Source organism: Bounagaea algeriensis (assembly GCF_054491375.1).
The window spans coordinates 4,450,286-4,507,956 of record NZ_CM137102.1 but is presented as its reverse complement, the minus strand read 5'-3'; the positions used below and the strand labels follow the sequence as shown (position 1 = coordinate 4,507,956).

The window sequence follows — 57,671 nt, the reverse complement described above, 5'->3', positions numbered from 1 at the left end:
CACGCTGGTCAGGACGCCGCCCACCATGAGCTCGTAGATCTGGTTGGGCATGCTGTTCGCCACGTTGTAGGCGTCAGCGCTGGCGGAGAACCCGAGAACCCAGACGATGACGAGAGTTCGGACGAAACCGGTCACCTTGCTGAACAAGCCGGCGATCGCGACCGAACCCGCCGTCCTGCCTAACGATTTGGAGCCGGAAACCCGCTCCTGCTGTTCGCCGGCCTCGTCGGGCACCGCGGGGATCACGACGGTGTCCTGCTCGTCCGGATCGACGGAGTGGTCCGGTTCGCGGTCGCCCTGGCGGGCGTGGACGCTGAGGCGGTCGGTCGGAGCATCCGCGGCCGGGATGACCTCAGTCTCGTCGTTTCGCGGGTTTCGCAACGCTACTCGAAGTCCCTACTCTGGCGACCAGTCGCACGTCTTCGCTCGTCGGCGCGACTTCTCGTACTTCTTCGGCACCGAGTCCCTACCCCGAAGCGCGGCCAGCAGGACTCATCTGCACGGACGATACGTGCGGCGCTGCGGCGTCCTCAGCCGGCGTTCGGGCTACGCGCCCGCACCCGCTGGTCGACCTCCGCGGTCGACGTGCGGTCGTTCGCAGCGACCGCGCGGGCCCGCCCGGCGCTCAACCTCCTTCCCGGTCACCGCGCCCGGCGCGCATGCGCCGCACGATGCGCACCGCGGACAGCACGACGAGCAGGCCTCCCGCGGTGATCGTGATCGCCGGGATCAACGGCCCGTAGGCGCTGGAGTCGACCTGCAGCCGCTTCGGCTGCCCCAGGGTCGTGCCGCCTTCGGTCACGGCAGCCACGTCGATGTTGAACTCGCCGACGCGGTCCACCGAGACCTCGGGCCAGAACTGCCGCCTGCTGTGCGCCGGGATGCGCAGCGTTCCCAGGTCCGAGACCTCCACACCGGGTGTCGGAGCGACGCGCAACCGCAGGGTGACCGTAACCGGCAGGTCGTTGACCACCGTCAACGGGATGGCGCTGTTGGAGGAGGCCAGCGCGATCTTGCCCTGGAACTCCTCGAGGTGGACGTGCGAGAGGGTGTTGCGCACCGCCTCGCGCCCGAGCCCGGTCCAGCGGTGCGCACCGGTCGGGTCGCCGTGCCACGCGCTCGACACGCCGCGGAGCAGGCCGTTGCGCAGCGGAGTGGTGACCTGGGCCGGGGCGATGTCGCCGGCCTCTTCCTCCGCGGAGGAGCGGTACAGGTCACCGACCGCGTAATTGGCGCGTGCCAGCGCGTGCAGCGCCGACTGCGGGATCTCGGTGTCCTCGGCGTCGCCCTGCGATGTCAGGTCCACTTCGGGCAGCTCGCCGCTGGGCTGCGGCAGCGCGGTGGGGTCGATGTAGCCGGCATCGCTGAGCGTGCGCATCCCGTCGAGCAGGCCGCGCAGCTGCTCGCCGTTGATGTTCCACCGGCGCGGAGGGGCGAGCACGGAGGTCGAGCCGGGCAGCGACCCGAGGGTGGAGCGGAACAGCAGCGAGCCGAGCGCGTCCTGCGCGGTGGCCGACTCGCCCGTCGGCGGGGATTTCGCGGAGGGCCGCCGGGCCGTGTCGTGGAGCGGGTTGAGCGCGCTGCTCAGCAGCGGATCGAGCGGCTGGGCGGTCAGCTCGGTGCCGCGGAGCCTGACCGGTGCCAGCGTGCCCGCGGGTCTGTCCAGCGAGTTGGTGTCGAGCAGTGTCGTGTTCACGCCTTTGAGGTCACCGGCGGTGCGCTGGTCGAGCGCACCGGAGATGGGCCAGGCGGCGGGGCGCGGGGCCACCGCGGCGTTGCCGCCCTCGTTGAGGATGCGGCCGACGAGCCGGCTGCCGTCCATCGCGCCCCGGGTCATGTCGGGCAGTCCCGCGCGGCTGAGCGAGACCAGGTCGGCATCGGCGTAGGGCAGTGCGATCACGCAGCGGCCGTCGACGGCTTGGCGCAGCTTGTTCAACCACAGCTCGGCCGCGTCGCCGCCGATGCCGGGTTCGGTGCCGCCGTTGGACGTGCGCACCAGGTAGCCCTCGGGTCGGCTCATCGCTTGGGCGGTGGCCAGCAGGTCCGGGTCGATGGCGAAGCACAGGGCGCTGCCCAGCGGGGAGCCGTCGGCGACGCGGTCGTTGATGGTCTGCACCAGGTCGTAGAGCCGTCCACCGGGCGAGAGCTCGTTCGCCAGCCCGTCGTCGGTGAGGATCGCGCGGTTGCCCGGCGAGGTGGAGCGCTCCATCCGCGGGTAGTCGACCAGCGGTACGAGCAGCGAGGTGGGAGTGGGCGCGGGCGGTGGCTGCGGCGTGCCGCCGGGCGGGGCCTGCACCGGCAGCAGGAAGTTCGTCTCGGCGACGCGGGAGCGCGAGCTCGATTCGGGATCGCCGTTGATGTTGACCAGCAGCGGGTACGTGCCCGGTTCGGTGATGCCCAGCGAGTCGGGGCCGGAGAAGGGGATGCGGATCTCCACCGGCACCTGCTCACCGGGGCGGATCCGCTCGGCGACCGGGGTGAAACCGGGTTCGGTGGTGATGTTCGCCTCGCCGTGGAGGGCCTGCTGCACCTCGGGCTCGGTGCTCGGGGCCTCCCCCCGCTGAACGCGGGCCTCCACGTTGTCGATGACGTGGTCGCCGGTGTTGGTGAGCTGTCCGCTGACGACCAGTTCGTCCGGGGCGCGCTCCGTCACCACGTTCGGCGTGACGTTGGTCACGTCGAACCGCGCGAGCTGTTGGTCCTGGGCTTGCGCGGGGGGCGCCGGCACGGCCGGCAGCAGTGCGAACACGAGCACGGCGGTCAGCGCGGCCAGTAGAAACCTCACCCCGGCTCCGTTCCACTACCTCGTGCCGGTTCGATGCGGAAACCGCCCACCGGTCCGTACGGCCCGGACCCCCAGGGGCCGCGCTTGCCGCGGGAGGCGTCGCGGTCCAGAGCCCGCCGCACGAGCCGCCGCTCGTCGGCGTAGGCCAGGACCTCCTCGAGCTCGCCCAGGGGCACCCACGCCACCTCGGTGACCTCCACATCCTCGTCGGACAGCTCGCCGCCCACCGCTTCCAGCAGGAAGTGGTGCACGGTCTTGTGCACGCGCCGGTTGCCCGCCACGAACCAGTAGTCGATCGTGCCGATCGGAGCCACCACGCTGCCGGCGATCCCCGTCTCCTCCGCGACTTCCCGCGCCGCCGTCTGCTCCGGGGTTTCGCCGGGCTCGATGTGGCCCTTGGGCAGCGACCACAGCAGCCGCCCCTTCCGATCCAGCCGTCCGATGATCGCAGCCATCCCCTCGCCGCCGGCGATCACCAGCCCACCCGCCGAGGTCTCCTCGAACGTCCGCAGCCGGCGCCGGCGGCGTCGGTTCCGACGCCCCGGTTGGCTACCGCCGGAGCGGCCGGGCGACGGGGGCATGCCGCCGATACTAGGTCGTTCACTCAACCGGCCGGTGTTCCGGCGGGGTCCGACACGCCAAGGACGCCGGCGAGCCGCCCAGTACCCTGGCAGCCGTGTCCAGTTCGGAGTACGACGCCACCTCGACCGCAGCCGCACCGCTGCTGACCGGCCGCTGCCGGGAGCGGGCCGTGGACGACATGCTGCGCGCGGCGCCGCTGGCGATCGAGCTCGGCGAGCTGTTCGCGGCCGCGGGGCACCGGCTGTACCTGGTGGGCGGCAGCGTGCGCGACGCGCTGCTCGGACGCCTCGGCACCGACCTGGACTTCACCACCGACGTCCGCCCCGAGCGGATGCGCGAGCTGCTGACCGGCTGGGCCGAAACCATCTGGGACACCGGCATCGAGTTCGGCACGCTCGGCGCGCACAAACGCGGCACCACCGTGGAGATCACCACCTTCCGGGCCGACCAGTACGACCGCGTCGGCCGGAACCCGCAGGTCGCGTTCGGCGACAGCATCGAGGGTGACCTGCTGCGGCGGGATTTCACCGTCAACGCCATGGCCGTCGACGTGACCGACCGCACCTTCGTCGATCCGCACGGCGGCGCGGCCGACCTCGCCGCCAACCGGTTGGACACGCCGGCGACCCCCGAGGAGTCCTTCGCCGACGACCCGCTGCGGATGCTGCGCGCCGTCCGGTTCGTCGCGCAGCTCGACCTGCGGCCTGCCGAGCGGGTGCGCACCGCGCTGGACGACATGTCCGGTGAGATCGCGCGGATCACCGCCGAACGCATCCAGGTGGAGCTGTCCAAGCTCCTCTGCGGCGAGTACCCGCGGCGTGGTGTGGAACTGCTCGTCGACACCGGCCTGGCCGAGCACGTGCTGCCCGAAGTGCCCGGCATGCGGCTGGCCATCGACGAGCACCACCAGCACAAGGACGTCTACGGGCACTCGCTGAAGGTGCTCGAGCAGGCGATCGACCTGGAGCGCGCCGCCGATCCGGACGGGCCGCCGGACCTCGTGCTGCGGCTGGCCGCGCTGCTGCACGACATCGGCAAGCCCGCCACCCGGAAGTTCGAACCGGGCGGCGGGGTGAGCTTTCACCACCACGAGGTCGTCGGCGCGAAGATGGCGCGCAAGCGGCTGCGTGCGCTGCGCTACTCCAAGGACGTCGTCAACGACGTCGCCGAACTGGTGTACCTGCACCTGCGGTTCCACGGCTACGGCGAGGGGCAGTGGACCGACTCCGCGGTGCGGCGCTACGTCAACGACGCGGGCCACCTGCTGCAGCGGCTGCACAAGCTCGTGCGGGCCGACAGCACCACGCGCAACCGGCGCAAGGCGGCCGCGTTGCAGCGTGCTTACGACGACCTGGAAGCGCGGATCGCGCGCATCGCCGAGGAGGAGGACCTGGCGAAGGTTCGTCCCGACCTCGACGGCAACGAGATCATGCAGCTGCTCGACGTCCCGCCCGGTCCGGTCGTCGGCCGCGCGTGGCGCCATCTCAAGGAGGTCCGCCTCGACCGCGGGCCGATGGGGCGCGACGAGGCCGTGGCCGAGTTGAAGCGCTGGGCCGGGGAGGACGAAGGCCTGGACGTCCCCCGGTAGTCCCCACCCCGATTGGGTACAGCCTCAACTGGACCCGCCCCGGCTGGCCCCCTTCCGGCTGGACCCGCGCCGGCTGGACTCCTTCCGGCTGGACCAGCACTGCCCTCGTCCTGCCGCCGCGGGTGCGTGCTCGGCGGCACGTCCCGTGCTTCAGTCTGGACTCGTTCCAGGGAGCACAATTTTCATGATAATTGTGAACGCTCCCCACACGGCCGGGCGACTAGTTGTCCACAAGGTGCGGTGTGTCGGACTGGACGTGACTCGCGTCCGGGTGTGTCGGGAGATGGACGCCCGGCTTGGGTTGGAGACGTCCGGCTTGGGTTGGAGACGTCCGGTTCGGGAGAGCGTGGAGGGGGCCTGCCGGGTGAGCGGTGCACCGCTGCCGCTTCCGCGTGGTGTGCTCGAGTAATGCGATCAGGTAATTGCTGCTGTTAATAATAACAAGTAGTGATTCCCAGTGTTGTTGTCACGCGAACCCAGTGGGCACGACTTTCTTGGTGTCGCCGGATTCGTGCGTGGGCAATAAGTGCGATCATGTGTGCGTGGCATCGGACGCGGATGTGGAACCGGGGACGCTGTTGGTCGCGGCCCCGAAACTGTTGGACAGTAACTTCCAGCGCGCCGTCGTGTACGTGATCCACCACCGGCGGGAGGGCACGCTCGGTGTCGTGCTCAACCGCCCGAGCGAGGTGTCGGTGGACGAAGTCCTGCCGAACTGGGCTCCGCACGCCACTGGACCGCCGTCGCTGTTCGTCGGCGGCCCGGTCGAACAGCGCACCGCGATCTGCCTCGGCGCGTTCCGCGCAGGGCAGGACGTGGCCGCGATGGACGGTGTGGTCGGCGTGCGCGGACCGGTGGGCCTGGTCGACTTGGACGGTGATCCCGAGCAACTGGCATCGCGCGCCCGGGGGCTGCGGTTCTTCGCGGGCTACGCCGGGTGGGAAGCCGGCCAGCTCAGCGGGGAGATCGACCGGGGCGACTGGTACGTGGTGCCGGCGCTGCCGGACGACGTGCTCGCGGCCAGCGCCGACCGCCTGTGGAGCCAGGTGCTGCGCCGCCAGGGATTGCCGCTGGCCCTGTTGGCCACCCACCCGGGTGATGTGAAGCTGAACTGACCCGGGGTCGGGCTCAGCGGCGCAGCGATGCAGCTCAGCGAGCCTTCCGGGTCAGTCGCCGCAGATGCTGCCGCAGCCGGGCGTCGCGGACGCGGCCGCGCCCCGGCACGCGCCGGCGAGCGCGCAGCCCCCGCACAGCCCCGTGGGCGCGGGATCGGGCAGCGCCGCCGCGGCCCGGTGGCCGGCCACGCCGCCCAGGGTCATCAGCACGAACGCACCGCCGAGCCCGAGCACCGCCACGAGCACCACGCTCATCACCGAGGCCAGCGCGGGCATCGCGGCACCGGCGAGCAGCGCGGCACCGCCGCCGGCGAGCAGCGCCGGCCCCGCCGCGCGGTTGGCGAGGACGAACGCCTCCTCGCTGCGCATGGCCTGCGGAGTGCGCACGCCGACGTACCGGTTGCGGGGCAGGTTGCCGCGCGTTCCGCGCACCCCGAGCAACACCAGCCCCGCCCCGCCGAGGACGAGGACCGCGCAGAGGATCACCTGAGCCACCAGCACACGCTCAGCCTAAGCCGTGCCGCGGCGGGCGCCGAGCCGGCGGTGCCCGGCCGTGCCGCAGAGCACATCTGCATCGTGCTCCTGCGCACGGCCGCTGCCCGGGCTCGCCGGCTGGCATGCGGTCCCCGCGGGCAGCGGCGGAGCAGCCACCACGTGCGGGCATGCGGGATCAGACGCGGCGGATCCGCGCGAACCACCCGTCGAGGCTTGCCCGCTGCCCAGGAGCGACGCGGAACCGCTCCGCCGTGCTTTCGGTGGCGGTGCCGGCCAGCCCGGTCGCGCGCAGCTCCTCGATCTCCCACCCGCGGCCGAACGCCGCGCGCAGCTCCTCGACGGTGACCTGCGGCGGGCCGTCGGCCTCCGCGCCCGGGTGCTCGGGCGGCGGAGGTGCGGCGACGAGCACGTGCACCCGCCCGCCGGGGCGGCACAACCGGTGCAGGTTCCGCACGTACTCCACCCGGTCCTGCCCGGCGAACACGTGGAACAGCGCACTGTCCACGATCGTGTCGAACGCGTTCGGCCGGTCGAAGCGGAGCGCGTCGGCGACTTCGAAACGCGCCGCGACCGAGCGCGCGGCGGCGTTGTCGCGGGCTCGCTGGACGGCCTGCTCGGAGAAGTCGATGCCGAGCACGTCGTAGCCGCGTTCGGCCAGGTGCAGGGCGTTGTCGCCGAGCCCGCAGCCGATGTCGAGCACGTTGCCGCTGATCGTGCCGGCTCGTTCTTGCCGGACGATCTCGGGTTGGGCCTCGCCGAGAACCCAGGGCGCGTCGTGCTGCGCGTAGAGGTCGTCGAACCACGTCTTGTCGATGCTCATGCCACGAGCCTGCGCCATCGAGCGCGCTCGAAGTCAACTCCGCCCTGCACGCGGACAGGACGTGCACACGGGCGGGCCTGCGCGCGGGCGGGACTGCTACTCGAACCCACCCTTCTTCGCGGGTGGATGAGCCGGACAGGCACACTGAACGGCGGAGGTCATCGGACCGCGAGCCGGACGCGTTCACCTGGTTGACGCAGTCAGCCGCCGGGCGGAAGGTGGCCCGCCACCAACGCCGGGGTCGGTGCAGCGCGCGGCGGGGAGCAGAAGCTGAATGCAGGGAAGGAACGCACGCGATGAGTGGCCAGGACGGGGCGACGGACGGGACCGCCGCGACAGCGAACGAAGAGGTCCCGCCGCACCGCTACACGGCGCGGATGGCCGCCGAGATCGAGCAGCGCTGGCAGCGCCGGTGGTCCGAGCTCGGCAGCTTCCACGCGCCGAACCCGGTCGGCTCCCTGTCCGCTGAGGACGTCTCCGCGGACAAGCTGTTCGTGCAGGACATGTTCCCCTACCCGTCCGGTTCCGGGCTGCACGTCGGTCACCCGCTGGGCTACATCGGCACGGACGTCTACGCCCGCTTCAACCGGATGCTGGGTTACAACGTGCTGCACACGATGGGCTTCGACTCCTTCGGGCTGCCGGCCGAGCAGTACGCGGCGCAGACGGGCACCCACCCGCGCACGACGACCGAGGCCAACATCGAGTGGTTCCTGGGCCAGATCCGCCGGCTGGGGCTCGGCCACGACGAGCGGCGCCGGATCGCGACGACGGACATCGAGTTCTACCGCTGGACGCAGTGGATCTTCCTGCAGATCTTCAACGCCTGGTACGACTTCGACGCCGACGGCGGCCGCGGCCGTGCGCGTCCCATCGGCGAGCTGCAGCGGCAGTTCGCCGAGGGTGAGCGGTCCGCGCCGGACGGCCGCGCGTGGTCGGAGCTGTCGGACCTGGAGCAGCGCGAGCTGCTCGACTCGCACCGCCTGGCCTACCTGTCCGAGGAGCCGGTGAACTGGGCGCCGGGCCTGGGCACCGTGGTGGCGAACGAGGAGGTCACCGCCGAGGGGCTGACCGAGCGCGGCAACTTCCCGGTGTTCCGCCGCAACCTCAAGCAGTGGATGATGCGGATCACCGCCTACGCCGACCGCCTGCTCGACGACCTGGACCGGCTGGTCTGGCCGGAGCAGGTCAAGACGATGCAGCGCAACTGGATCGGCCGCTCGCGCGGTGCCAACGTGCTGTTCGGCGTGGACGGCCTCGACGAGGCGGTCGACGTGTTCACCACGCGGCCGGACACGCTGTTCGGTGCCACGTTCATGGCGCTGGCGCCGGAGAACCCGCTGGTGGACCGGTTGCTCGCCGATGCGTGGCCGTCCGGTGCGGACCAGCGGTGGACGGGTGGTGCCGCGACTCCGGCAGAGGCCGTCGCGCAGTACCGGCGCCGCGCGTCCACGAAGTCCGAACTGGACCGGCAGGAAAGCCGGGAGAAGACGGGCGTTTTCACCGGTGCCTGGGCGGTCAACCCGGTGAACGGGCGGCGCATCCCCGTTTTCGTCGCCGACTACGTGCTCATGGGCTACGGCACGGGCGCGGTCATGGCGGTGCCCGGCGAGGACGAACGCGACTGGGAGTTCGCCGAGGTGTTCGGCCTGCCGATCGTGCGCACGGTGCAGCCGCCCGCGGACTTCGAAGGTCAGGCATACACCGGTGACGGCCCGGCGATCAATTCGTCCTCCGCGGACACCGGGTTGGACGTCAACGGCATGGACGTGGCCGAAGCCAAGGACGCGGTCATCGACTGGCTGGGCGAGCACGGCCACGGCAGCGCCAGCGTGCAGTACAAGCTGCGGGACTGGCTGTTCGCCCGCCAGCGCTACTGGGGCGAGCCGTTCCCGATCGTCTACGACGAGCACGGCCTGCCGCGCGCGCTGCCGGAGGAGCACCTGCCGGTGCAGCTGCCGGAGGTCGCCGAGTACTCGCCGCGCACCTTCGACCCGGAGGACGCCGACAGCGTGCCGGAACCGCCGCTGTCGAAGTCCACCGACTGGGTCGAGGTGGAACTGGACCTGGGCGACGGCCCGAAGACCTACCGCCGCGACACCAACGTCATGCCGCAGTGGGCGGGTTCGTGCTGGTACCAGCTGCGCTACATCGACCCGGACAACGGCGAGCGCTTCGTCGACCCGGAGAACGAGCGCTACTGGATGGGCAAGCGTCCCGCGGAGCACGGTCCCGACGACCCGGGCGGTGTGGACCTCTACGTCGGCGGCGTCGAGCACGCGGTGCTGCACCTGCTGTACTCGCGCTTCTGGCACAAGGTGCTCTACGACCTGGGCTGGGTCTCCTCCGAGGAGCCGTACCGCCGGCTGTACAACCAGGGCTACATCCAGGCCTACGCCTACACCGACGCGCGCGGCGTGTACGTCCCCGCCGAGGAGGTCACCGAGTCCGGTGGTCGCTACTTCTGGGGAGAGGCGGAGGTCTTCCAGGAGTACGGCAAGATGGGCAAGAGCCTGAAGAACTCGGTCTCGCCGGACGAGATGGCCGACGCCTACGGCGCGGACACGCTGCGGCTGTACGAGATGACGATGGGGCCGCTGGACGCCTCCCGCCCGTGGGCTACCAAGGACGTCGTCGGAGCGCACCGGTTCCTGCAGCGGCTGTGGCGCAACGTCGTCGACGAGCACGGCGGCGAGCTGCGCGTGGTCGACGAGCGGCCGGACGACGAGGTGCTGCGCGCGCTGCACAAGACGATCGCCACGGTGCGCGAGGAGTACGCCGAGCTGCGCTTCAACACCGCGGTGGCCAAGCTGATCGAGCTGAACAACCGGGTGACCAAGGCCTACGCGGGGGCGGGTGCGCCGCGCGAGGTCGTCGAGGCCATGGTGCTCATGGTCGCCCCGGTGACGCCGCACGTCGCCGAGGAGATGTGGGCGCGGCTCGGCCACTCCGACAGCCTGGTGCACGCACCGTTCCCGCAGGCGGACGAGGACCTGCTGGTGGAGGACACGGTCGAGTACCCGATCCAGGTCAACGGCAAGGTGCGGTCGCGGGTGACCGTGCCGGCCTCGGCCGATGACGAGGCGGTGCGCGCGGCCGCGCTGGCCGACGAGCGGATCTCGGGGGAGCTCGACGGCGGCGAGCCGCGCAAGGTCATCGTCGTGCCCGGTCGGCTGGTGAACGTCGTGGCGTGATGCCGCCGGCGCCGGCTTCCCCGGCGCCGGCGGCCGCAGCTGTGAACGACGGGGCCGCGGTGGGATCGTTCCCGCCGCGGCCCGCTGCGTTCCCGCCGCGGCCCGCTGCGTTCCCGCCGCGGCCCGCTGCGTTCCGGGCGGTGCGGCCCGCTGCGTCGCGGGCGGAGCGTCGCCGGGTGCGCACCGGGCTGGGTGGCACCGGTCGGCGTTCTGCGGTCGGTGGCGTGCGCGCACCGCGGTCTCCGCGGGGGCTCGCTGCACCGTTGCCGACCAGGTGTCGTGCGGTGCCTGTCGGGTGCGCCCCGGGGAACGCCTGTCGGGTATGCCCCGAGGAGCGGGGCGAGCGGCGCTGCGGTGTCGCGGAGGCCACAGTGGCGAAGTTACTCACTGGTAACTACGCTCGGGGGCAGCAGGCGCTGACGTGTGGAGGAGCCCATGACGATGCCGAACACCCCCCGCGAAATCGACACCGCGGCGCTCGCCGGCCTGTTCGACGGACGCTGGGCGGACGTGCGCGCACGCGTCCGCGAGGGCCTCACCCACGTCGACCTGGCGCCGGATCCGGCGGCCGACACGGAAACGCAGCGCGCCCGCACCCTCGAACAGCTGACGATGCTCGCCAAGACGGGCGTGCAGGAACTCGGCTTTCCCCGCGAACACGGCGGCGGTTCCGACGTGGGCGGTTCGGTGGTCTCGCTGGAGATGTTGCCCGGCAACCTCTCGCTCATGGTCAAGGGCGGGGTGCAGTGGGGCCTGTTCGGCGGCGCGGTCGTGGCGCTCGGTACCGAACGCCACCACGAGCGCTACCTGCGCGACATCATGAACCTGGACCTGCTCGGCTGCTTCGCCATGACCGAGCGCGGCCACGGCTCGGACGTGCAGAACGTGCGCACCACGGCCGCCTATGACGCCGAGACCGGCGAGTTCGTGGTGCACACCCCGGACGAGTCGGCGATGAAGGAGTTCATCGGCAACGCCGCGCGCGACGGGCGGCTGGCCGTCGTGTTCGCGCAGCTGCACACACCCGATGGCGGTGAGCACGGGGTGCACGCGCTGCTGGTGCCGATCCGCGACCGCGACGGCACCGCGCTGCCCGGCGTGCACATCGACGATTGCGGGCACAAGGCAGGTCTCAACGGGGTGGACAACGGCACGCTGGCGTTCGACCAGGTGCGCGTGCCGCGGGAGAACCTGCTCAACCGGTACGGCGACGTCGCCGCCGACGGCACCTACTCCAGCCCGATCGACAAGCCGACCAAGCGGTTCTTCACCATGCTCGGCACGCTCATCCGCGGCCGCGTGTCGGTCGCCGGAACGGCGGGCAGCGCGACGAAACTGGCGTTGGAGATCGCGCTGCGCTACGGCGAGAACAGGCGGCAGTTCACCCGCCCGGACACCGGGGATGAAGTGTCCATCATGGACTACCTGGGGCACCAGCGGAAACTCCTGCCCGCGCTGGCGAAGACCTGCGCGCTGCACTTCGCGCACGCCGACCTGGTCGAGACGATGCACGACCTCTCCGACGCCGGCGACGAAGCCGGGCAGCGCAAGCTCGAGAGCGATGTCGCCGGGCTCAAGGCCGTGACCACGTGGCACGCCACGCGCACGATCCAGACCTGCCGCGAGGCCTGCGGCGGTTCCGGCTACCTGGCCGAGAACCAGCTCGCGCAGCTGAAGGCCGACACGGACGTGTTCACCACGTTCGAGGGCGACAACACGGTGCTGCTGCAGCTGCTGGCCAAGGGCATGCTCACGCACTACAGGGAGCAGTTCGACGAGCTCGGAACCCTCGGCATGGCGCGGTTCATCGCCGACCAGTTCGTCGAAGCGGTGGTCGAGCGCGCCGCGGCCCGCAACCTCGTGCAGCGGCTCATCAGTTCGGGCAAGGACGACGTGTTCGACCGCGGTTGGCAGCTCAAGCAGTTCGAGGAACGCGAGAAGCACGTGCTGGACGGACTGGCCAGGCGGCTGCGCCGGGCCGGCAAGGACAACGCCTTCGAGGTGTTCAACGACGCCCAGGACCACGTGTTGCTGGCCGCGCGGGCGCACGTCGACCGGATGGTGCTCGATTCGTTCGTCAACGCCGTCGACCGCTGCACCGACGGCGCCACGCGCCAGTTGCTGGAACGGGTCTGCGACCTCTACGCGCTGTCCACGATCGAGGCCGAGCGCGGGTGGTTCCTCGAGCACGAGCGGATCAGCCCGCGCAGGTCCAAGGAGGTCACCCAGGCCGTCAACGCGCTGTGCCAGTCGTTGCGCCCGCACGCCGTGGACATCGTGCAAGCCTTCGGCATCCCCCGCCAGTGGGTGCGGGCTCCCATCGTCGACCGCGGCTGACCCCCTCCTGACCAGCTTTGAGAACGTTTCTCGAGAAACGTTCCAACCGAGCCGGCGAGTTATCCACAGGGTGTGGAGTTGTCCACAGGTCGTGCTCGCCCTGCGGGAAATTCCCTGACCGATGCGGCACGTTGAATGCATGGTCAAGAAGCCTCTGCTACCCCAGACCAACACGTCCGGCTTGTTCACGCGCACGGAAGCGCTGGCCGCAGGCTGGACGGATCGGGATCTGCGCCGGAATCCGGAGATCTACCGGGTGATCCACGGTGTGTACGCACACCTCGGTGCGCGGCTGACGCATCGTTTGAAGTGCGAAGCGGTGTCGATGTGCTTTCCGCCCGACGCCGTGATCACTGGTCGATCCGCTGCGACCCTGCTCGGCGTCGAGCTCGCCGGACCGCACACGCCCGTCGAAGTGGTCGTCAACGGAAACCGCTACGTCAATCGCAGGTACGGGACCCGGTGTTGGGCCGTGCGTACCTATCCCCGGGAGCACCGGCCGTGGCAGGGAATCCGGTTGGCGACTGCGCCGCGGGCGTGCCTGGATCTGCTGTCCCGGCATCCGTTGAAGATCGGTGTTCCGGGTGTCGACGCGATGCTGCATGCCGGGACCATCGACGTGGCCGCGGTGCACCGAACCGTGTCCGGACGCAGTGACCACCGCATCAGACACGCGCGGCGGGCGCTGGAGTTGGTCGACGGTCGTGCGGAGTCCATTCCGGAGTCCGTGCTGCGGCTCGTGCTGAGATTCGGTGGTCTGCAGCCGGAGCCGCAGGTGGAAGTCCGAGACGCAGACGGGTTCGTCGCACGGGTGGATTTGGCTTTCGAGGAGGCCAAGCTCGCAGTGGAATACGACGGCGCTTGGCACGGCGCGCCGTCGCAGATGTGGGCGGACGAGCGGCGGCGGGAGCGGCTCCGCCAGAACGGCTGGCGCGTGATCGTGGTGACGCAGACTCGACTGCATACCGAGCCGGAGTCCGTGGTGGAGGAGGTGAAGACCGCTCTGGGCGAGCGCCGGCGGTGAGGACGTTTCTCGAGAAAAGTCGCGGACTTTTCTCGAGAAACGTCCACCCTTCGCACCGGGAGGTGAGTCGGGGGCTGCAGACCACGGCAGTGCGGCGGCAGCGGTGTGCGCGGGGCGCGTGGTGCGCTAGGTGATGGCAGGGCGCGTGGTGCGCTAGATGGTGGCGGGGCGTGTGGTGCGACGGGTGATGGCGGGGAGTTCCCGCGACCGGCCGCACGGGGGGCGTTGCGGCCGGTCCCGGTGAGCCGGCGGTTTGTCGTCGGTCGGCGCGAACCCTGGCAAATCCGCGGCACCGCCATTGGAACGTGTCCGTTCGGCTCCGGTGACCCCTTCCGAGCCAAGTTCCTACGAACGATGGATCAAGAGTGCCCGGTGTTGCCCGGTTCCCACGGTGCTGCGGCCCGCGCGCCGGAAACAGCTGGTAATGCGCAGGCAGCACGCCCTTGACAAAGACACAACAAAGGGCAGAATCTCTCAATAACCAACAAGCAACCGGAGGATATCGGGCATGTACGGGGCGGAGCGGCAGCAACTGCTCGCGCAGCGGGCCCGGCAGCAGGGCCGGGTCGACGTGGCGGCCACGGCCGCCGAGCTCGAAGTGGCTCCGGAGACGATCCGCCGCGACCTCGCGGCGCTGGAACGGCGCGGAGTCGTCCGCCGCGTCTACGGCGGCGCGATCCCGGTGGAACGCCTCGACTTCGAACCGGGCGTGTCCCTGCGGGACCAGACCAACTCGGCCGACAAGGAGCGGATCGCCAAAGCCGCCGCCGACCTGCTGCCCGAGCGGGGAACGGTGCTGCTCGACGCGGGCACCACCACCGGCCGGTTGGCCACGCACATGCCGCTGGACCGGGAGTTCACGGTGGTCACCAACGCCCTGCCCGCCGCGCAGCAGCTCGCCAGCCGCAGCAACATCACGTTGCACCTGCTCGGTGGGCGCGTGCGGTCGACGACGCTGGCCGCCGTCGAGTCCTGGGCGCTGGACGTGCTCGACGGCCTCACCGTCGAGGTCGGTTTCTTCGGCACCAACGGCTTCTCGGCGGAACGCGGCTGCACCACCCCCGACCCGGCCGAATCCGCGGTCAAGGCCGCCATGGTGCGCGCCTGCCGCCGCCGCGTGCTGCTCGCCGATCCCGCCAAGTACGGCGACGACCAGTTCAGCCGCTTCGCCGGACTGTCCGAGATGGACACGGTCGTCACCGGCGCGGGTCTGGACGAGTCCGCGCGGGACGAACTCGACCGCGCCGATACGGAAGTGGTGTTCGCGTGATCGTCACCATCACCCCGAACCCCAGCCTCGACCGCACGATCCAGGTGGACCGGCTCGTCCCGGGCGGCGTCCACCGCGCGCAACAGGTGCAGCTCGACCCGGGGGGCAAGGGCGTCAACGTCGCGCGAGCGCTCGCCGCGGCCGAGGTGCGGACCGCGGCGGTGCTCCCCTTCGGCGGGGCCGAAGGGCGGCGGCTGGCGGAACTGCTCAGTCCCGAATCCGTGCCCGTCGTGGAAGTGCCGCTGCGCACGCGCACCCGCAGCAACGTGACCGTGGTGGACCAGGACGGGATCACCAGCAAGTTCAACGAACCCGGCCCGCAGCTGGACGAGCACGAGGTGCGCGAACTGGAACGCACCGCCGGTGAACTGGCCGGCACCGCCGACTGGGTCGTCAGCAGCGGCAGCCTGCCCGACGGGTGCTCGGCGGACCTGCACGCGCGGTTGGCCGGCGCCGCACGCGCGGCGGGCGCGCGCACCGCCGTCGACGCTTCCGGAACCGCTCTGCGGCGCGCCGTCGCGGCGGGCCCCGACCTGATCAAGCCGAACCTCGACGAACTGGCCGAACTGGCCGGGCGCGAACTCACCGATCTCGGCGACGTGGTCGACGTGGCCCGCGGCCTGCGCGACCGCGGCGTCGGTGCCGTGCTCACCAGCCTCGGCGGACTCGGCGCGGTGCTGGTGGACGAGCACGGCAGCCTGCACGCCACCAGCCCGGTCGGGCAGGTGCGCAGCACGGTCGGTGCGGGAGACGCCGTGCTCGCCGGATTCCTCCGCGCCGATGCGGCGCGGCGCGAACGGGTGGAGGTCCTGCGCACCGCGGTGGCCTACGGCGCGGCGGCGGTGGGGCTGGCCGGCAGCCGGATGCCGGATCCCGCGGACGTGCTCGGACACCGGGTGCGTGTGGACACAGTGGACGAAACGGTAAGTCTGAGTGGAGCGGCGGCATGAGCACCGAACTGATCACAGTGGACCTGGTGGACCTCGAACTCGACCGGCACGGCACCGACAAGGACAAGGTCGTCCGCGCGCTGGCCGAACGGCTCACCGCGGTCGGACGGGTCACCGACCTGGAGCGGTTCCTCGCCGACGTGCGCGAACGGGAGAGCCAGATGCCGACCGGCATGGAAGGCGGCATCGGCATCCCGCACTGCCGGTCGACCGCGGTCACCGCGCCGACCCTGGCGTTCGGCCGCAGCGCGAACGGCGTGGACTTCGGGGCCGAGGACGGCCCGGCGCACCTGGTGTTCCTCATCGCCGCACCGGAAGGCGGCGACTCCGACCACATGACGGTGCTGGCGGCGCTGGCCCGCCGACTCGTGCGCCCGCAGTTCAAGCGGACGTTGCTGGAAACCACCGATCCCGCCGAGGCGGCGACGTTCATCAGCACGGAGGTCGCGTCATGAGACTCGTCGCGGTGACCGCGTGCCCCACGGGGATCGCGCACACCTACATGGCCGCGGAGGCGCTGGAGCAGGCCGCCGCGGACGCGGGCCACGACATCCAGGTCGAAACCCAGGGATCCGCCGGATCCGAAGCTCTGTCCACGGCGGACATCGGCGCGGCGGATGCGGTGATCTTCGCCGCGGACGTGGGGGTGCGCGACCGCGACCGGTTCGCGGGCAAGCCACTCGTCGAAGGCGGGGTCAAGCAGGCCATCAACGATGCGGCCGGACTCGTCGACCAGGCGGAGGCGGCAGCTGCGACATCAGCCGCGGATGCGGCGTCGACCACCGGAACCGAGCCCGCGGCAACGGCTTCCGGCGGCTCCGCCGGTGGTGCGGGCTCCACCGGCGGAACGGGCTCCGGCGGCATCACCGGCTGGGGGAGTCGGCTGCGGCAGTGGCTGATGACCGGCGTCAGCTACATGATCCCGTTCGTCGCCGCAGGCGGACTGCTCATGGCCCTGAGCTACGCCCTCGGCGGCTACGCGATCACCGAAGCCCCCGACGTGACCGAGCAGTTCGACCCGGCGAGCCTGACCAGCTGGGCGGCGCTGGCCAACCAGACCGGTGAGACCGCGTTCGAGTTCCTCGTGCCCGTGCTTGCCGGGTTCATCGCCTACGCCATGGCCGATCGGGCGGGCATCGCACCCGGTTTCGTCGCCGGCGCCGTGGCCTCCACCGTGGGAGCCGGCTTCCTCGGCGGCCTCGTCGGCGGTCTGCTCGCCGGTGCCGTCGTCGCCGGCATGCGGCGCATCCCCGTGCCCCGCGCGGTTTCCGGGATCATGCCGGTGGTGGTGCTGCCGCTGTTCGGCTCCGCGATCGTCGGCGTTCTCATGTACGTCGTGATCGGACAGCCGATCGCGCTGGTCATGTCTGGCCTCACCGACTGGCTCAACGGCCTGTCCGGGGCCAACGCGGTGCTGCTCGGCGCGCTGCTCGGCGGGATGATCGCGCTGGACATGGGCGGACCGGTGAACAAGGTCGCCTACACCTTCGCCGTCGGCGGGCTGTCCACCGGCACCACGGCTTCGCTGGAGATCATGGCTGCCGTGATGGCCGCGGGCATGGTGCCGCCGCTGGCCGCCGCACTGGCCACCGCCGTGCGGGGTTCCCGGTTCACCGAGTCCGAACGCGCCAGCGGCCGCACCGCCTGGCTGCTGGGCGCCTCCTTCGTCACCGAAGGCGCCATCCCGTTCGCGGCGGCCGACCCGCTGCGCGTCATCCCTTCGGTGATGCTCGGCTCGATCACGACGGGAGCCCTGTCGATGGGCCTGGGCGTGACGCTGCGGGCCCCGCACGGCGGGTTGTTCGTGCTGCCGCTGGTGGGTGGCCCGCTGCAGTACCTGCTGGCCATCGCCGCCGGAACGGCCCTGGCGGCCGCGGCGCTGCTCGTGGTCAAACGGGTGACCACCGCGTCGCCGGAGAAGAGCACCGCCGGGCGGAGCACCGGCGCCACCGTGCCCGCCTGATCCGCGTCCCGCTGCGCGGCGCTCCGCGCAGCGGCTCCGCACCCGGCCTCCGCACCGACCAGCCGCGGAGGCCGCACCACCACCGAAGACCCCCGGCCGGATCCCGCGGACTTGCGGGAGCCGGTTCCCGAGACCGACAGCCGACCCCGCAACACCGGGGAGAGCGGAGGAGTTGCCATGCGCCGCCGAGTCACCGTCGCCTCGCACGTCGGTTTGCACGCACGCCCGGCCGGGCTGCTCGCCCGGACCGCGGCCGAGCAGGACGCACCCGTGCACATCGCCAAGGTCACCGACGGCACCGCCGGCGAGTTCGTCGACGCCGCCAGCGTGCTCGGCCTCATGACCCTCGGTGCCGAGCACGGCGCCGAGGTCGAGCTCGACTCCGCGGACGAGGCGGCGCTCGACGCGGCCGCCGCCGTCATCACCACCGATCAGGACACGGTCGAAGCCCCCGCGCAGTAAGACCTCGTTGCTCCGCCCGGACGGCGGAACACCGAGCAGCCCGGGCTGCCCGCCCTCGACAGCGAAGGAGATCGACGTGGCGTCACAGGACGAGCAGCGGCCGTTCCGGCCGCACCGGAGGGCGTTCCTGACAGGTGCCGGTGCCGTGGCCGGTTGGGGACTCCTCTCGGCGGTGGGCTGCGCGACTGCGGCCACCGCGCAGCGCGCGCCCTCGCCGGGGGCGACGGAGCAGTGGCGGCCCCGCGTGCGGTTCGCACCCGAACGCAACTGGATCAACGATCCGAACGGCCTGGTGTGGTTCGACGGCGAATACCACCTGTTCTTCCAGCACAATCCGCACGGCAGCGAGCACGAGAACATGAGCTGGGGTCACGCCGTCAGCTCCGATCTCGTGCGGTGGGACGAACTTCCGGTGGCGCTGCGACCGGACGAGCTGGGCGCGATCTTCTCGGGCGGTGCGGTCGTCGACGAGCACGACACCAGTGGTTTCTTCGGCGGCGAACCGGGACTGGTCGCCTTCTACACGGCCGACGGGCAGCACCAGACCCAGTGCCTGGCGCACAGTCGGGACCGCGGCAGGAGCTGGACGAAGTACGAGGGCAACCCGGTGATCGAGAACCCGGGGATCGAGAACTTCCGCGATCCCAAGGTGATCCGGCACGAAGCCACCGGCAGGTGGGTGCTCATGCTCGCCGCCGAGGACCGGATCCTGTTCTACGGTTCGACCGACCTCGTGCACTGGGAACGGATGAGCGAGTTCGGCGCGGAGCAGGGCGCGCACGGCGGCGTCTGGGAGTGCCCGGAGCTGTTCGAACTGCCCGTGGACGGCGGCGAGGGCACCCGGTGGGTGCTCGTCGTCAGCATCAACCCCGGCGGTCCCGCGGGCGGTTCCGCGACGCAGTACTTCATCGGCGACTTCGACGGCACCGCATTCACGCCCGCGGACGACGAGGTGCGGTGGGTGGACCGCGGTGCCGACTTCTACGCGGCGCAGACGTGGTCGAACGAGCCGCGCGGCCGCCGGTTGTGGGTCGGGTGGCTGAGCAACTGGGACTACGCCGAGGAGGTGCCCACCGAGCCGTGGCGCGGCGCGATGAGCCTTCCCCGACAGGTCGGTCTCACCGAGCACCGCGGCGCCGTCGCACTGGTGCAGTGGCCGGTCCGCGAGCTGGAAGCGGTGCGCGGCGAACTGCACGAGTGGCGCGGCACCGTGCGCGGTGAGCAGGAGATCCCCGAGCTGATCGGTGGTTGCCTCGACATCGACGCGACGTTCCGCGTTCCGCCGGGAGGGGGCGGGTCGTTCGGGCTCGACGTGTTCGCCACCGGGGCGCAGCGCACCCGCGTCGGCTACGACGCGGACACCGGTGAGCTGTTCCTCGACCGGACGTCCGCCGGGTCGACCGAGGTGCACCCGGACTTCCCCGCCCGCCACGGCACGCCGCTGCCGCTGCCGGAGGACGGCGTGCTGCAGGTCCGCGTCGTGCTGGACCGCAGCAGCGTGGAGGTGTTCGCCGACGGGGGGCGGGCGGTGCTGACGCACCTGGTCCTGCCCGATGCCGTCGACGAGTCGGCGGTGCGCCTGTTCGCCACCGGCCCCGACGTCCGGGCGGACGTGCAGGCCTGGCCGCTCGCCGCGGACTAAGGGCAGAGCGGATTAAGGGCAGAAGCTCGTGTCGACCGGTTCGCCGGGTACCGGCCTGCGGCCGAGCGCCGGTTCGCGGCCGCGGGCGGGGCGGGTGCTCGGCGGGGTTGCGGGCATCATGGTGCTGTGCCGCTCGGTCGTGGGCCGCGTGGTCGTGGCTCGGGTAGTCGTGAACTGCGCGGGCATGTACTGCGTGGTCATGGGCACAGCCTGCGACGTGCGGGGGTGCCTCGGAATCAGTACGCGTACTCAGGTGCCACTCAGCAGTAATCGCCTCGGTGGCCAGTGAGTACCGCAGCGGGTGGCACCGGACAGGCCCGCTGCGGTCGGTGAATCACCAGGAAAGGTTTGGTCGAACCCATGTCGCGCTTGCGAGGTGTCGGAGTCAGCCCGGGCATCGCCGCCGGACCCGCCGTCCGCGTCGCCGAGGCGCTCGGTGAACCCGCATCGGGCCCGGCCCCGACCGACGCGGAAACCGAAGCGGCGCGCATCCGGCCCGCCGCCGACGCCGTCTCCCAGCAGCTGTTCCAGCGCGCCGCCCACGCCGACGGGGACGCCAAGACCGTCCTCGAAACCACGGCCGCCATGGCCATGGACCCGGCGCTGCTCTCGCAGGCCGAACAGCGCGTGCACGGCGGCCTGCCCGCGGCGCGCGCCGTGCACGAGGCCGCCGAGGGCTTCGCCGAAGCGCTGCGCTCCGCGGGCGACTACCTCGCCGAACGCGTCCGCGACGTGCAGGACGTGCGCGACCGGATCATCGCCGAACTCCTCGGCCTCACCCCGCCGGGCATCCCCGACCTGGACCAGGCGTCCGTGCTGCTCGCCCGGGACCTGGCGCCGGCCGACACGGCCGCGCTCGACCCCGAGTCGGTGCTGGCCCTCGTCACCGAGGAAGGCGGCCCCACCAGCCACACCGCCATCCTCGCCCGCTCCCTCGGCATCCCCGCCGTCGTCGCCGTGCGTGAACTGCTGGCCACCGGCGGCGTCGGCATCACCGTCGACGGCGACAGCGGCGAGGTGGAACTGTCCGCCGAACCCGTCACCCCCCGGGCGGCCGAACGGCAGACCGCGGCCGCGTGGAGCGGCACCGGTGCCACCGCCGACGGCCACCCGGTCAAAGTGCTGGCCAACATCGGTTCGGCCGTCGACGCCCGCACCGCCGCCGACGCCGGAGCCGAAGGCGTCGGCCTGTTCCGCACCGAGTTCTGCTACCTCGACGCGGACTCCGAACCCGAGGTGGCCACGCAGCGCGCCGCGTACGCCGAGGCGCTGCGGCCGTTCGCCGGAAAGCCCGTCATCGTCCGCACGCTCGACGCCGGGGCGGACAAACCGCTGCCGTTCCTCGACATGGGCGCCGAACCCAACCCGGCGCTCGGCGTGCGCGGGCTGCGCATCGCCTTCGACCGGCCCGAACTGCTCGACCGGCAGCTCGAAGCCGTCGCCGCCGCGGCCGCCGACAGCGGAGCCGACGTCTCCGTGATGGCACCCATGGTCGCCACCCCGGCCGAAGCGGCGTGGTTCGCCGAACGGGTCCGCGGCAGCACCGGCCTGCGCGCCGGCGTGATGGTCGAAGTCCCCGCCGCGGCGCTGTACGCCGACGAGCTGTGCCGGGCGGTCGACTTCGTCAGCATCGGCACCAACGACCTCGCCCAGTACCTGTTCGCCGCCGACCGGATGACCGGGGCGCTCGCCGAACTCAACGACCCGTGGCACCCCGCGCTGCTGCGGCTGATCGAACGCATCGCCGAAGCCGGGCAGCGCTCCGGCACGCCCGTCGGGGTCTGCGGCGAGGCCGCCGCAGACCCGCGCCTGGCCGGCGTGCTCACCGGGCTCGGGGTCACCAGCCTGTCCATGGCCGCGGCCGCGGTGCGCGGCGTCGGTGCGGAACTCGCCCGGCAACCCCTGTCCGCGTGGCAGCAGGCCGCGCGGCATGCGGTTGACGCGTCCGATCCGGCCGCGGCCCGCACCACGGGTTGAACGCGCGGCTCGCCGCGGTCAGCGCGGGACGGCCGCGGTGCTCGGCGAAGGGCCCGGGCGAGAGCTCGACGCAGGTGCTCGATGCGCCCGACCGGGGTGGGCCCGCAGGCGGGTCCGTCCCGGTCGCTCAGGTGCCGGGTCGGCCGTCCGGGTCCTCCGGTGCGGTCTCGGCGCCTTCGGCCAACCCGTGCTCGATGGCGTAACGCGCCAGCTCGACGCGGTTGTGCAGTTGCAGCTTCCGCAGCGTCGACTGCACGTGGTTCTCCACCGTGCGGTGCGAGATCACCAACCTGTTGGCGATCTGCCGCGCCGTCATCCCCTTGGCGACCAGGCGCAGCACCTCCGTTTCCCGTTCGGTCAGCTGCGGCGCCTGCGGATCGTCCTCCGGCGCCGCGGCCATCCGCCGGTACTCCCCGAGCACCAGCCCGGCCAGGCCCGCGGTGAACACGGCGTCCCCGGCCGCCGTGCGGTGCACCGCGTCTACCAGCTCCGCCACCGAGGCGGACTTCACCAGGTATCCGGAAGCGCCCGCTTTCACCGCTTCCAGGACGTCGCTGTGCTCCCCGCTGGCCGACAGCACGAGCACCCGCGTGCCCGGGATCTCCTCGGTGATGTGGCGGGTCGCGGCGACCCCCGAGCTGTCGCCCAGGTTCAGGTCCATCAGCACCACGTCCGGGGTGACCGCACGGGCGATCCGCAGTGCCGAGGTCGCGTTGTCCGACGTGGCGGGAACCTCGAAGCCGCGCTCGGCGAGGTCCCGAGCCACTCCGTCCCGCCACATCGGGTGGTCGTCGACCACCATCACCGACACGGGCGGCCCGCTCATCGAAATCCTCCTTCGGAACCTTCTGCTGCCGCCGTCCCGTGCTTCGCCGGCGGCGGATGCGGCCGCGGCAGCCGCATCTCCCACTCGGTGCCCTCGTCGGCACCCGTGTCGAGGTTGAGCTCACCGCCCATCTCGTGCACCCGGGCGCGGATCGACTGGGCCACGCCCATGCGCCCCTCGGCGGCGGCCTGCTGCAGCCGGCCCTCCGGAATGCCCGGGCCGTCATCGCGGACGCACACGACGACCTCCTGCGGCAGCTCCTCCAGCAGCACCCAGGCCTGGGCGTGTTCGCCGGCGTGCTTGTCGACGTTGTGCAGCGCCTCCCGCACCGCGGAGAACAGGTCCGAGCTCAGTGGTTCCGGCAACCGCACGGGCGTGGCCGGCACGGACACGTGGATCCGGCTGGTGCGCAGCACCTGCAGCCGGGCGGCGAAGTCCGTCTCCGCGTCCGGCGCGGACTCCTGCGGGGTGGTTGCGATCAGCGCGCGCAGCGCGATCTCCTGCTCGCCGGCGAGTTCCGCCAGCTCGGCGGCCTCCCCGCCGAGCGCCGAGCCGCGCTGCCGGACCCGGGCCAGCACCTGCAGCACGCTGTCGTGGATGGAGCGGGCCAACCGCTCCCGTTCGGCCGTGGCCGCCTCCACCCGCATCGCCTGCGCCAACCGCTCAGCGGAGCGCCGCGCCGTGTCCGACGCCAGGCCCACGACGACACCCGCTCCGACCAGCAGGACCGCGTCGAACCACATCGACGAGTCGACGTAGCGGCGGATGAGGAAATCGCACGCCGAGGCCAGCATCCCGGAGGGCACGCCGCCGGGCATCCCCCACAGGGCGGCCGCGGCGGTGACCATCGTCGAGTGCCACACCGTGGTCACCGACGTGGCCCCCTCCAGGCGCTGCGCCTCGTTGAGGACCAGCTCGTTGCTGAGCACCAGCGCGGTGACCACGAGGATATCGGCGATCACCAGCCGGTTCGTCCGGCCGGAGGGGTACCAGTAGCGGTGGACCGTCAGCGCCGTCCACGCGCCCATGGCGGTGATCACCACCAGCGCGAGCCACGGCCGGTCGTAGTCGGGGAACTGCACCGCGACCCACACGCACGCGTACAGGTACGTCACCACGCGGTACACGTTGTGCGCGCGCCACAGCGGCGTCGCCCCGTCGGTGGGGCGTGGATTGCGCGTCGTTGCCGTGCTCGTCACGATCGTGCTCCTTCCCGGCGGACATCCTCTCCCATTCGGGGCGGGCGCCACGACCGCCGGGACGAGCACGACGCGTGGCGATGATCACCGCGCGGGATCGGCCGGGGGTTCCTCCGGCTCCCCGTCCGACGGGCCGGTGTCCGCACCGACCGGTTCCGGTGCGGTCGGGTCGGGGGCGTCCTCGCCGGAGGTGAGCGATCGGATCGCCGAGTTGAGCACCGCCACCAGCGGTACGGCCAGCAGCGCGCCGACGATGTTCGCGAGGACCACGCCGACGCTGATCGCGAGCACCACGCCGAGCGCGTGTATCCGCACCGCGCGCCCCAGCAGCAGCGGCTGGAGCACGTTGCCCTCCAGCTGCTGCACCAGCAGCACCACGCCGAGCACGATCACGGCCACCAACCAGCCCTGGGTGACCAGGGCGACGAGCACGGCCACCGCGCCCGAGGCGACCGCACCGATGATCGGCACGAACGCGCCGAGGAACACCAGCGCGGCCAGCGGCACGGCCAGCGGGACGTTGAGCACGGCCAGGCCGATCCCGATGCCGATCGAGTCGATGCAGGCCACGAGCAGCGTGGCGCGGACGAAACCGACCAGGGAGGAGTAGCCGCGGCGCCCGGCGAGATCCACCCTGCCGCGGACGTGGCCGGGTGCGAGCCGCAGCAGGAACGTCCACACGCCGCGCCCGTCGTAGAGGAAGAAGATCAGCGTGAACAGCGCCAGGATCAGGCCCGTGAGGAAGTTGCCGAAGGTGCCCGCGGTGGAGATCGCACCGCTGGTCAGCCACTGCTGGTTGTTCTCCAGCCAGGTCCGCGCCTGCTGCAGCATCTGGTCGATCTGCTGCTGGTTCAGGTGCAGCGGGCCGGTGGTCACCCACGTGCGCAGCGCGTCCAGGCTGCGCAGGACCTGGTTCTGCAGACCGCCGAAGCCGGCGATGAACTGGTTGATCACGAAGGTCAACACGCCGCCGACCGCGGAGCAGCCCGCGACCAGGGCGATCACCGTGCCCAGCGGGCGCGGGACCCGCACGCGCTCGAGCAGGGTCACCAGCGGCTCCAGCAGGGCCGCCAGCAGCAGGGCGATCGCGACCGGGATCACGACCACGTAGATGCCGGACAGCACTCTGGCCAGCACGTACACCGCGCCGGCGATGACGAGCAGGCGCCAGCACAGTGCGGCCGCGATCCGCAGCGGAGGGGGTAGTTGGGTGGCGGCGTCGTTCCTCGGGGGCTCGTCGCTCACGTGGACTCCGATCGATGGTGGTTTCGGGTCAAGTCTATGGATCAGCGGCCGCGCGTCGACGCTCGCTCTCCTCCGGCGGTCGCGTGTCGGGACAGTGATGACGCGCCGATGCGGGTAACACGATGTGGCGATCCTGGTGCGCAGTGCGTGCGTCGCCGCGCGCCGCTCTGGAAGAGTGATCTCCCGTGATCGGATTCGCCGTCCGATCGTGCCTGAGGCGGCTGTGCCTGAGGCGGCTGTGCCTGAGGCGGCTGTGCCTGAGGCGGCTGTGCCTGAGGCGGCGTGTTCGAGACGACACATCCGAGGCTGAGAGTTCGAGGCGGGGAGTTCGAGGCGGGGAGTCGAGCCCACCGGAGAAGGAGCGGGCCGCGGATGTCGCACCGCGGACGGGAAGCACCGGGCCGGTGCCACCGCGCACCGGCCCGCGGTGCGTTCGCGGTCGAATCGGCGTTCGCCGGCCCCTCCTTCGCGCGGCCGGGTGCCACCGGCGCCGGTGGCACCCGGCCGCGCGATGCGGTCCCTACCGCGGGGAAGGCCCGTGAAGGAGAGAAGTCATGCAGAACTGGGCCAAGCGGAGCGTGCGAGCCGCGCTGGTCACCGGTGGTGTCCTCGCCGTCGGCACCAGCGGTGTCGCCTCCGCCGAGGACGGGTCCGACCAGCCGACCCTCGGTGACGGGCAGCTGACCTGGGACGAGGTCCGGCAGGCGGGCAGCTCGTTCACCCAGCCCGGCTCCGCCGTCACCCGCATCAGCGGGACGCTCGACTCCGAGCGCGACCTGCTGCCCGCGGTGGAGAACGAAGTCACCCGTGAATTCCCGGCCATCACCGCTGGCGGCCCAGCGACCGACGGCAGCACACTGACCAGCGGAAACACCGTCACCGGCGGCAACCCGGTGGTCAGCGGCAGCACAGCCGCGCCGGCCCGCGCCGCCTCCTCCGCACCGCGGCACCGCCTGCACGAGCCGGTCCCCGCCTCCGCTGCGGAAACGCTGGTGCTGCCGCGGATCGACGCCGTCGAGCCGCCGGCGGACGAAGCGGCCGCCCCGGAAGCGTCCGCAGCGGACACCGCTGTCCGACCCGGGCAGCACCGCCGGGAAGTGGCGCAGCAGGCCGAACGCGCTGCCGAAGCGGCTCCGACCGCCGCGGAGATCACGCGTCCGCTGCCGACCGTCGGCTCGCCGGCCCGGGGCGTCTACCGCTCGATGAGCTGGACCGGGCCGATCGGGGACGTGGTACGCGGCGGCGACAGCACCGCCCGCACCGCGGGATCCGGCGATCCGGTGCTCGCGGAACCGCTGATCACACCGAGCGAGGAGATCGTCTACGCGGACGGTTTCGAGGACTTCGGCCGACCCGCGCAGAGCGTCTCCCTCGCTGGGCACGACGCTCTCCGTGCCGAGGCGGCCCCGTCCGATGCGGCCCCGTCCGATGCGGTGCCGTCCGAGGAGGCGCAGGACGGGACGGCACGCTCCGCGGGAAGCACCGCGCAGCCGGCGCGTACCACGGCCTCCGATGCGCGCACCGCTGCCGCCGCACCCGCGGCCTCGCCCGCCGGCGGGTTGCTCGGCGGACTGCTCGACCCGTCCGGCCAGGACCTGACGACCGCCGACCTCTCCCGCGCGACGAAGCTCCACCCCGTGCCGCATGCCGTGCTCAACCGGGCGCTGGCCACCACCGCGCCCCGCTCGGCCACCCCCTCCGAGCCGCGCACGCTCACGGTTCCGGGCGAGTACCAGGACCGGGCCGACGAGCTCCCAGGCCTGCGCGGGCTGGACAAGGTGCCGCGCGCCACGGCCACTTCGGACCGCGCCGCCACGAACCGCGCCGCCACGAACCGCGCCGCCACGAACCGCGCCTCCTCCAACAGCACAGCGCCGCTGCGCGGAATGATCGAATCCGCGCTGAGCGGGACCTTGCCGCGCGGGACCTCGCCGAGCGGTGCGGACGGGAGCGCCGGTACCGTGCGCTTCTCACCCGAGCCTGCGCTCTCCGAGGTGTCGGTGGCCACATTGGACGAGCTGACCGCGGGGATGCCGGAGCGGGACTGGATCGCTCGCAACCCGTTCCCCACCAGGAGGGCGCTGCCCGCGATGCCCGAGCTCGGCATGGCGCTGCCGACGTTCTCGGCGCCACCGGACACCGGCCAGCAATCCCCGGGGCAGAACGACGAAACGCTCGTCATGCCCGGCCAGCGCGTCTGATCCTGCTCCGCGTGCTCCGGCCCCCGCGCCTCGTCACCCGGGCGAAGCGCGGGGGCCGGAGTCTTTCAGCGGGGGTGCCGCAGCGGGGTGCGTGCCGCAGCGGATGCGCCTCAGCGGACGTGTCCCAACGGGTACGTCCCAGCTAGGGCTCCCAGCAGGGCCGCCACCGGCCCGGTGCGTGCCGGCCGGGGGCTGTCCGGTGCGGCCTGTCCGATGCGTGCCGGCCGGGGGCTGTCCGGTGCGTGCCGGTCCGGTGAGTAGCGGTCCGATGCGTGCCGGCCCGGTGCGTTTCAGCGCGGTGCCGTCCTGGGCACGGCGCGGCCCGGGGCGGTGGCCTCGGCGGTGTGCTGGTGTTCGCGACGCCGATCGAGCCACCACTGCACGGCCATGTACACCAACAACGCCATGCCCAGGTACACGTAGGAATTGCCGAGGAGGTGCTCGAACGCGTTCCACCGCAGCTCCAGCCCATCGCCCTGCGGCACGCTCCAGTGCGGACCGATGAACGTGATCGCAGCGGCCACCCCGGTGATCAGCAGCAGTGCCCAGTTGCGCGCGGTGACGGCCGAACCCGCCAGCAGCACCAGCGTCGGCACCGCCCACGCCCAGTGGTGCGACCACGAGATCGGCGAGGCGAGCAGCCCGAACACGGCGTTGATCATCACCGCCATCGGCAGGTCACCGCGCCGCAGCGCGCAGCGCATGCCCAGCACGGTGAGCACGAACAGCGCTGCCAGCAGCACGACCAGCACAACGGGCTGTGCAGGGGCGTGCGCCTGGACCAGGAACGATCGCAGCGACTGGTTGCCCGCGTAGACCGACGCGTCGCCGGTGAACATCGGGCCGAAGGACACGTTGCTGGTCGCCCAGACCTCCCGCGTCCAGAACGTCACCGCGTCCTGGAAGGTCACCGCGAACCCGAGCGCGGCGGTGGCCGCGAACGTCAGCACGCCGACGATGATCGTGCGCACGTCCTTGCGCAGCAGGGGCAGCAGCAGGAACACCAGCGGGGTCAGCTTGATGCCCGCGGCGATGCCGATGAGCATCCCGCGCGGGTACGGCAGCGATCGGGCTCCGCCCGTCCGCCACAGCAGGTCCACCGCCACCAGGGCGATGAGCACGAGGTTGATCTGCGCGTAGGTGAGCGTTTCCACGACCGGTTCGGTCAGCGTGAGCAGCGGCAGCGCCACCGCGGTGCCGAGCGCGATCCGGTCGCGGTTCGCGCGGCTGAACGGTGCCGCGGCGAGCGCGACGTAGAGCGCAGCCAGCAGAGCGAGGTGGCTGACCAGCATGATCGCTGCGACGGCGACCAGTTTCGGCACGTACGCCAGCGGGGCGAACAGCAGCGCGGCGAACGGTGGGTAGATGAACGGCAGGTGCAGCCCGCCTGCGGTGTCGGGCAGGTCGTTGTAGATGGACTGGCCGGAGACCAGCGTCTGCGCACCGAGCTGGTACACCTCGCCGTCGACGTGGTCGTGCGGGTTGATGGTGCCGGTGAACAGCAGCGCGATCAGTTCGGCGAGCACGATCGCGGCCAGCAGCCCGCGGTGCTCGCGCATCCTGGTTCGCAAGCCCGGATCGGCGGGTCGCGTGGTCGGCACGTGTCACCGTCCTCTGGTGCGTCGGATCGGCCGCGGCCCGCGGCGCTCGTTTGGCAGCGTGCTCGCTGCCCACCTTAGAAGGCGGTTGTCGGCGCGCGGAGTGCGGTGCTCCCGTGTCCGCCACGGGAAACTTGTCCGGGTTCGCGCGTGGTCACGTGACGTGACTCGCTCCGGCGCTGGGACGAATTCCCCTGGTCAGGCCAAAACCAGTGGACTGACACTCGAAAACGCCCGCATTGTCACGAGTTGCCGGCCGTGGAAGCACGTTCCGTGTCACACGTGTGATGCATCAATCCCCGCACGAGGGCTCGTGTCCGACCGAATCGGAACGATGCGTGGTGCATGCAGCGTAATACCACCATTACGGGTGGTAGCTGATCTCTTGAATTTCGCCCAGTTGTCAGAGGAACCTCGAACGGGACTGCTCCGTTCGGAGGGGAGGGGAGGACCGGATGAGTGTCCTCGACATAACAGCACCATCCCCGTTGACACCGGTTTGGGACGAACTGATCACGGGGCTCACCATGGGGGTCGTCATCGCCGACGAACGCGGCCAGGTGCACGCCACCAACGACATCGCCGCCGATCTGATGCGCCTCGACAAGTCGGATCTCCTCACGGGAAACCGCCCCGAGGGCTGGCAGGTCTGGGACGACACCGGAGCGCCGCTGCCGGACTGGGCGGACCTCGTCGGACAGGTGCTCCGCACGGACGCCCCGATGTCGACCCCGATGATGATCGTCCGCCACGGACAGCCGACGAGCCGCATCTGGGCCGATTACCGCGCCGTGCGCATCCAGGGCCGCAGACGGGTGCTCATCATGCTGCAGGCCGTGCAGACCGACGTCGCCCACAACCGCGGGCTCGTGGACGCGCTCACCGGGCTGCCGGGGCGCGTGCTGCTGCTGGACCGGCTCGAGCAGGCCCTGGCACGGGCCCGCACGCACGGCGTGCTCACCACGCTGGTGCTCATGGACGTGCACCGGCTGGCCGCGTTCAACGCCGAGCACGGCTTCGCCCGCGGTGACGAACTGCTCACCACCCTCGCCGGCAGGCTCCGGGAAGGCCTCGCCGACGACCACACCGTCTCCCGCTACGGCGGGGACGAGTTCGCCGTGATCGCCGAGCACGCCGCCGGCGCGGGGGAGGCGCTCGCCGAGCACGCGCGCGAAGTCGCGGGCTGGCCGATGCGCATCGGCGGCACGCGCATCCGCCCCGGACTGCGGATCTCCTGGGTCACCTCCGACGGGAACGCCTCGGTGCACTCCGTCCTCACCCGCGCGGAACAGCAGCTGCGCCGCTGAAACCAGTGCCGGCGACCGCAGGTTCCCGGTGCGGGCAGCACCCGCAGGCGCGCGGAAGCGCCGCACGCACGCCACCGCCGAGCACGACGCGCAGCTGCCTTGCTGCCGAACATGCGCCCCGGGCCACGCGCGGAGGGCCCGGGGCGCGAGCGTGCCGGCCGCTTCAGCGTTCGGCGATGAACTCCTCCACCGCCCGGTAGGCCTCCGAGTCGGAGTACTGCTCCGGCGGGGACTTCATGAAGTAGGACGAGGCCGACAGCACCGGCCCGCCGTGCCCGCGGTCCGCTGCGATCTTCGCCGCCCGGAGCGCATCGATGATGATCCCCGCCGAGTTCGGCGAGTCCCATACCTCGAGCTTGTACTCCAGGCTCAGCGGCACGTCGCCGAAAGCCCGGCCCTCCAGCCGCACGTAGGCCCACTTGCGGTCGTCCAGCCACGGCACGTAGTCCGACGGTCCGATGTGCACGGAGTCGTCGTTCATCTGCCGGCCGACCTGGGAGGTCACCGACTGCGTCTTGGAGGTCTTCTTCGACTCCAGCCGGTCGAGCTCCTTCATGTTCAGGAAGTCCATGTTGCCGCCCACGTTGAGCTGCATGGTCCGGTCCAGGTGCACACCCCGGTCGGAGAACAGCTTCGTCAGCACGCGGTGCGTGATCGTCGCGCCCACCTGGGACTTGATGTCGTCGCCGACGATCGGTACGCCCGCCGCGGTGAACTTCTCCGCCCACTCCGGATCGGAAGCGATGAACACCGGCAGCGCGTTGACGAACGCCACACCCGCCTGCAGCGCGCAGTCCGCGTAGAACTTCGCGCTCTCCTCCGACCCCACCGGCAGGTAGGACACCAGCACGTCGGCCCCGGAGTCCCGCAGCGCCTGCACCACGTCCACCGGTTGCTCGTCCGACTCCTCGATCGTGTCCCGGTAGAACTGGCCGAGCGCGTCGAACGTGTGCCCCCGCTGCACGGGAACGTCCAGCGGCGGCACGTCGCAGATGCTGATCGTGTTGTTCTCACTGGCGACGATCGCCTCGGACAGGTCGCGGCCGACCTTCTTGGCGTCCACGTCGAACGCTGCGACGAAGCGCACATCCCGCACGTGGTAGTCGCCGAACTGGACGTGCATCAGCCCCGGGACCCGCGTGTCCGCATCCGCGTCGGCGTAGTAGTGGACGCCCTGCACCAGCGACGCCGCGCAGTTGCCGACGCCGACGATCGCCACGCGGACGGGACGGTCTTCGCTCATGGCAGGGGCCTCCTTCTCGGTCATGTGTCGTTCCCTCGCTGCTGTTCCGCGGCCGCTGGGGTGCCCGTCGCGGTGCGCTCCTGCTCGCGCTCGATGACCGCGTCGAGCCAGCGGACCTCTTGTTCGCTGTGGTCCAGCCGCAGCCGGTGGAGCTGGCGCAGATATCCGCAGTCGTCCTCGCAGCACGACAGTGCGGTGCGCAACGCATCACCCCGCTGCTGCAGGCGGTGCCGCCGCGCCTGCAGGATGTGCAACCGCACCTCGGCGGGGGTCTGCGCGAAAAACGCCACATGCACGCCGAACATCGTGTCGTCGCAGGCCTGCGGACCGCAGGACCCGACGAGTTCGGTGAACCGTTGGCGCCCGTGCTCGGTGAGGTAGTAGGCGCGGCGACCGCGGCGCCCCCAGCCGCGGGAAGCCGCGTCCGATTCATCGGCGATGAGCCCGTGGCGCAGCATCCGACGCAGCGTCGGATACAGCGTTCCGTACGAGAGCGTCCGGAACACACCGAGTGTTTCGCGCAGCCGTTTTCGCAGTTCGTAGCCGTGCATCGGTGCTCGTTGCAGGAGGCCGAGCACGGCGAGCTCGAGCATGTTCCCCCTCCTGCCACGAGTGCGAATGGACCACGTCCGAGTGTATCGGTTCGATGCATCGCTGCGGCGGCAGCCGAACCGGTCCGCAGACCGGCCGCGTTGCCGGCGACGCGCACCGCGCTGGCCTGCCCTGAACGGCGCTGCCCCGAACGGCGTCCTGCCCTGAACGGCGCATGGAGCGCACGTGCCGGACACGTACCCTGAAGGCGTGCGGACCCAACGGCATGTGGTCGACTACGCGCTGCGCCGCCGGGCGCTGCTGGCGCAGCTGCGGTCGGGCCGTGTCGACAGGGCGGAGGTCTGCGATGCCGATCCGTACCTGCTGCGGGCGGCGGAGTTCCACGGCCAGTCCAGCGAGGTGACCTGCCCCGTCTGCCGGCGCAGCACGCTGACCATGGTGTCCTGGGTGTTCGGGGACGAGCTCAAGAGCGCGTCCAACACGGCGCGCGAACCGGCGGAGCTCGACCGGATGGCGGCCGTGTTCAAGGAGTTCAGCGTGTACGTCGTAGAGGTATGCCGCGCATGTAGTTGGAACCACCTCGTGCAGTCCTACGTGCTGGGAACCGGTGGGTTGAACAATCCCGGGCACCGACGCAAGACTGCCGCCGAGTGAATCCGGCCGCGACCCCGAGCGGCCGGGCGCCCGGTGCGGCGCACCCCCGACGTAACCGCATCGCTGGCGTCGTGCGCGACGCCTGTCCGAAAGGCCCCACACGTGAACGACGAGCGTGACCGACGCCCGCGCGATCACCGGTATTCCCGGGATGACCGGAATCCGGAGCGCGAGGAGCCCAATTCCGACTCCGGGTCTGGTCAGCCAGGCGGCGCGGACCGGGACGCGTTCCCGCAGCCGGGACAGCCCGGCGGATCGGCGCAACCCCCGCAGCCGGGCAACCAGCCGCCTCCGCCCGGTAACCAGCCACCGCAGCCCGGTAACCAGCCGCCTCCGCCCGCTGGTGCACCGCGGCCGCCGCGTCCGCAGGACGCCGCGCAGCCCCCGCAATCTTCGCAAGGAGCACAGCCCCCGCAAAACCCGCAGGGGCAAACTCCGCAAAACCAACCGGGGCAGAACCAACCGGGGCAGAACCCGGCGGGGCAGCCTCGGCAGAATCCGCCGGGGCAGCCGCCAGCCGGTCCGCCGCCCGCGAGCGGTGCACAGCGCCCCGGCCCGCCGCAGCCCGGCAATCAGCCCGGTCAGCCGGGTCCTGGGCAACCAGGGCAGGGTCCGCACGTCCCGGGGGCGCAGGGGCCGGGACCGCACGCGCAGCAGCGCCCCGATCAACCGCAGCGCCCCGAGCAACCGGGACAGCAGCCTCCGGCGCAACCCGGACCCGGTGGCGCACCGCAGGCACCCGGATCCGGCGCGCCCGGTCGGCCCGGTGCACCGCAACAGCCGAACGAGGGCACGCAGCGGCAGGAGAGCCCCGCCGGTGACCCGGGGTGGCCGCAGACCGACCAGGGGTCCGGCGACGACTCGGGCGGGCAGCGTTCCTCGCTGATCAGCAGGCTCAGCGGCGAGGACGATCCGGAGGCCACGAATGCGGGGCCGGCCGCTCCCCCGCCGGCCGCTCCGCCGCCCGTCGATCCGCGCACGCGGCAGGCACCTCCGCGCGGCCAGCAGCCGCCGCAGGGTCAACAACCGCCCCAGGGCCAGCAGTTATCGCAGGGCCAGCAGTCCCCGGGACAGCCGCCGCAAGGCCAGCAGCCCGGTCAGCAACCGCAGCAGCCCGGCCAGCAGGGCGGTCGACCGCCCCAGCAGGGCCGGCCGGCTCCACCACCTCCGGGCGGGCAGCAGCCGGGCGGGCCGCCGCGCACGCAGCAGCAGGGACCCGGCGGTGCACCGCACGGTGCCGCCGAACCCGGTGCCGGTGAAGGGCAGCCGCCGCGTCCGCCCGCGGGCAACCGCCCCGGTGCTCCCGCGGAGGGCCAGCCCCCCAGCGGTCGGCAGCCCGGGCAGCGCCCCGAGCAGGGTGGGCAGGACGGTTCCGGCCGGGCGGCCGCCGCGGGCGCAGCCGGTGCGGCAGGTGCAGCGGGAGCCGGCGGGTCCGGTGTTGCCGGCGCCGCTGGAACTGGCGGTGCTGGAGCCGGCGGTGCTGGAGCCGGCGGTGCTGCCGAGGCAGGCGGTCCGGGTGGACGAGCCGGACAGGGCGGTGGCCCGGGCGCGTCGGGACGTGATCCCGGCCTCGTGACGCACGGCGGCGTGGGCGGCTACGACTACTACGCCGCGACCGGCGACCACCCGGACGAGGACTCTTACGCCCCCGCGGACTCCTACGGCCCCGCATCCGACGGGGAGGAAGCGACGCACGTCGCGCACTCCCCCGGCCCCGGGGGCCCCGCGGAACGGTCCGCAGCCGGGCTGAGCGCGAAGGCCGCGCGGCGCCGGAAGACGTGGCGGCGGGTGCGCCGCAGCTGCTACGTCGCCGCGTGCCTCATGTTCATCGCGCCCGTGCTGGTGTTCGCCTACGGCTACTTCAGCTGGAAGACGCCGACCCAGGAGGACATCACCTCGCAGAAGCAGCCGGTGCAGATCAACTACTCCGACGGGAGCCGGCTGGCCACGGTCGAGGACGAGGGCTCGCGGCGAATGATCAACAGCCTCGACGACGTTTCGCCGGCCGTGCGCAACGCCACGATCTCGGCCGAGGACGACACGTTCTACAGCAACCCCGGCTTCGACGTCATGGGCATCCTGCGCTCGGCGTTCTTCCTGGTCACCGGCACCGGCAGCGGTGGCGGCTCGACCCTGACCCAGCAGTTCATCAAGCTGCACCTGGAGCTCAACGACAAGAACGCGGACTACGTCCGCAAGGTCAAGGAGATCGTCCTCGCCTACAAGATGACCCAGCAGCAGGACAAGGACGACATCCTCAAGGCCTACCTGAACACCGCCTACTACGGCCGCGGCGCCACCGGCATCACCGCTGCCTCCGAGGCGTACTTCGGCAAGTCGCCCGACCAGCTCACGCAGGAGGAAGCCGCCGTCCTCGCGGGAGCGGTGCAGCGCCCCTACGACAACGACCCGCGCGGCAACGCCGAGCAGGCGCAGGAGCGCTGGGACTACGTCACCGGACGGATGGTCGCCAACGGGTTCATGTCGGAGCAGGAACGCCAGCAGGCCTCGATGCCGCAGACGCGGGACCGCACCGAATGGCGCCAGGACAACCGGCTCACCCCGGTGCAGTCGGCGATCAAGAACCGCGTCCTCGACGAACTGGAACGCGAGGGGTACAACCAGCAGACGCTGTCGACCGGCGGCTACAGCGTGAACACCACCATCGACCCGAGGGCGCAGCAGGCCGCCGAACGCGCGGTGCAGGAGACGCTGCAGGGCGAGCCGGAGAGCGTCCGCACGTCACTGGTGGCCGTCGACCCGGAGAACGGGGCCGTCCGCGCCTACAACGGCGGCGCCACCGAGGTCGAAGGGCTCGACTACGCCAACCAGCCGCAGCAACCGGGCTCCTCGTTCAAGCCGTTCGTGGCCGCGGCCGGACTGCAGCAGGGCCAGGGCATCGGGCGCTACTACGACGGCACCGCGCCGCAGGAGATCGCCGGTACCGTCTTCGACAACTCCGAAGGCGTGTCCTGCGACGTGCCCACGCACTGCGGCGTGCGCGAAGCCATGACGAAATCGGTGAACACGCCGTTCGTGAACATGGCCACCCAGTTCGGCCCCGGCAAGGTCGCCGAGGCCGCGCACGCGGCCGGCATCCCGCAGGAGTACGGGGACCAGCCGACGCTGCAGAGTCCGAACGGCGGTGTCGACGCCGGCATCGCGCTGGGCATGTACCCGGTGCGACCGATCGACATGGCCGCGGGTTACGCGTCCTTCGCCAACGACGGCATGCGCGTCGACCCGCACATGGTGCAGTCGATCACGCACACGGTGGAGGGCGAGAAGCAGGAGATCCAGCTGCACACCGCCCAGCCGCAGCCCGCGTACGCCAGCGACCGGGCCGAGAGCAAGAACATCGCGGCGAACGTGGCCGAAACGCTGATGAACGTCGTCGACCACTCCGACCTCGGCCTCGACGGCGGCCGGCCGGTGGCGGCCAAGACCGGTACGCACCAGTTCGGCGACACCGACGACAACCAGAACGCCTGGATGATCGGCGCCACCCCGCAGATCTCCGCCTCGGTGAGCATGCTCGCCGAGGACGAGCAGGGCAGTCCGACCGCGCTGACCGACAGCTCCGGTTCGATGGTCTACGGCTCCGGACTGCCCGGCGAGGCGTGGCAGCGGTTCATGAACACCTACCACGAGGGCATGCCGATCGAGCAGTTCCCGGATGCGAAGCCCATCGGCCAGTACGCCGACGTGCCGCCATCCACTTCGGACACGAGCTCGCAGCCGCCGTCGTCCTCGAGCACCCCGCCGACGACGTCCTCGCAACAGCCGAGCGAGACCTCGCAGCAGCCGTCGGAAACGGAGAGCAGCGAACCGACCTCGTCGGACCCGCTGGACGAGAACTGCGGCATCTTCGGCTGCCCGGAGGACGGTGACGAGGAACCCGCGGGGCCGCCCGGCATGTCGCAGCAGCCGAGCCGGACCGAGCGGGAGCAGGAGTGACTCCCGCCGGCTGAGTCGGAGCGTGCGCGGCGCGTTGCACAGGGACGCGCCGCGCACAACCCGCGCGTCCACCAACCCCGTCGCGGTGGGAGGGCCTCGCCTGCCAGTAGCATCCGGGCGTGTCCACCACGCGCGAGCCCGCATCCCCCGCGGGAACCCGTCCTGCGGAGTCGTTCGTGGACGACGACTCGCTCGGGCCGCAGGAGCGGTTCGCCGCCACGTGGACGCAACCGCTCGCGGCCGCGGCCGCCCGCTTCACCGGCGGCCGCCTCGGCCGGCACGCGCAGGTCGGTCGCCAGTGGTTCTGGACCCCGCTGCGCATCATCCTGCTGCTCGCGGTGCTCACCCTCACCGCGGCCTGGCTGTTCAAGGCGCCCTGCCAGGTCACCACCGACACCGGCAGCGGACCCCAGCTCAACTGGGACGACCACCGCCAGTACTCGGCGATGTGCTACAACGACATCATCCCGCGCTACGGCATGGGCGACCTGGCCGAGCAGGGTTCCTTCCCCTACAAGACCTCGTGGGTGGAGAACCCGGGCACGCCCGAACAGCAGGTGCGCTACATGGAGTACCCGGTGATCACCGGGATGTTCCAGTGGGTCAACGCCAAAACCGCCGACGGCTGGGCCACGCTCGCCGACTTCGGCTTCCTGCCCAGCGGCCTGAGCAGCGTGCTCTACTTCAACATCAGCACCCTGTGGCTCGGCGCCGCCTGGTTGGTCACCGTCTGGGCCCTGGTCGGCCTGTGCCGCAGACGCGTGTGGGACGTGGCGCTGGCCGCGGTCTCCCCGCTGGTGTTCGTGCACGCCTTCACCAATTTCGACACGCTGGCCACCGCGTTCGCCACGACGGCACTGCTGGCCTGGGCACGCCGCCGCACCGTGCTCGCGGGAGTGCTGCTGGGACTGGGCGGTGCGGCCAAGCTCTACCCGCTGTTCTTCCTCGGACCACTGCTCGTGGTGTGCCTGCGCTCGGGCCGGCTGCGGGAAGGGCTGCGCACCACGGCGGCCGCGGTGGCCTCGTGGCTCGCGGTGAACCTGCCGATCATGCTCGCCTACCCGGCCGGGTGGTCCGAGTTCTTCCGCCTCAACAGTACGCGGCCGGCCGATCCGGACTCGCTGTACAACGCGCTGATGTACTTCACCGGCTGGGCCGGCTTCGACGGACAGCTCGCCGAGGGGCAGGCCCCGAGCGTGCTCAACGCGGTGAGCATGGTGCTGTTCGTCGTGCTCTGCCTGGGCATCGGTTGGCTCGGGCTGGCAGCACCGCAACGCCCCCGCCTGGCCCAGCTGTGCCTGCTCGTGGTCGCGGCGTTCCTGCTCACCAACAAGGTGTGGAGCCCGCAGTACTCGCTGTGGCTCGTGCCGCTGGCCGTGCTCGCACTGCCGCGGTGGCGCTTGCTGCTGGCCTGGATGGCCGTGGACGCGGCCGTGTGGGCACCGCGCATGTACTACTACCTCGGCACCGGCAACGGCGGTCTGCCGGAAGGCTGGTTCCTGGGGGCGGTGATCGCCCGCGATGCTTTCGTCGTGGCCCTGTGCGTGCTCGTGGTGCGCGAGATCCTCCGCCCGCGCACCGATGCGGTGCGGCGCGACCTGCGCGTGCCCGGCCGGCGCGTGTCGGACGCCACCGATGATCCCACCGGCGGGGTGTGCGACGGCCTACCCGACCGGGTGCGTCTGCCCTTTCCGCGGAGGGGGCGTCCGCAGCGGACCACCGCCCCGGGCCTCACCTCAACGGCGCAACGCTGAGTAACCTCCCCGGCGACACCGTTACCCGAACCGGTGTTGCCCCGTTGAAAGATCTGACAGAGTCGACACGAACCGATCGACGCCGGAGGCCCACGATGGAGCGTTCCCCACGGTCGGCGGACGGATCCGCCGGGCGGCGCACCAGGCGCACCCTTGCCACCAGCACCACAGCTGTCGCGCTCGGCGCGAGCATGTTCGCCGGTGCCGGTGCCGCCCAGGCCGACTCCTCGGGCGAGCCGCTCGTGGTGGACAGTTCGCTGGCCGTCGTCGACGCCACCGTCGGCCAACCCATTACCGTCGATCCGGCGACGATGGACTTCAAGGTCCGCCAGGCGGTCCTGCTGGCCATCCCGCTCGCCTTCGACGATGCGGACGCGGCCAGCAGCCGTTTCGCCGAACTCGATCCCATCTCGCTGGACCGGGCCCAGCAGGGCAGCACCTTCTACTCCGGCTCCGAGATCGCCGAGGCGGCCGCGCCGCACCTGGACGAGATCGGCCTGCGCGAGGACAAGGTCGAGGACGTGCGCTGGCACTTCAACAACCTCGTCAGCGGCGGCAACGGGGTCACCGTGCGCGGTGAGCAGCCAGCGGAGCCGGCGGAACCGGCGCCCGCACCGGACGACGGCGAGGAGCCCGCGCAGCAGCCGCCGTCCCAGCAACCCTCGGAACCCCCGGAATCGACGCAACCGCCCGAGCCTTCCGAACCCGCCGAGCCGCCCCAGCCGGAACCACGGCCGGAGCCCCCGCAGCAGCCCGAACCGCAGCAGCCCGAACCCGCACCACCGGCCACGGCCGAGCCGCGGTCGGACGCGCAGCTGCCCGCCTGGGCGCGCAGCGACCGGCAGGTCACGAGCATCCAGCCGGACATGAGCACCCCGCCGTCCGCGGGAGCGCTGCCCGATCTCGGTGAGCTGCTGGGCCGCGGCGGCGACGCGCCGCCCACCTCCGAGCCGGAGGTTTCGCAGGACGACGGGCCGGCCACCGACCGCCCGACCGCCGACCGCGGTGCCGCGGGCGGACAGGACCCGGCGAGCACGCAGGAGGACCGGCAGGCCGACGCGCGCGCGGCGGGTCGGGCCGAGGCGGTTCCGACGAGCGCGTCCAGCCCGAGCATCACCGCGCCGGTTGCCCTCGCCGCAGCCGCGTTGGCCGTGGTCAGCGCCGGCCTGGTGCGCACCTGGGTGCTGCGCCGGCAGTGAAGCCCCGGCCCGGGAGGGGGACGTTTCTCGAGAAAAGTCGCCGACATTTCTCGAGAAACGTCCACCCCGGGCGAGCAGACGTGGCCCCGCGACGCGGGCTGCGCATCCCGTCCTGCTAGCCTTGACGGGTTCGTCGATACGACGAGCCTCCTGCCGCGGAACGTCCGTGGCCGTGAGTCCATGGGAGGTGAATGGTCTTTATGCGTCCTTACGAGCTCATGGTCATTCTTGACCCGAGCCTCGACGAGCGAAACGTCGGCAAGTCGATGGACCAGTTCCTCGAGGTCGTGCGCAACGGCGGTGGCAGCGTCGAGCAGGTCGACGTGTGGGGCCGTCGGCGGTTGTCCTACGAGATCAACAAGCACGCCGAGGCGATCTACGTGGTGCTGGACGTCAACAGCGAGCCGGACACGGTCGCCGAGCTCGACCGCCAGCTGAACCTGAATGATTCGGTGCTGCGCACGAAGCTGCTGCGGAAGGTCGAGCCGCGCAAGTCCAAGGCCAAGAGCAAGGCCTGACGCCGGTTTCGCAGCCCGCGCAGGCGAATCCGCATCCAACTACTGGAGTTCAAAGGCCATGGCTGGTGAAACCGTCATCACGGTCGTCGGCAACCTCACCGCCGATCCGGAACTGCGCTTCACGCCCTCCGGTGCCGCGGTCGCCAACTTCACGATCGCCTCGACGCCCCGCACCTACGACCGGCAGTCCGGGGAGTGGAAGGACGGCGAGGCGCTGTTCCTGCGCTGCAACATCTGGCGGCAGGCCGCGGAGAACGTGGCCGAGTCGCTCACCCGCGGCATGCGGGTCGTGGCGCAGGGCCGGTTGCGCCAGCGCTCCTTCGAGACGAAGGAAGGCGAGAAGCGCACCGTGGTGGAGCTGGAGGTCGACGAGATCGGCCCGTCCCTGCGCTTCGCGACGGCCAAGGTGAACAAGGTCGGCCGGGGTGGTTCCTCCGGCGGCGGTGGCGGTTTCGGTGCCTCCGACGACCCGTGGGGTTCGGCCCCGCCTGCGGGCTCCGGCGGCGGGTTCAGCGACGAGCCGCCTTTCTGAGCGCGGCACCCATCGACACTTGACGACGTTTTCTCGCACAGGAGGAACAACCGATGGCCAAGGCGCCCGTGCGCAAGCCGAAGAAGAAGGTTTGCGTTTTCTGCACCGACAAGAGTGCGCCGCAGATCGACTACAAGGACACGACGCTGCTGCGGAAGTTCATCTCGGATCGCGGCAAGATCCGCGCGCGTCGAGTGACCGGCAACTGCAGCCAGCACCAGCGCGACGTGGCCATCGCCGTGAAGAACTCGCGGGAGATGGCGCTGCTGCCGTACACCTCGACCGCCCGCTGATCCGCGATACTGGACAAGGAGACACGTCGTGAAGATCATTCTGACCGCTGACGTGGCGGGTCTCGGCGAGTCCGGTGACATCGTCGAGGTCAAGCCCGGCTACGCGCGCAACTACCTGCTGCCCCGGGAAAAGGCCATCGTGGCCACACCGGGCGCGGAGAAGCAGGTGCACAACCTGCGGCGCGTCCAGGAGTCCCGCCGCGTGCGGAACCTGGAGAACGCACAGAACACGCGTGAGCAGCTGCAGGAACTCGGGGACGTCAAGCTCCTCGCGAAGGTCTCCTCGAAGGGCAAGCTGTTCGGCTCGGTCACCGCGGCCGACGTGGCCAAGGCGGTGCGCGAAGCCGGCGGTCCGACCCTGGACCGCCGCACCCTCAACCCGCGCCAGCACATGAAGTCGCTGGGCAAGTACACGGTGGACGTGAACCTGCACCCCGACGTGCAGACCACTCTGCGGGTGGAGGTCATCACCGCCAAGTGAGGCGAATCCGGTTCCGGCTGCGGCGCGGCGCGTGCTGCGGCCGGAACCGGAGCATCTCCGGCTCCGGCCGGGTTCCGCGCGTCACCGACCACTCGCTCGTGGACGAAGCAGGGTAACGATCCCCAAGGCGTCCCCAAGATGTCCCCAGGGTTGTCCACAGAGTTATCCACAGGGCGTGACCTGCGGTGTTGGCATGCGACCTGGGAATACGCGTAATCGATCCCCACCTGATCCGGTGATCCACCGAGTTGTCCCCAGAGTTGTCCACAAGCGGGTCGTGTCGGTGGGGACGCATATCCGCACGGCTCCTGCGGGTGCCCACGCGTATCGGACACCTGCCTCTCGGACATCCGGCCCCTCGGACATCCGGCCTCGCGGGCACCTGCCTCTCGGGCGCCCGGCCTCGCGGGCTCTGCGGATCGAACTCCGCCTCCCGAGGTTCTGCGGATCCCGCCCACCGGACTCCGCCCGTCGGACCGGCCTGGTGGCCCGCCCGTGAACCCCGCCCAGCGGGCCCCGGACCGAACTGCCCAGCGAACCCGCGCATGAACGCCGTGTACGCCGAACGGCTGTGTGTACTGCGCGCCCCGCCCCAGTAGCATCGCCTTCCGGCGTCTTCTGGTGATGTGCCCGCGCGGCGGAACCACTCCGCGCGGGTGCCGCGCGGAACAATGGAGTCGCACACGAGTGCGCCTCGCGAATCGGACCGCACTGCGGTTCGCCGACGCACACCCCTCGGACGCAGCTGAACTCACCCGCGGTAACGCACCTACGCCGCAAGGCACCACACCGCAAGGCACCACACCGCAAGGCACCACACCGCAAGGCACCACACCGCAAGGCACCTACGCGGCAACGCACCACGTTGGTCGGCGCGTCCGACCCGGATCGACCACGTGGCCACGACACGTCACCAGGAGGTGACCGGTTCCGGTGGCATCGCCCGACTCACCAGAGACGCTCCCCCCCGAACCGGGCGGCGACAACGGCCCCTTCGACCGCCAGCCGCCGCAGGACATCCCGGCCGAGCAGTCCGTGCTCGGCGGCATGATGCTGAGCAAGGACGCGATCGCCGACGTCGTCGAAGTCGTCCGCCCCAACGACTTCTACCGGCCCGCGCACCAGGCGATCTACGACTGCATCCTCGACCTGTACGGGCGCGGCGAACCCGCGGACGCGGTGACCGTCTCGCACGACCTCGACCGGCGCCAGCAGCTGCAGAAGGTCGGCGGAGCGCCGTACCTGCACACGCTGCTGGCCACCGTTCCCACGGCCGCCAACGCCGGGTACTACGCCGAGATCGTCGCCGAACGGGCCGTGCTGCGCCGCCTCGTCGAGGCCGGCACGCGCGTCGTCCAGCTCGGCTACCAGGGCGGCGAGGGCGCCGAGATCGACGAGGTCGTCGACCGCGCCCAGGCCGCCGTCTACGACGTCACCGAACGGCGGGTCAACGAGGACTACGCCGCGCTGGAAGACCTGCTGCAGCCGACGATGGACGAGATCGACGCCATCGCCTCGCGCGGCGGGCAGTCCCAGGGCATCCCGAGCGGGTTCGCCGACCTGGATGACGTCACCAACGGCCTGCACGCCGGGCAGATGATCATCGTCGCCGCCCGGCCCGGTGTCGGCAAGGCGCTCGCCCTGGACACACCACTTCCCACGCCGGGCGGTTGGACCACCATGGGCGAGGCCGCCGTCGGCGAGGACCTGCTCGGCGCGGACGGTTCGCCCACGCGGATCGTCGAGGCGACCGACGTGCTCACCGACCGCAGCTGCCACCGCGTCGAGTTCTCCGACGGGGCCGCCGTCACCGCGGACGCCGAACACCGGTGGGCGCTGGACGACGAGCGCGTGGTCACCACCGCCGAGCTCACCCGGCTCGCCGACGAGGCCCCGGTGATCGCCGGCCGCCCGGGGTTGAAGGTCACCGCCGTGCGCCCGGTCGGCAGCGTGCCGGTGCGCTGCGTGCAGGTCGACGCGCCCGACCGGCTCTACCAGGCCGGCCCGACCGGCATCCCCACGCACAACTCGACGCTCGGCCTGGACTTCGCCCGCGCCGCCTCCATCAAGCACAGCATGGGCAGCGTCATCTTCTCCCTGGAGATGGGGCGCACCGAGATCGTCATGCGCATGCTCTCCGCCGAGGCCCGCATCCGGCTGGCCGACATGCGCGGCGGTTCGATGAGCGACGAGGACTGGACCCGGCTGGCGCGGCGGATGAGCGAGATCAGCGAGGCGCCGCTGTTCATCGACGACTCGCCGAACCTGACGATGATGGAGATCCGCGCCAAGGCGCGGCGGCTCAAGCAGCGCCACGACATCCAGCTCGTCGTCGTCGACTACATGCAGCTGATGACCTCCGGCAAGAAGGTCGAATCGCGGCAGCAGGAGGTCTCCGAGTTCTCCCGGAACCTGAAGCTGCTCGCCAAGGAGCTGGAGATCCCGGTCGTGGCGATTTCCCAGCTCAACCGCGGTCCGGAGCAGCGCAACGACAAGAAGCCCCAACTGGCCGATCTTCGCGAGTCGGGGTGCCTCACCGGCGGCACGCGGTTGCTGCGCGCCGACACGGGCGCCGAGGTGACCTTCGACGAGCTGATGCGCACCGGCGAGCGCCCCCTGGTGTGGTCGCTCGACGAGCGGATGCGCCTGGTCCCCCGCCTGGTGACGAACGTGTTCTCCAGCGGGGTCAAGGAGGCCTTCCGCGTGCGGCTGTCATCCGGGCGGGAGATCGAGGCGACCGCGAACCACCCGATGCGCACGGTGGACGGGTGGACGCCGCTCGGCGAGCTCGGCGTGGGCGCGCGCGTGGCCGTGCCGCGGCGGACACCGGAGCCGGTGGACGCCGAGCCGATGCCGGAGCCGGAGGTCGTGCTGCTGGCGCACCTGATCGGGGACGGTTCGTACGTGCGGCGCCAGCCGATCCGCTACGCCAGCGTCGACGAGGCGAACCTGACTGCGGTGACCGATGCGGCGCAGCACTTCGGCGTGAGCGCGGTGCGCGACGAGTACGCGGCGGCGAAGGTCACCACGCTGCGCCTGCCCGCGCCCTATCGGCTCACGCACGGACGGCGCAATCCCATCGCGGCCTGGCTCGACGAGCTGGGCGTCTTCGGGCAGCGCAGCTGCGACAAGCACATCCCCGAGCGGGTGTTCCGGCTGCCGAAGGAGCAGATCGGCCTGTTCCTGCACCACCTCTGGGCCACGGACGGTTCGGTGCGTTGGGACGAGAAGTACGGACAGGGCTGGATTTACTACGCGACGACGAGTCGGCAACTCGCCGAGGACGTCACTCAGCTCCTGCTTCGTTTCGGTGTGTTCGCTCGCATCCAGACGACAAACAAGGTGAACTATCGCGCCTGTTATCACGTGTCGGTCTATGGTTCGGAAAGCCAGTTGACGTTCCTGAAGGAGATTGGCGTGCATGGGATGCGCGCGCTGAAGGCGGACGAGCTGGAAGCGCAGTTGCTGCGTATCGAGCAAGTCCCTAAGGCGGACACAGTGCCTTCGGACGTCTGGGAGAAGGTGCAACCTCTTCTCGCAGCACACGGCATGAGTAAGCATGCGCTGTGCAAGGCCGTGAATAATAATTCATACGGTGCACGGATGTTCACGGTTTCCCCGAGTCGTTCACGTCTCGGTCGGGTAGCGACCGAACTAGGTGATCAAGAGCTGCAGGACCTCACTACCAGCGATGTTTTCTGGGACGAGATCGTGGAGGTCGCCTCGCTCGGTGAGCAGCCGGTGTACGACGCGACGGTGGAGGGAACGCATAATTTCATAGCAAACTGCATAAATATGCATAACTCTCTCGAGCAGGATGCGGACATGGTCGTCCTGATCCACCGGCCGGACGCGTTCGAGCGAGACGACCCGCGCATGGGCGAGGCCGACCTGATGCTGGCCAAGCACCGCGCCGGTCCGACCTCGACGGTGACCGTGGCGCACCAGCTGCACTACAGCCGCTTCGTCGACATGGCGCAGGAGTAGCAGGCGCACCGCGTCCCGGTCGGGCCCGTCCCGAGCACTGCACCCCGCGCCCCGCGCGAGGTGCGGGCATCCCTGCGGGCAACTCGGGTGCGGGCAACTCGGGTGCGGAAGACCCGGATCCGGGTGTTCGAGAGCGCGCACGAACCGCAGTTGTCCGCCTACACTGCGGGGGCAGAGTTCTGCTGAGGCGGGTGATGGTCATGTCGTCCGGCCGCGAGCACACGATCGAGCCTGCGACGTTCCGACCCGGGCACGGGACGGAGCTGACGTCTTTCGTCGGGCGACGTGGTGCTGTCAGCGGGATCAAACGGCTGCTGTCGAATTCGCGCATGGTCACGCTGACCGGCGCGCCCGGCGTCGGCAAGACGCGGCTCGCCCGGCACGCCGCGCACGACGTGCGCAGGGCCTTCCCCGGCGGCGTGCGCTTCGTCGAACTGGCCGACCCGCCGGAGCCGACCGATGTCGCCGCCGCGGTGCTCGCCGAGCTCGAGCGGGAAGCGGGAACGGACGGGATCGCCGCGGGCGGGCACGCGTCCACAACATCCCGCTCGCCCGCCGAGGAGCCGAGCGATGCGGGGACGCGGCTGGCTCGGTACCTGTCCGGGCCGCGCGTGCTGCTCGTCCTCGACGGCTGCGAACAGCTGGTCGACGACTGCGGCGATCTCGTGCGCGACCTGCTCGCCGCGGTGCCCTCGCTGCGGGTGCTGCTCACCAGCCGCAGCCCGCTCGGCATCGCCGGCGAGCAGGTGTGGACGGTGTCGCCGCTGAGCCTGCCCGGGCTCGACCGCTCGGGCGAGATCGCCGCATCGGAGGCGGTGCGGTTGTTCACCGCGCGGGCTTCGGCCGTCTCCCCCGGTTTCACGTTGAACGCGGACAACGAGCGGCGCGTGGCCCGGGTGTGCCGCGAGCTCGACGGGTTGCCGCTGGCCATCGAGCTGGCCGCGGGTTGGATGCGCTCGCTGTCGGTGGACGACCTGCTCGAGCGCCTCACCGACCCCTACGGCCTGTTGAGCGCGGGTGCGCGGGACGCGCCGGTGCGGCACCGGTCGTTGCGGGCCGCGGTGGACGCGAGCTACGAGCTGTGCGCGTCGGTGGAGCAGACCGTGTGGGCCCGGCTGTCGGTGTTCGCCGGCGGGTTCGAGTTGGAAGCGGCCGAGGAGGTCTGCGCCGGGGACGGGTTGAGCCGTTCGGACGTGTTCAGCGCCGTGGCGGGGCTGGTGGACAAGTCGGTGCTGCAGCCGGAGCAGCAGTCCGACCGCGCCCGGTACCGGTTGCTGCGCACGATCGGTGCGTACGGGCGCCACCGCCTGGGGGCGGGGCCGGTGCGCGAACGGCTGCGGCGGCGGCACCGGGACTACTACCTGCGCCTGGCCGAGGACGTCGACGTGGCCTGGCTCGGGCCGAACCAGGTGGAGTGGCTCGGTCGGTTGCGCTCCGACCGGGGCAACTTCGACGCGGCGCTGGACTACAGCGTGACCGAACCGGGCGAGTCCGACGAGGCGCTGCGGCTGGCGGCGGCGCTGTGGTTCGCCTGGATCGCCGGCGGGGACCTGCGCGCCGGTTGGGAGTGGTTGTCCCGGGCGTGGGAGGCGGCCGACGAGCCGAGTTCCCCGGGGGACGCGGTTGCGCTGCGCGCGGCGGCGGTCGCGGCGCTGATCGCGGTGCTGTCCGGGGACGTCGCGGCGGGCGGGCAGGCGTGCGAGCGGGCCGGCGCTGTGGGGGCGACCGATGCCGACCTGGCGCAGGTCACGGGGCTCGCGGCGCTGTTGCGGGGGGATGCCGAGGAGGCGTGGGGGTGGTTGTCGCTCGCCGTGTCGCGCTCCGGGGAACGCGCGGTCAGCGGGGCGTTGGGGATGCCGAACCTCGCGTTGGCGGCGGTGGTGCGCGGTGAACCGGGGCGGGCGCGCGAGCTGTGCGAGCGGTGCCAGGAGTGGTGCGCCGAGCACGGTGAGCTGTGGTGCTGGTCGTGGGCGGATGTGGTGCTCGGTCTGGTCGAGTGGTCGGTGGGTGACGTGGCTGCGGCGTTGACGCGGCTGCGGGAGGCGCTGCGGGTGAAGTACCTGTTCCGGGACGTGCTCGGCATCGTCACCTGCTTGGAGGCCGTGGCCTGGGTGGAGGCCGCTCGCGGGCGGGCCGTGCGGGCGGAGCGGCTGTTCGCGGCGGTGTCCGAGTTGGCTCCGGTGCCGGGTGGTTACCCGTTCGCGCTGGCGGAGTTCCGGGCGTGGCGCGCGGAGGCGGTGGGACGGGTGCGTGCGGCGCTGCCGGAGCGGGATCGGGCTTCGGCGGCTGAGCGGGGTGCTCGGTGCACGGTGGACGAGGCGGTGCGCTTCGCCCTGGGCGGTCGGCAGGGCGGTGCCGGGGCGGAGGTTCCGGCGCAGTTGACGCCGCGGGAGCGGGAGGTCGCGCGGTTGGTGGCGCGGGGCCTGTCGAACCGGGAGATCGCCGAGCGGCTGGTGATCGCCAAGCGCACTTCGGACAGCCACGTGGAGCACATCCTGGCGAAGCTGGGGTTCACCTCCCGCGCGCAGATCGCGGCGTGGGTGGCCGAGCAGCGCATCGAGGCCTGAAGCGTCTCGGTAGGGATATCGGTACTTCGACCGGTTCCGCTGCGCGGGTGGTCGGCGCGAGTGTGGAGGTATCCGGCGATGCCGGGTTCCACGTCCCGAAAGGCGGCACCGCTGCTGGCCGCGCGGGCGGCGCGCGTGCTCCGGCGCGCGTTCCGGTCACCGCGACCGGCCGGGTGCCCTGCTGCGTGCGAGGAGGTACGTGCTCGACCACTGGCCGAGCGGCGGTACCTGCCCCAGCCGTTCCGCCGCCGGCCGTCCTGACAGCGGGGTGGATGCGCAGTGTCGCGAGGGCGATGACGGGAATCGCCACATCCGCCCCGCTGTTCCCCTGTCCGCCCCCCCCACGTCGGCACCACTGCCGGTGCGGCGGTTCGTTGCGGTGCCGTCGGCTGCCGTTCGGTGCAGGATGGGGGCATGGCGAGTGCGAACGGGTTGTCCCGGCCGCGGAGCCGGGCGTGGATCGCGGGCGTGTGCGTCGGTTTGGCCGAGCGCTTCGACGTGTCACCGGGTCTGGTGCGGTTGCTCTTCGTGGTGTCGTGCGCGTTGCCGGGTCCGCAGGTCCTGCTGTACGTGCTGCTGTGGTTGGCCATCCCCCGAGGGCGCTGACAACAGCGGCACTTGGGACAGCGCGCTTGGGTACAGCGGCCCCTGGGACAGCGGCCCTTGGGGTAGCGGCGCTGAAACAGCGCCGGCCGGTCAGCGCCGGACTGGTCACCACCGGGGCGGTTGGCGAAGCCGGTCAGCGCTGGGCCGGTCAGCGCTGGGCGTGCGCGTCGAGGACGTGGCTGATCGCCGAGGTGACCTTGGCCGCGAACGGCAGGTTGAGGGCTTCGTCGGGCACGTGCGCGTTGCTGCCCGGGCCGAGCGCGCCGGTGACGACGAACTGCGCGTTCGGGTAGGTGCGCTGCAGCAGGCCCATGAACGGGATGGACCCGCCGAGGCCCATGGTGCGCCAGTCGGCTCCGAACACGTCGCTGGCGGCGTTGTCGAGGGCGGTGCGCAGCCACGGTTGCAGGTCGGGCGCGTTCCAGCCGAGGCCGGATTCGGTGTGGCCGAAGGTGACGTGCGCGCCGTGCGGCACGTCGGTGGCCAGCGCGTCGGTGATGGCTCGCAGCGCCGCGTCCGGGTCGGCGGTGGGCGGCAGGCGGAAGCTGAGCAGCAGCGTGGTGTACGGCCGCAGCACGTTGCCCGCGTCGACGGGCGGCGGCAGTCCGTCGGCGCCGGTGACGGACAGGGTGGGCCGCCAGGTGTTGTTCAGGTTGAGCTCTGCTTCGTCCTCGGTCACCGGGTGCACGCCGGTGGGCAGGGTGATGGCGTCGCGGACGAGTCCGGGGGCGGCTTCGACGGCGGCGCGGGCTTCGGCGGCGCGGTCGTCCGGGATGGCGACGTTGAGTTCCGGCAGCAGCAGTTCTCCGGTGGTGGAGTCCTCGATGCGGTCGAGCAGTTGGCGCAGCACGCGGAAGGAGCTGGGCACGATGCCGCTGGCGGTTCCGGAGTGCTGTCCGGCGTCGAGCACGCGGACGGTGACTTCGACCTGGGCGAGGCCGCGCAGCGAGGTGGTCAGCCACAACCGGTCGTAGTCGCCCGCGCCGGAGTCGAGGCAGACGACGAGGCTGACGTCGCCGAGCCGGTCGGCGAGGTGCTCGAGGTAGGCGGGCAGGTCGGGGCTGCCGGATTCTTCGCCGGTTTCGAGCAGCACGACGCAGCGCTGGTGGGCGCCGCCGTGGGTGCGGACGGCTTCGACGGCGGTCAGCGCGGCGTAGCCGGCGTAGCCGTCGTCGGCGGCGCCGCGGCCGTGCAGGTGCTGGTCGCGGACGACGGGGGTCCACGGGTCGAGGCCGTCGGACCAGCCGCCGGCCGGGGGCTGCTTGTCGAGGTGGCCGTAGAGCAGCACGGTTTCCTCGCCGGTGGCGCCGTGCGCGGGGACGTCGATGAGCAGCAGCGGGGTGCGCCCGGGCAGGCGCACCACGTCGATGGCGAGGCCGGGCAGGTCGCGTTCGCTCGCCCAGCGGCGCAGGTGTTCGACGGCCGCGTCGAGGTGTCCGTTGGTTTCCCAACGGGGGTCGAACGCGGGCGAGACGGCGGGGATGCGGACGAAGTCGGACAGGCTCGGCAGGACGTCCGCGTCCCAGGTGCTCTGCACGGTGTTGTTCAGCGCTGCGTGGTCCACGCCGCGATCCTATGCCCGCGCCGCGGAGCGCGTCGCCGCGATGTTTCGGCGAGCCGCCGCGGCTGTGGATGCGGTGCGTCGTCAGTTCGTGATGGCGGTGGGGACGATGGCCGCGGCCATGGTGGTGGTGATCGTGCTGTCGATGTGCTCGGGCAGGTTCTCGGCTTTCGCGACGGAGCGCAGCGTGGCCGCTTCCGCGCGGTCGAGGCCGAGGGAGTGGCCGATTCCCGCGCGTTGGACGAGGGCGCACAGCAGTGCGGTGCGGTCGTCGATGCTGTCGGGGTGGGCCAGGGCGGTGCGGATGTCGTTGATGAGCCGGTTCCGGCTGCTTTCGTCCGGGTAGTAGCGGTCGTCGGGGATGAGCCCGAGGAACCGCCTGGGCACGTGCCGCAGCAGGCCGTTCTCCACGAGGTTGTGCCGGTGCGTGCGCAGGGTGCGTGCGCGGTTGGCCAGCCACCAGGAGAGGTCGGTGGTTTCGGCGCCGTTCTTGGTGCGTCCGGCCAGTTCGGTCACGACCGCGTCGAGCCAGGGCAACCCGGTGCCACCGGTGTCGTGCAGGGCGAGGTCGTGCCCGGTGCGGCGGCGGTGCAGGGTGATGCGTCCGCGCAGCACGAGTTCGCCGATCTGGGCGGCGGCGACGGTGCTGTCGGCGGCCGGGCTCAGGTATTGCGCACCGTTGGGTTTGTGCAGCAGCAGCGCGATCTGGTCGGCGACGGTGGGGAAGTCGTGGCTCACGCGCACAGTATGCGTCGTGGTGCGCGCACGCGGTAGTCGTTGCAACGGCGATGGTCCAGTGCGCGTTAGTCGGATCTCCATTGCTTTGATGACCTGCGGATTCGCCGTGCTCGGCGGGAACTTACGGTGGCGTGGCCGAACCGTTCCGGACGAACGGTTGGTGTGGCAGGCCTCACGGAAGCGGCCGTTTTCGTGTAAGGATGGCGGAAAGCGATCCAGCCCCGGATCGTCCTGCGGAGGGCCCACAGGTCGCCTCCGCCGGCGGTGCGGGGATGTCGGAACGGTCGCCACAAGCGGCCGGACGACGTGAGTTGAGGAGGCAGCATGTCCCCCGAACACTGGACGCGGGACGGCACCGCCGATCCCGGAAGTTCCGGCCCACCTGCCGCAACCGCAGCAGTGCCCACAGGGGAGCAGGTGATCGCCGGTTTGCGGGCGACGAGCGAAGGCGGAGCTGATCTCGTGCAGCTCCTGACACCGGAAGGCCAGCGGGTCACGCCGAGCGACTGGAGCTTGGACGTGTCCGCGGACGAGCTGCGCGGGCTGTACCGCGACATGGTCCTGGTCCGCCGGTTCGATGTGGAGGGCAATGCGCTGCAGCGCCAGGGCCAGTTGGGCATCTGGGTGCCGCTGCAGGGGCAGGAGGCCGCGCAGATCGGTGCGGGCCGCGCGCTGGGGCCCTCCGACATGGCGTTCCCGAGCTACCGCGAGCACGGCGTGGCCTGGTGCCGCGGCATCGACCCGACGGAGCTGCTGGGCATCTTCCGGGGCGTCGACCACGGCGGCTGGGACCCGCTCGAGCGCGGCATGCACCTGTACACGATCGTCATCGGCAACCAGTGCGTGAACGCCGCCGGCTACGCCATGGGGCAGCGCTTCGACGGGCGCGTCGGCGACGACGAGGGCGAAGCGACGATGGCCTTCTTCGGTGACGGCGCGACGAGCCAGGGCGATGTGCACGAGGCGATGGTGTGGGCCTCGGTGTACGACGCGCCGGTGGTGTTCTTCTGCCAGAACAACCAGTGGGCGATTTCCGAGCCGGTGGAGCGGCAGACGCGTGCTCCGCTGTACCACCGGGCCAGCGGTTACGGCTTCCCCGGTGTGCGGGTGGACGGCAACGACGTGCTGGCGTGCCTGGCCGTGTCGCGGTGGGCGCTGCGGGAGTGCCGCCAGGGCAACGGTCCGCTGTTCGTCGAGGCGGTCACCTACCGCATGGGTGCGCACACGACCTCGGACGACCCGTCGCGCTACCGGATGGCCGACGAGTCGGAGGCGTGGAAGTTGAAGGATCCGATCGAGCGGCTGCGGGTGCACCTGACGCGGGAGCACCTGGCCGGTCAGGAGTTCTTCGATTCGGTGCAGGCCGAGTCGGACGAGTTGGCGGAGCGCTTCCGGGACCATTGCGCGCGGTTGCCGGACCCGCCGCCGGAGCGCATGTTCTCGCAGGTGTACGCCCAGGAGAGCCCGCGCGTCGCGGAGCAGCGGGAGCAGTACCTGAACTACCTCGCCGGGTTCGCCGATGCCGAGGTGACGTCGGGAGGTGGTCGGTGATGGCCGCGCCGGCGACGGGGGCGCAGCCGCAGGCGGTCGCTGCGCAGCAGACGGTGACGATGGCGAGGGCGTTGAACATGGCGTTGCGCGCGCGGATGGAGGCCGATCCGCGCGTGCTGGTGATGGGTGAGGACGTCGGCCAGCTGGGCGGTGTCTTCCGCATCACCGACGGGCTGCACAAGGACTTCGGCGCGCAGCGCGTGCTGGACACGCCGCTGTCCGAGTCGGGGATCGTGGGCACGGCGATCGGGCTGGCCATGCGCGGCTACCGCCCGGTGTGCGAGATCCAGTTCGACGGGTTCATCTTCCCCGGATTCGACCAGATCGTGTCGCAGTTGGCGAAGCTGCGGTTCCGCACGCAGGGCAAGGTGCCGATGCCGGTGGTGATCCGGGTGCCGTTCGGCGGCGGCATCGGTGCGGTGGAGCACCACTCGGAGTCGCCGGAGAGCCTGTTCGCGCACGTGGCCGGGTTGAAGGTGGTGGCCTGTTCGAATCCGGTGGACGCCCACTGGATGTTGCAGCAGGCGATCGATTCGGATGATCCGGTGCTGTTCTTCGAACCGAAGCGCCGCTACTACGAGAAGGCGGAGCTGGACACGTCGGTGCGGCCGGCGCCGCTGGAGTCGGCGCGGGTGCTGCGTTCGGGGACGTCGGCGACGCTGGCGAGCTACGGGCCGATGGTGCGCACGTGCCTGGACGCGGCGTCGGCGGCCGCGGAGGAGGGCACCGAGCTGGAAGTGGTGGACCTGCGGTCGCTGTCGCCGCTGGACCTCGAGCCGGTGTTCGCGTCGGTGCGGCGCACGGGGCGTTTGGTGGCCGTGTCCGAGGCCCCTGCCGAGTCGTCGGTGACCTCGGAGGTGTGTTCGCTGGTGCAGCAGCACTGCTTCTACTCGCTGGAGGCCCCGGTGCTGCGGGTGACCGGTTTCGACACGCCGTACCCGCCGAGCAAGGCCGAGGACGGCTACCTGCCGGATCTCGACCGGGTGCTCGCGGCCGTCGACGAGGCTTTGGCCTACTGAAGGGGAGGGGCATGATCAAGCGTTTTCCGCTGCCCGACGTGGGCGAGGGGCTGACGGAAGCGGAGATCCTCGGCTGGCGGGTGAGCCCCGGTGACGAGGTGAGCGTCAACCAGACGATCGTGGAGATCGAAACGGCCAAGGCCACGGTGGAGCTGCCGTGCCCGTGGCAGGGCGCGGTCTCCGAGCTGCTGGCCGAACCGGGCCAGACCGTCGCGGTGGGTGCGCCGATCGTGGCGATCGACGTGGCCGGGGACGCGGCCGAGGAGGAGTCGGCTTCCGCGGGCTCCGCCGAGGAGGATCCGGCGAGCGCGGGCGGGGGCAACAACGGTTCGGTGGCCACGCTCGTCGGTTACGGGCCGCGGGATGCTTCGACGAAGCGCCGGCCGCGGAAGAAACCCGGTGTGGACGCGGCGTCTGCGGGCGCGGAGTCTGCGGGCACGGCCTCCGCCGACGGGTCCGCCGGCGGCACCGGTGGTGCCGCGGCCGAGTCCGGTGTGGCGACCGCGCCTGACGGGACGGATCCCGGCGGGACGGGGTCTGGCGGGGCGGATGTCGCCTCGGCGCAGTCGGCGCAGGAGGTGCCGCTGGCGAAACCTCCGGTGCGCAAGCTCGCCCGCGATCTGGGCGTGGATCTGCGGCGGGTGGCCGGTTCGGGTGCGGGCGGTGTGATCACCCGCTCGGACGTCCAGGACGCCGCTGCTGCTGCCGCCGCTGCTCCTGCCGAGTCCGCGGCGACGGGCGCGGCCGAGTCCGCTGTGGACTCCGAGCGGCGCGAGCACCGGGTTCCGATCAAGGGCGTGCGCAAGGCCACTGCACAGGCCATGGTGGACAGTGCGTTCACCGCGCCGCACGTCACCGAATTCCTCACGGTGGATGTGACCGAGTTGATGCGGCTGCGCGAGCGGTTGCAGGCGCGGTCGGATTTCGCCGGGGTGAAGCTCACGCCGCTGGCTTTCGCGGCGAAGGCGGTGTGCCTGGCGCGCACGCGCACGCCGGACGTGAACGCCGCGTGGGACGAGCAGGCCGGTGAGATCGTGTACAAGGACTACGTGAACCTGGGGATCGCCGCGGCGACCCCGCGGGGGCTCGTGGTGCCGAAGGTGCGCGATGCCGACCGGATGTCGCTGGCCGAGGTGGCGCGGGCCGTGCAGGAGCTGACCGAGACCGCGCGGCAGGGCGCGACCAGGCCGGAGGACATGCTCGGCGGCACGTTCACGATCACCAACGTCGGCGTTTTCGGGGTGGACACGGGCACGCCGATCATCAATCCGGGTGAGTCGGCGATCCTCGCGCTCGGCGCGGTCCGGGAAATGCCGTGGGTCGTGGACGGGGCCGTGGTGCCGCGCCGGGTGTGCCAACTGGCGCTGAGCTTCGACCACCGGGTGGTCGATGGCGAGCAGGGTTCGCGGTTCTTGGCCGATGTGGGCGCGTTGCTGTCCGACCCCGGGGTGGCGTTGGCGTACTGAGGCCTGCTGGAGCGACTGCCGCTCGCTCCGCGAAGCTGCCCGGTTTCCGGTGCGGTGACCGAAAGGCCGGTCGCCGCACCGGAAATCTTCGCGCTCGGTAATGTGTGTGATAACACATGTGCGGGATGCGCGGTGCCGGAGCATCCGAAACTAGTTCGTGACGCTCACGAACAGTGGAGGAGGTTCGCGGTGACCGCGCAGCAACACGAGCAATGGGACATCGTGCACAGCGTCGGCCTCACGGCAGTGGCCGTGGCCGCAGGTCGCGCACTCGAAACCGCACGCCCCGACGGCTTGATCGTCGACCCGTACGCCGCGGACCTCGTTCGCGCGGCGCAGGCCCCGGTGGAGATGCCGCTCGACCCGGGCGAGATCCCGAACGATTCGGACAACTCGCTCATCTGGCGGTTCCTCTCCGACCACATGGGCCTGCGCACCCGCTTCCTCGACAGCGTCTGCGAACGCGCCTCCGCAGGCGGTGTCAAGCAAGCGGTCGTCCTCGCCGCCGGACTGGACGCTCGCGCGTTCCGCCTGGAGTGGCCGGAGAAGGCCGCGGTGTACGAAGTGGACCAACCTGCCGTGCTGGACTTCAAGGACCGGGTGCTCGACGAACTCGGCGTCGCCCCGGCCTGCGAGCGCACCAGCGTGCGCGCGGACCTGCGCGCGGACTGGCTCAGCGAGCTCACCGAGGCGGGTTTCGACCCGCAGCAGCCGACGCTCTGGCTGGCCGAGGGGCTGCTGCCGTACCTGCCCGCGGAGGCCGAGCAGCGGTTGCTGCAGATCATGCACCGCTGCTCCGCACCCGGCAGCGTCATCGCCGTCGAGGGCGGCTCGCCGAGCGCGTGGCAGAACGAACCGGAGTTCCAGCGCGTCTCCGAGTCGTTCGGCATCGACATGAACGAGCTGCTGCACGACGACGACCGCGCGGCCCCCGACACGCAGCTGGCCGAGCTCGGCTGGCAGACCGGCCGCACCACGGTCGGCGAACTCGGGCGCGACGCTGAGCGCGATGTGAGCGGGACCGTGGCCAGGGTGGCCGACGCCCACTACTTCGTCACCGCGGAGCTGCCGGGCTGACCCCCCCGTCTTCCCGAGCCGCCTTCCCGAGCCGTCTTCCCGAGCCCCGGGCGGCGCCCGCCGAGACAGCCCCGGGCAGCGGCACACCCCCGGCTGCACCCGGTAACCGCCCGAGCTAGCGGATCACCCCACCTGACCAGGGGTTTGTACTTTTCTCGAGAAAAGTCGGCGACTTTTCTCGAGAAAAGTACACCACCTCGACCGGGTGAGGTGCTTGCGTAGCGGGCGGGCGGTGAGGCAGGGCGACGAGGGCGGTCAGCGGTCGTGGCGTGCGCGCAGCGATCCCGCCGGCGCGGCGCTACGCTGCGGAGAAGCCGTTGCGGAAGAACCGCTGTGGAGAAGCCGCTGTGGAGAAGCCGCTGCGGAGGGAACAGCTGAGAGGGGAGCGCACCATGGGGTCTCGGCTCAATCCGTATCTCACTTTCGACGGCACCACGCGGCAGGCGATGGAGTTCTACCGGGAGGTCTTCGGCGGGAGGCTGGACATGAGCACGTTCGGCGAGTTCGGCGTCGGGCGCGACGCCGAGGCGGACAAGATCATGCACGCCATGCTCGACACCGACCTCGGGTTCGCGCTCATGGCCTCGGACCTTCCGGAGGGTATGGAGCTCAGGCCGGGCGACAACATCGCCATAGCCGTCAACGGCGACGACGTTGCCGAGCTGCGCGGTTACTGGGAACGGCTCGTCGCGGACGGCGCGGTCACGATGCCCCTGGAGAAGCAGGTGTGGGGTGACGAGTTCGGCATGTGCACCGACCGGTTCGGCATCCAGTGGATGATCGACATCGGCGTGGGCGAGCAGCCGGCCACGTCCTGATCGTCCGCTGCGGAAGCATCGACCCGCCCCGAGCGGGGGCACCGGCTGAAGCCGGAGTTCGGGACGCTGCTGCTCGATCAACCCCCGGAGCAGGTGCCTGTGGAACAGGTGTCCCGGAACAGGTCCCCGGAACGCTCTCCAGCGGTCGCGTACCCGGTCGTCGCGGCCTGCTCGCGCCGTGCGCTGCCCGCGGCTGCGGTGGTGGTTGCCCCGCGGTCACGCGCAGCGGTGGAAGGGACCACCGGGTGTGCCGGCGCGGGGCGAGACCTGCCGGGAGCGCCCGCTCAGGGGTGCCTGCCCGGCAGGTTCAGCTGCGAGGCCGCGGGCCGGTGCTGGTCACCGGCCCTCCTTGCGGCGGCGGCCGCCCTTGCGCGACGCGGATCCGTCCTGCGCCTGCTCCTGGGCCTGCTGGGCTTGCCCTTGCTGGGCCTGCTCGTGTTGGCCCTGCTCGTGCCCGGCCCGTTCGTGTTGGCCCTGCTCGTGCTGGGCTGGTTCGTGCTGGGCCTGTTCTTGCTGGG

General features: G+C 71.4%; 46 protein-coding genes (2 of these 46 running past the window's edge). 30 read left to right on the top strand and 16 right to left on the bottom strand.

What is annotated here, in order from left to right; genetic code table 11:
• The 3 genes from murJ to ACVGV2_RS20555 all read right to left on the bottom strand — a co-directional run.
• A protein-coding gene (gene murJ / locus ACVGV2_RS20565; protein WP_459163984.1) for a murein biosynthesis integral membrane protein MurJ crosses the window boundary here: on the bottom strand, nt 1-381 show its start. 1,377 nt of this gene lie to the left of the window's left edge; the window shows 381 of its 1,758 coding nt (coding positions 1-381); the start codon lies at nt 379-381; its stop codon lies off the left edge, out of view.
• A 244-nt stretch (nt 382-625) separates the two neighbouring features.
• Nucleotides 626-2,785: a DUF6049 family protein gene (locus ACVGV2_RS20560; protein ID WP_459163983.1), complete on the bottom strand. Its 2,160-nt coding sequence runs from the start codon at nt 2,783-2,785 to the stop codon at nt 626-628.
• Nucleotides 2,782-3,366: an NUDIX hydrolase gene (locus ACVGV2_RS20555; protein ID WP_459163982.1), complete on the bottom strand. Its 585-nt coding sequence runs from the start codon at nt 3,364-3,366 to the stop codon at nt 2,782-2,784. The genes ACVGV2_RS20560 and ACVGV2_RS20555 overlap by 4 nt, the downstream gene beginning before the upstream one ends.
• A gap of 140 nt (nt 3,367-3,506) precedes the next feature.
• On the opposite strand from ACVGV2_RS20555, the gene ACVGV2_RS20550 reads away from it, so the two are divergent.
• Entirely contained in the window at nt 3,507-4,955 is a 1,449-nt protein-coding gene (locus ACVGV2_RS20550) for a CCA tRNA nucleotidyltransferase (RefSeq protein WP_459166072.1), read from the top strand.
• A gap of 542 nt (nt 4,956-5,497) precedes the next feature.
• Nucleotides 5,498-6,070 carry a YqgE/AlgH family protein gene (locus ACVGV2_RS20545; RefSeq protein WP_459163981.1) on the top strand — a complete coding sequence of 191 codons (573 nt, stop codon included), beginning with the start codon at nt 5,498-5,500 and terminating at the stop codon, nt 6,068-6,070.
• Nucleotides 6,071-6,121: 51 nt separating this feature from the next.
• On the opposite strand, the gene ACVGV2_RS20540 is transcribed toward ACVGV2_RS20545, so the two are convergent.
• Together ACVGV2_RS20540 and ACVGV2_RS20535 are read right to left on the bottom strand one after the other, a co-directional pair.
• On the bottom strand, nt 6,122-6,565 hold the full coding sequence (locus tag ACVGV2_RS20540) for an SdpI family protein (RefSeq protein ID WP_459163980.1): 444 nt from the start codon (nt 6,563-6,565) through the stop codon (nt 6,122-6,124).
• A gap of 175 nt (nt 6,566-6,740) precedes the next feature.
• Entirely contained in the window at nt 6,741-7,385 is a 645-nt protein-coding gene (locus tag ACVGV2_RS20535; RefSeq protein WP_459163979.1) for a class I SAM-dependent methyltransferase, read from the bottom strand.
• A 296-nt stretch (nt 7,386-7,681) separates the two neighbouring features.
• Between ACVGV2_RS20535 and leuS the strand changes: the two genes are divergently transcribed.
• The 9 genes from leuS to ACVGV2_RS20490 all read left to right on the top strand — a co-directional run bounded on the left by leuS (nt 7,682) and on the right by ACVGV2_RS20490 (nt 20,227).
• Nucleotides 7,682-10,579 (top strand): leucine--tRNA ligase, encoded by a 2,898-nt coding sequence (leuS, locus tag ACVGV2_RS20530; protein ID WP_459163978.1) that lies wholly within the window; start codon nt 7,682-7,684, stop codon nt 10,577-10,579.
• 435 nt (nt 10,580-11,014) lie between these two features.
• The gene (locus ACVGV2_RS20525; protein ID WP_459163977.1) at nt 11,015-12,916 is read left to right on the top strand and encodes an acyl-CoA dehydrogenase family protein; all 1,902 of its coding nucleotides are present in this window, start codon (nt 11,015-11,017) and stop codon (nt 12,914-12,916) included.
• Nucleotides 12,917-13,055: 139 nt separating this feature from the next.
• The gene (locus ACVGV2_RS20520) at nt 13,056-13,940 is read left to right on the top strand and encodes an endonuclease domain-containing protein (protein WP_459163976.1); all 885 of its coding nucleotides are present in this window, start codon (nt 13,056-13,058) and stop codon (nt 13,938-13,940) included.
• Nucleotides 13,941-14,448: 508 nt separating this feature from the next.
• Nucleotides 14,449-15,210: a DeoR/GlpR family DNA-binding transcription regulator gene (locus ACVGV2_RS20515; RefSeq protein WP_459163975.1), complete on the top strand. Its 762-nt coding sequence runs from the start codon at nt 14,449-14,451 to the stop codon at nt 15,208-15,210.
• Nucleotides 15,207-16,160 carry a 1-phosphofructokinase gene (gene pfkB, locus ACVGV2_RS20510; RefSeq protein ID WP_459163974.1) on the top strand — a complete coding sequence of 318 codons (954 nt, stop codon included), beginning with the start codon at nt 15,207-15,209 and terminating at the stop codon, nt 16,158-16,160. Before ACVGV2_RS20515 ends, pfkB begins: the two co-directional genes overlap by 4 nt.
• On the top strand, nt 16,157-16,615 hold the full coding sequence (locus ACVGV2_RS20505) for a PTS sugar transporter subunit IIA (RefSeq protein ID WP_459163973.1): 459 nt from the start codon (nt 16,157-16,159) through the stop codon (nt 16,613-16,615). Before pfkB ends, ACVGV2_RS20505 begins: the two co-directional genes overlap by 4 nt.
• Nucleotides 16,612-18,123 (top strand): PTS fructose transporter subunit IIC, encoded by a 1,512-nt coding sequence (locus tag ACVGV2_RS20500; RefSeq protein WP_459163972.1) that lies wholly within the window; start codon nt 16,612-16,614, stop codon nt 18,121-18,123. The genes ACVGV2_RS20505 and ACVGV2_RS20500 overlap by 4 nt, the downstream gene beginning before the upstream one ends.
• Before the next feature lie 177 nt (nt 18,124-18,300).
• The gene (locus ACVGV2_RS20495; RefSeq protein ID WP_459163971.1) at nt 18,301-18,585 is read left to right on the top strand and encodes an HPr family phosphocarrier protein; all 285 of its coding nucleotides are present in this window, start codon (nt 18,301-18,303) and stop codon (nt 18,583-18,585) included.
• Between the two features lie 76 nt (nt 18,586-18,661).
• Nucleotides 18,662-20,227, top strand: coding sequence for a glycoside hydrolase family 32 protein (locus tag ACVGV2_RS20490; RefSeq protein ID WP_459163970.1), 1,566 nt, complete (start codon nt 18,662-18,664; stop codon nt 20,225-20,227).
• 12 nt (nt 20,228-20,239) lie between these two features.
• Here the strand turns inward: ACVGV2_RS20490 and ACVGV2_RS20485 are convergent, their stop codons facing one another.
• Nucleotides 20,240-20,428, bottom strand: a complete 189-nt coding sequence (locus tag ACVGV2_RS20485; protein ID WP_459163969.1) for a hypothetical protein — start codon at nt 20,426-20,428, stop codon at nt 20,240-20,242.
• Nucleotides 20,429-20,587: 159 nt separating this feature from the next.
• On the opposite strand from ACVGV2_RS20485, the gene ptsP reads away from it, so the two are divergent.
• Entirely contained in the window at nt 20,588-22,204 is a 1,617-nt protein-coding gene (ptsP, locus tag ACVGV2_RS20480) for a phosphoenolpyruvate--protein phosphotransferase (RefSeq protein WP_459163968.1), read from the top strand.
• 127 nt (nt 22,205-22,331) lie between these two features.
• Here ptsP and ACVGV2_RS20475 read toward each other — a convergent pair whose 3' ends face one another.
• From ACVGV2_RS20475 to ACVGV2_RS20465, 3 genes are all read right to left on the bottom strand, one after another.
• Nucleotides 22,332-23,030 (bottom strand): response regulator, encoded by a 699-nt coding sequence (locus ACVGV2_RS20475; protein ID WP_459163967.1) that lies wholly within the window; start codon nt 23,028-23,030, stop codon nt 22,332-22,334.
• Complete coding sequence (gene macS, locus ACVGV2_RS20470) at nt 23,027-24,229, bottom strand: MacS family sensor histidine kinase (protein WP_459163966.1); 1,203 nt, start codon at nt 24,227-24,229, stop codon at nt 23,027-23,029. Before macS ends, ACVGV2_RS20475 begins: the two co-directional genes overlap by 4 nt.
• A gap of 84 nt (nt 24,230-24,313) precedes the next feature.
• On the bottom strand, nt 24,314-25,474 hold the full coding sequence (locus tag ACVGV2_RS20465; protein ID WP_459163965.1) for an AI-2E family transporter: 1,161 nt from the start codon (nt 25,472-25,474) through the stop codon (nt 24,314-24,316).
• 554 nt (nt 25,475-26,028) lie between these two features.
• Here ACVGV2_RS20465 and ACVGV2_RS20460 point away from each other — a divergent pair.
• Complete coding sequence (locus ACVGV2_RS20460; protein ID WP_459163964.1) at nt 26,029-27,675, top strand: hypothetical protein; 1,647 nt, start codon at nt 26,029-26,031, stop codon at nt 27,673-27,675.
• Between the two features lie 290 nt (nt 27,676-27,965).
• On the opposite strand, the gene ACVGV2_RS20455 is transcribed toward ACVGV2_RS20460, so the two are convergent.
• A complete protein-coding gene (locus tag ACVGV2_RS20455) occupies nt 27,966-29,276 on the bottom strand; it encodes a glycosyltransferase 87 family protein (RefSeq protein ID WP_459163963.1) in 1,311 nt (436 codons plus the stop codon).
• 485 nt (nt 29,277-29,761) lie between these two features.
• Here ACVGV2_RS20455 and ACVGV2_RS20450 point away from each other — a divergent pair, with 485 nt between their 5' ends.
• Nucleotides 29,762-30,580 carry a GGDEF domain-containing protein gene (locus ACVGV2_RS20450; protein ID WP_459163962.1) on the top strand — a complete coding sequence of 273 codons (819 nt, stop codon included), beginning with the start codon at nt 29,762-29,764 and terminating at the stop codon, nt 30,578-30,580.
• Between the two features lie 163 nt (nt 30,581-30,743).
• Here ACVGV2_RS20450 and ACVGV2_RS20445 read toward each other — a convergent pair whose 3' ends face one another.
• A complete protein-coding gene (locus ACVGV2_RS20445) occupies nt 30,744-31,823 on the bottom strand; it encodes an inositol-3-phosphate synthase (protein WP_459166071.1) in 1,080 nt (359 codons plus the stop codon).
• Nucleotides 31,824-31,843: 20 nt separating this feature from the next.
• Nucleotides 31,844-32,416 (bottom strand): PadR family transcriptional regulator, encoded by a 573-nt coding sequence (locus ACVGV2_RS20440; protein WP_459163961.1) that lies wholly within the window; start codon nt 32,414-32,416, stop codon nt 31,844-31,846.
• A gap of 208 nt (nt 32,417-32,624) precedes the next feature.
• Here ACVGV2_RS20440 and ACVGV2_RS20435 point away from each other — a divergent pair, with 208 nt between their 5' ends.
• Nucleotides 32,625-33,029: a DUF5318 family protein gene (locus ACVGV2_RS20435; RefSeq protein WP_459163960.1), complete on the top strand. Its 405-nt coding sequence runs from the start codon at nt 32,625-32,627 to the stop codon at nt 33,027-33,029.
• 1,044 nt (nt 33,030-34,073) lie between these two features.
• Here the strand turns inward: ACVGV2_RS20435 and ACVGV2_RS20430 are convergent.
• Complete coding sequence (locus ACVGV2_RS20430; RefSeq protein WP_459163959.1) at nt 34,074-34,610, bottom strand: hypothetical protein; 537 nt, start codon at nt 34,608-34,610, stop codon at nt 34,074-34,076.
• Between ACVGV2_RS20430 and ACVGV2_RS20425 the strand changes: the two genes are divergently transcribed.
• The 10 genes from ACVGV2_RS20425 (at nt 34,602) to ACVGV2_RS20380 (ending at nt 48,923) form a co-directional block, all read left to right on the top strand.
• Nucleotides 34,602-36,986, top strand: a complete 2,385-nt coding sequence (locus ACVGV2_RS20425) for a transglycosylase domain-containing protein (protein WP_459163958.1) — start codon at nt 34,602-34,604, stop codon at nt 36,984-36,986. The genes ACVGV2_RS20430 and ACVGV2_RS20425 overlap by 9 nt on opposite strands.
• A gap of 119 nt (nt 36,987-37,105) precedes the next feature.
• Nucleotides 37,106-38,740, top strand: coding sequence for a glycosyltransferase family 87 protein (locus ACVGV2_RS20420; RefSeq protein ID WP_459163957.1), 1,635 nt, complete (start codon nt 37,106-37,108; stop codon nt 38,738-38,740).
• Between the two features lie 95 nt (nt 38,741-38,835).
• Nucleotides 38,836-39,939 carry a hypothetical protein gene (locus tag ACVGV2_RS20415; protein WP_459163956.1) on the top strand — a complete coding sequence of 368 codons (1,104 nt, stop codon included), beginning with the start codon at nt 38,836-38,838 and terminating at the stop codon, nt 39,937-39,939.
• A 191-nt stretch (nt 39,940-40,130) separates the two neighbouring features.
• Entirely contained in the window at nt 40,131-40,457 is a 327-nt protein-coding gene (gene rpsF / locus ACVGV2_RS20410; RefSeq protein WP_459163955.1) for a 30S ribosomal protein S6, read from the top strand.
• Nucleotides 40,458-40,515: 58 nt separating this feature from the next.
• Entirely contained in the window at nt 40,516-40,989 is a 474-nt protein-coding gene (locus ACVGV2_RS20405; protein ID WP_459163954.1) for a single-stranded DNA-binding protein, read from the top strand.
• Between the two features lie 53 nt (nt 40,990-41,042).
• Nucleotides 41,043-41,282, top strand: a complete 240-nt coding sequence (rpsR, locus tag ACVGV2_RS20400) for a 30S ribosomal protein S18 (RefSeq protein ID WP_459163953.1) — start codon at nt 41,043-41,045, stop codon at nt 41,280-41,282.
• 28 nt (nt 41,283-41,310) lie between these two features.
• Entirely contained in the window at nt 41,311-41,763 is a 453-nt protein-coding gene (gene rplI / locus ACVGV2_RS20395; protein ID WP_459163952.1) for a 50S ribosomal protein L9, read from the top strand.
• A gap of 933 nt (nt 41,764-42,696) precedes the next feature.
• Nucleotides 42,697-45,750, top strand: a complete 3,054-nt coding sequence (locus tag ACVGV2_RS20390) for a replicative DNA helicase (protein ID WP_459163951.1) — start codon at nt 42,697-42,699, stop codon at nt 45,748-45,750.
• A gap of 200 nt (nt 45,751-45,950) precedes the next feature.
• Nucleotides 45,951-48,317 carry an ATP-binding protein gene (locus ACVGV2_RS20385; protein ID WP_459163950.1) on the top strand — a complete coding sequence of 789 codons (2,367 nt, stop codon included), beginning with the start codon at nt 45,951-45,953 and terminating at the stop codon, nt 48,315-48,317.
• Between the two features lie 414 nt (nt 48,318-48,731).
• The gene (locus ACVGV2_RS20380) at nt 48,732-48,923 is read left to right on the top strand and encodes a PspC domain-containing protein (protein ID WP_459163949.1); all 192 of its coding nucleotides are present in this window, start codon (nt 48,732-48,734) and stop codon (nt 48,921-48,923) included.
• A 148-nt stretch (nt 48,924-49,071) separates the two neighbouring features.
• Here the strand turns inward: ACVGV2_RS20380 and ACVGV2_RS20375 are convergent, their stop codons facing one another.
• Together ACVGV2_RS20375 and ACVGV2_RS20370 are read right to left on the bottom strand one after the other, a co-directional pair.
• Complete coding sequence (locus ACVGV2_RS20375) at nt 49,072-50,487, bottom strand: M20/M25/M40 family metallo-hydrolase (RefSeq protein WP_459163948.1); 1,416 nt, start codon at nt 50,485-50,487, stop codon at nt 49,072-49,074.
• 81 nt (nt 50,488-50,568) lie between these two features.
• On the bottom strand, nt 50,569-51,222 hold the full coding sequence (locus tag ACVGV2_RS20370) for a GOLPH3/VPS74 family protein (RefSeq protein WP_459163947.1): 654 nt from the start codon (nt 51,220-51,222) through the stop codon (nt 50,569-50,571).
• 324 nt (nt 51,223-51,546) lie between these two features.
• On the opposite strand from ACVGV2_RS20370, the gene pdhA reads away from it, so the two are divergent.
• The 5 genes from pdhA (at nt 51,547) to ACVGV2_RS20345 (ending at nt 57,153) form a co-directional block, all read left to right on the top strand.
• The gene (gene pdhA, locus ACVGV2_RS20365) at nt 51,547-52,773 is read left to right on the top strand and encodes a pyruvate dehydrogenase (acetyl-transferring) E1 component subunit alpha (RefSeq protein ID WP_459163946.1); all 1,227 of its coding nucleotides are present in this window, start codon (nt 51,547-51,549) and stop codon (nt 52,771-52,773) included.
• Nucleotides 52,773-53,792, top strand: coding sequence for an alpha-ketoacid dehydrogenase subunit beta (locus ACVGV2_RS20360; protein WP_459163945.1), 1,020 nt, complete (start codon nt 52,773-52,775; stop codon nt 53,790-53,792). The genes pdhA and ACVGV2_RS20360 overlap by 1 nt, the downstream gene beginning before the upstream one ends.
• Nucleotides 53,793-53,803: 11 nt before the next feature.
• Nucleotides 53,804-55,258 carry a dihydrolipoamide acetyltransferase family protein gene (locus tag ACVGV2_RS20355; RefSeq protein ID WP_459163944.1) on the top strand — a complete coding sequence of 485 codons (1,455 nt, stop codon included), beginning with the start codon at nt 53,804-53,806 and terminating at the stop codon, nt 55,256-55,258.
• 189 nt (nt 55,259-55,447) lie between these two features.
• The gene (locus tag ACVGV2_RS20350) at nt 55,448-56,335 is read left to right on the top strand and encodes an SAM-dependent methyltransferase (RefSeq protein ID WP_459163943.1); all 888 of its coding nucleotides are present in this window, start codon (nt 55,448-55,450) and stop codon (nt 56,333-56,335) included.
• A 392-nt stretch (nt 56,336-56,727) separates the two neighbouring features.
• Entirely contained in the window at nt 56,728-57,153 is a 426-nt protein-coding gene (locus tag ACVGV2_RS20345; protein ID WP_459163942.1) for a VOC family protein, read from the top strand.
• Between the two features lie 336 nt (nt 57,154-57,489).
• Here ACVGV2_RS20345 and ACVGV2_RS20340 read toward each other — a convergent pair whose 3' ends face one another.
• Nucleotides 57,490-57,671, bottom strand: the end of a protein-coding gene (locus ACVGV2_RS20340) for a hypothetical protein (protein ID WP_459163941.1). 271 nt of this gene lie beyond the right edge of the window; only the last 182 of its 453 coding nucleotides appear in the window; its start codon lies beyond the right edge, outside the window; the stop codon is at nt 57,490-57,492.

Coding starts and splice junctions, on each gene's coding strand:
- ACVGV2_RS20555 (WP_459163982.1), bottom strand. CDS start 3,366: ATGCCCCCGTCGCCCGGCCGCTCCGGCGGTAGCCAACCGGGGCGTCGG.
- ACVGV2_RS20535 (WP_459163979.1), bottom strand. CDS start 7,385: ATGAGCATCGACAAGACGTGGTTCGACGACCTCTACGCGCAGCACGAC.
- leuS (WP_459163978.1), top strand. CDS start 7,682: ATGAGTGGCCAGGACGGGGCGACGGACGGGACCGCCGCGACAGCGAAC.
- ACVGV2_RS20525 (WP_459163977.1), top strand. CDS start 11,015: ATGACGATGCCGAACACCCCCCGCGAAATCGACACCGCGGCGCTCGCC.
- ACVGV2_RS20520 (WP_459163976.1), top strand. CDS start 13,056: ATGGTCAAGAAGCCTCTGCTACCCCAGACCAACACGTCCGGCTTGTTC.
- ACVGV2_RS20515 (WP_459163975.1), top strand. CDS start 14,449: ATGTACGGGGCGGAGCGGCAGCAACTGCTCGCGCAGCGGGCCCGGCAG.
- ACVGV2_RS20505 (WP_459163973.1), top strand. CDS start 16,157: ATGAGCACCGAACTGATCACAGTGGACCTGGTGGACCTCGAACTCGAC.
- ACVGV2_RS20500 (WP_459163972.1), top strand. CDS start 16,612: ATGAGACTCGTCGCGGTGACCGCGTGCCCCACGGGGATCGCGCACACC.
- ACVGV2_RS20495 (WP_459163971.1), top strand. CDS start 18,301: ATGCGCCGCCGAGTCACCGTCGCCTCGCACGTCGGTTTGCACGCACGC.
- ACVGV2_RS20485 (WP_459163969.1), bottom strand. CDS start 20,428: ATGACCACGCAGTACATGCCCGCGCAGTTCACGACTACCCGAGCCACG.
- ptsP (WP_459163968.1), top strand. CDS start 20,588: ATGTCGCGCTTGCGAGGTGTCGGAGTCAGCCCGGGCATCGCCGCCGGA.
- ACVGV2_RS20475 (WP_459163967.1), bottom strand. CDS start 23,030: ATGAGCGGGCCGCCCGTGTCGGTGATGGTGGTCGACGACCACCCGATG.
- ACVGV2_RS20460 (WP_459163964.1), top strand. CDS start 26,029: ATGCAGAACTGGGCCAAGCGGAGCGTGCGAGCCGCGCTGGTCACCGGT.
- ACVGV2_RS20445 (WP_459166071.1), bottom strand. CDS start 31,823: ATGAGCGAAGACCGTCCCGTCCGCGTGGCGATCGTCGGCGTCGGCAAC.
- ACVGV2_RS20440 (WP_459163961.1), bottom strand. CDS start 32,416: ATGCTCGAGCTCGCCGTGCTCGGCCTCCTGCAACGAGCACCGATGCAC.
- ACVGV2_RS20415 (WP_459163956.1), top strand. CDS start 38,836: ATGGAGCGTTCCCCACGGTCGGCGGACGGATCCGCCGGGCGGCGCACC.
- rpsF (WP_459163955.1), top strand. CDS start 40,131: ATGGTCTTTATGCGTCCTTACGAGCTCATGGTCATTCTTGACCCGAGC.
- ACVGV2_RS20405 (WP_459163954.1), top strand. CDS start 40,516: ATGGCTGGTGAAACCGTCATCACGGTCGTCGGCAACCTCACCGCCGAT.
- rpsR (WP_459163953.1), top strand. CDS start 41,043: ATGGCCAAGGCGCCCGTGCGCAAGCCGAAGAAGAAGGTTTGCGTTTTC.
- ACVGV2_RS20385 (WP_459163950.1), top strand. CDS start 45,951: ATGTCGTCCGGCCGCGAGCACACGATCGAGCCTGCGACGTTCCGACCC.
- ACVGV2_RS20380 (WP_459163949.1), top strand. CDS start 48,732: ATGGCGAGTGCGAACGGGTTGTCCCGGCCGCGGAGCCGGGCGTGGATC.
- pdhA (WP_459163946.1), top strand. CDS start 51,547: ATGTCCCCCGAACACTGGACGCGGGACGGCACCGCCGATCCCGGAAGT.
- ACVGV2_RS20360 (WP_459163945.1), top strand. CDS start 52,773: ATGGCCGCGCCGGCGACGGGGGCGCAGCCGCAGGCGGTCGCTGCGCAG.
- ACVGV2_RS20355 (WP_459163944.1), top strand. CDS start 53,804: ATGATCAAGCGTTTTCCGCTGCCCGACGTGGGCGAGGGGCTGACGGAA.
- ACVGV2_RS20345 (WP_459163942.1), top strand. CDS start 56,728: ATGGGGTCTCGGCTCAATCCGTATCTCACTTTCGACGGCACCACGCGG.